Annotated in this window: 55 protein-coding genes and 1 tRNA gene (2 of these 56 running past the window's edge); 42 read left to right on the plus strand and 14 right to left on the minus strand. The window is 65.2% G+C overall.

Annotated features, from left to right (window positions below; translation table 11 throughout):
- The 9 genes from ACSQ1X_RS05835 to ACSQ1X_RS05875 all read left to right on the plus strand — a co-directional run.
- Positions 1-118 carry the 3' portion of an SHOCT domain-containing protein gene (locus tag ACSQ1X_RS05835; protein ID WP_051628801.1) on the plus strand. It extends 158 nt beyond the left edge of the window, so the window shows 118 of its 276 coding nt (coding positions 159-276); the start codon falls outside the window, past its left edge; its stop codon occupies positions 116-118.
- Between the two features lie 188 nt (positions 119-306).
- On the plus strand, positions 307-1,230 hold the full coding sequence (locus ACSQ1X_RS05840) for an ABC transporter ATP-binding protein (protein ID WP_028270502.1): 924 nt from the start codon (positions 307-309) through the stop codon (positions 1,228-1,230).
- The gene (locus tag ACSQ1X_RS05845) at positions 1,223-2,098 is read left to right on the plus strand and encodes an ABC transporter permease (protein ID WP_436057001.1); all 876 of its coding nucleotides are present in this window, start codon (positions 1,223-1,225) and stop codon (positions 2,096-2,098) included. The genes ACSQ1X_RS05840 and ACSQ1X_RS05845 overlap by 8 nt, the downstream gene beginning before the upstream one ends.
- The gene (locus ACSQ1X_RS05850; RefSeq protein ID WP_436057002.1) at positions 2,095-2,943 is read left to right on the plus strand and encodes an ABC transporter permease; all 849 of its coding nucleotides are present in this window, start codon (positions 2,095-2,097) and stop codon (positions 2,941-2,943) included. The genes ACSQ1X_RS05845 and ACSQ1X_RS05850 overlap by 4 nt, the downstream gene beginning before the upstream one ends.
- A gap of 58 nt (positions 2,944-3,001) precedes the next feature.
- Complete coding sequence (locus ACSQ1X_RS05855; RefSeq protein WP_055804179.1) at positions 3,002-3,565, plus strand: hypothetical protein; 564 nt, start codon at positions 3,002-3,004, stop codon at positions 3,563-3,565.
- 10 nt (positions 3,566-3,575) lie between these two features.
- Positions 3,576-4,409: an exodeoxyribonuclease III gene (locus ACSQ1X_RS05860; protein ID WP_436057003.1), complete on the plus strand. Its 834-nt coding sequence runs from the start codon at positions 3,576-3,578 to the stop codon at positions 4,407-4,409.
- 20 nt (positions 4,410-4,429) lie between these two features.
- Positions 4,430-5,473, plus strand: a complete 1,044-nt coding sequence (gene trpS, locus ACSQ1X_RS05865; RefSeq protein ID WP_055804176.1) for a tryptophan--tRNA ligase — start codon at positions 4,430-4,432, stop codon at positions 5,471-5,473.
- Between the two features lie 94 nt (positions 5,474-5,567).
- The gene (locus ACSQ1X_RS05870) at positions 5,568-6,188 is read left to right on the plus strand and encodes a 2'-5' RNA ligase family protein (RefSeq protein ID WP_436059272.1); all 621 of its coding nucleotides are present in this window, start codon (positions 5,568-5,570) and stop codon (positions 6,186-6,188) included.
- 106 nt (positions 6,189-6,294) lie between these two features.
- Positions 6,295-7,293, plus strand: coding sequence for a YihY/virulence factor BrkB family protein (locus tag ACSQ1X_RS05875; protein WP_436059273.1), 999 nt, complete (start codon positions 6,295-6,297; stop codon positions 7,291-7,293).
- On the opposite strand, the gene ACSQ1X_RS05880 is transcribed toward ACSQ1X_RS05875, so the two are convergent.
- The 5 genes from ACSQ1X_RS05880 to sdhC all read right to left on the minus strand — a co-directional run bounded on the left by ACSQ1X_RS05880 (position 7,250) and on the right by sdhC (position 11,709).
- Positions 7,250-8,020, minus strand: a complete 771-nt coding sequence (locus ACSQ1X_RS05880) for an alpha/beta hydrolase family protein (protein ID WP_436057004.1) — start codon at positions 8,018-8,020, stop codon at positions 7,250-7,252. The genes ACSQ1X_RS05875 and ACSQ1X_RS05880 overlap by 44 nt on opposite strands.
- A 108-nt stretch (positions 8,021-8,128) precedes the next feature.
- Positions 8,129-8,911 carry a succinate dehydrogenase iron-sulfur subunit gene (locus ACSQ1X_RS05885; RefSeq protein WP_028270493.1) on the minus strand — a complete coding sequence of 261 codons (783 nt, stop codon included), beginning with the start codon at positions 8,909-8,911 and terminating at the stop codon, positions 8,129-8,131.
- A 1-nt stretch (position 8,912) separates the two neighbouring features.
- On the minus strand, positions 8,913-10,712 hold the full coding sequence (gene sdhA, locus ACSQ1X_RS05890) for a succinate dehydrogenase flavoprotein subunit (protein ID WP_436057005.1): 1,800 nt from the start codon (positions 10,710-10,712) through the stop codon (positions 8,913-8,915).
- A 118-nt stretch (positions 10,713-10,830) separates the two neighbouring features.
- Positions 10,831-11,325 (minus strand): succinate dehydrogenase hydrophobic membrane anchor subunit, encoded by a 495-nt coding sequence (locus tag ACSQ1X_RS05895; RefSeq protein WP_436057006.1) that lies wholly within the window; start codon positions 11,323-11,325, stop codon positions 10,831-10,833.
- A 3-nt stretch (positions 11,326-11,328) separates the two neighbouring features.
- Positions 11,329-11,709 carry a succinate dehydrogenase, cytochrome b556 subunit gene (sdhC, locus tag ACSQ1X_RS05900; protein WP_081818859.1) on the minus strand — a complete coding sequence of 127 codons (381 nt, stop codon included), beginning with the start codon at positions 11,707-11,709 and terminating at the stop codon, positions 11,329-11,331.
- A gap of 257 nt (positions 11,710-11,966) precedes the next feature.
- Between sdhC and ACSQ1X_RS05905 the strand changes: the two genes are divergently transcribed.
- The 24 genes from ACSQ1X_RS05905 to ACSQ1X_RS06020 all read left to right on the plus strand — a co-directional run bounded on the left by ACSQ1X_RS05905 (position 11,967) and on the right by ACSQ1X_RS06020 (position 37,375).
- Complete coding sequence (locus ACSQ1X_RS05905; RefSeq protein ID WP_436057007.1) at positions 11,967-13,100, plus strand: mannose-1-phosphate guanylyltransferase; 1,134 nt, start codon at positions 11,967-11,969, stop codon at positions 13,098-13,100.
- Between the two features lie 135 nt (positions 13,101-13,235).
- Entirely contained in the window at positions 13,236-14,435 is a 1,200-nt protein-coding gene (locus ACSQ1X_RS05910) for an amidohydrolase (protein ID WP_055804160.1), read from the plus strand.
- Between the two features lie 189 nt (positions 14,436-14,624).
- On the plus strand, positions 14,625-15,074 hold the full coding sequence (locus ACSQ1X_RS05915) for a MarR family winged helix-turn-helix transcriptional regulator (RefSeq protein WP_436057008.1): 450 nt from the start codon (positions 14,625-14,627) through the stop codon (positions 15,072-15,074).
- Positions 15,075-15,159: 85 nt separating this feature from the next.
- Positions 15,160-15,591, plus strand: coding sequence for an organic hydroperoxide resistance protein (locus tag ACSQ1X_RS05920; RefSeq protein WP_043479330.1), 432 nt, complete (start codon positions 15,160-15,162; stop codon positions 15,589-15,591).
- Positions 15,588-16,613: an NADP-dependent oxidoreductase gene (locus tag ACSQ1X_RS05925; protein WP_436057009.1), complete on the plus strand. Its 1,026-nt coding sequence runs from the start codon at positions 15,588-15,590 to the stop codon at positions 16,611-16,613. Before ACSQ1X_RS05920 ends, ACSQ1X_RS05925 begins: the two co-directional genes overlap by 4 nt.
- A gap of 240 nt (positions 16,614-16,853) precedes the next feature.
- Entirely contained in the window at positions 16,854-17,963 is a 1,110-nt protein-coding gene (locus tag ACSQ1X_RS05930; protein WP_436057010.1) for a BMP family lipoprotein, read from the plus strand.
- Positions 17,964-18,148: 185 nt separating this feature from the next.
- A complete protein-coding gene (locus ACSQ1X_RS05935) occupies positions 18,149-19,723 on the plus strand; it encodes an ABC transporter ATP-binding protein (RefSeq protein ID WP_436057011.1) in 1,575 nt (524 codons plus the stop codon).
- A complete protein-coding gene (locus ACSQ1X_RS05940; protein WP_436057012.1) occupies positions 19,716-21,164 on the plus strand; it encodes an ABC transporter permease in 1,449 nt (482 codons plus the stop codon). Before ACSQ1X_RS05935 ends, ACSQ1X_RS05940 begins: the two co-directional genes overlap by 8 nt.
- Positions 21,161-22,504 carry an ABC transporter permease gene (locus ACSQ1X_RS05945; protein ID WP_436057013.1) on the plus strand — a complete coding sequence of 448 codons (1,344 nt, stop codon included), beginning with the start codon at positions 21,161-21,163 and terminating at the stop codon, positions 22,502-22,504. The genes ACSQ1X_RS05940 and ACSQ1X_RS05945 overlap by 4 nt, the downstream gene beginning before the upstream one ends.
- Positions 22,504-22,914 (plus strand): cytidine deaminase, encoded by a 411-nt coding sequence (locus tag ACSQ1X_RS05950; protein ID WP_436057014.1) that lies wholly within the window; start codon positions 22,504-22,506, stop codon positions 22,912-22,914. The genes ACSQ1X_RS05945 and ACSQ1X_RS05950 overlap by 1 nt, the downstream gene beginning before the upstream one ends.
- Positions 22,911-24,233, plus strand: coding sequence for a thymidine phosphorylase (locus ACSQ1X_RS05955; RefSeq protein WP_055804140.1), 1,323 nt, complete (start codon positions 22,911-22,913; stop codon positions 24,231-24,233). The genes ACSQ1X_RS05950 and ACSQ1X_RS05955 overlap by 4 nt, the downstream gene beginning before the upstream one ends.
- Positions 24,234-24,330: 97 nt before the next feature.
- Positions 24,331-24,963 carry a DedA family protein gene (locus tag ACSQ1X_RS05960; RefSeq protein WP_436057015.1) on the plus strand — a complete coding sequence of 211 codons (633 nt, stop codon included), beginning with the start codon at positions 24,331-24,333 and terminating at the stop codon, positions 24,961-24,963.
- Positions 24,964-25,103: 140 nt separating this feature from the next.
- Entirely contained in the window at positions 25,104-25,847 is a 744-nt protein-coding gene (locus tag ACSQ1X_RS05965; RefSeq protein WP_436057016.1) for a DedA family protein, read from the plus strand.
- A 69-nt stretch (positions 25,848-25,916) separates the two neighbouring features.
- Positions 25,917-27,071, plus strand: a complete 1,155-nt coding sequence (locus ACSQ1X_RS05970) for an adenosine deaminase (RefSeq protein WP_436057017.1) — start codon at positions 25,917-25,919, stop codon at positions 27,069-27,071.
- Between the two features lie 67 nt (positions 27,072-27,138).
- Positions 27,139-27,795 (plus strand): MazG nucleotide pyrophosphohydrolase domain-containing protein, encoded by a 657-nt coding sequence (locus tag ACSQ1X_RS05975; protein WP_436059274.1) that lies wholly within the window; start codon positions 27,139-27,141, stop codon positions 27,793-27,795.
- A gap of 122 nt (positions 27,796-27,917) precedes the next feature.
- On the plus strand, positions 27,918-29,198 hold the full coding sequence (eno, locus tag ACSQ1X_RS05980; protein WP_055804127.1) for a phosphopyruvate hydratase: 1,281 nt from the start codon (positions 27,918-27,920) through the stop codon (positions 29,196-29,198).
- An 86-nt stretch (positions 29,199-29,284) separates the two neighbouring features.
- On the plus strand, positions 29,285-30,034 hold the full coding sequence (locus tag ACSQ1X_RS05985) for a septum formation initiator family protein (protein ID WP_436057018.1): 750 nt from the start codon (positions 29,285-29,287) through the stop codon (positions 30,032-30,034).
- Between the two features lie 130 nt (positions 30,035-30,164).
- The gene (locus ACSQ1X_RS05990) at positions 30,165-30,851 is read left to right on the plus strand and encodes a DUF501 domain-containing protein (RefSeq protein WP_436059275.1); all 687 of its coding nucleotides are present in this window, start codon (positions 30,165-30,167) and stop codon (positions 30,849-30,851) included.
- The gene (locus ACSQ1X_RS05995) at positions 30,848-31,795 is read left to right on the plus strand and encodes a Ppx/GppA phosphatase family protein (protein ID WP_436057019.1); all 948 of its coding nucleotides are present in this window, start codon (positions 30,848-30,850) and stop codon (positions 31,793-31,795) included. The genes ACSQ1X_RS05990 and ACSQ1X_RS05995 overlap by 4 nt, the downstream gene beginning before the upstream one ends.
- Positions 31,796-31,842: 47 nt before the next feature.
- Positions 31,843-33,222 carry a S8 family serine peptidase gene (locus ACSQ1X_RS06000; RefSeq protein WP_436057020.1) on the plus strand — a complete coding sequence of 460 codons (1,380 nt, stop codon included), beginning with the start codon at positions 31,843-31,845 and terminating at the stop codon, positions 33,220-33,222.
- Positions 33,223-33,274: 52 nt separating this feature from the next.
- Positions 33,275-34,744 carry an NAD(P)/FAD-dependent oxidoreductase gene (locus ACSQ1X_RS06005; RefSeq protein ID WP_436057021.1) on the plus strand — a complete coding sequence of 490 codons (1,470 nt, stop codon included), beginning with the start codon at positions 33,275-33,277 and terminating at the stop codon, positions 34,742-34,744.
- A gap of 66 nt (positions 34,745-34,810) precedes the next feature.
- Positions 34,811-35,761, plus strand: a complete 951-nt coding sequence (locus ACSQ1X_RS06010) for an N-acetyltransferase (RefSeq protein ID WP_436057022.1) — start codon at positions 34,811-34,813, stop codon at positions 35,759-35,761.
- Between the two features lie 20 nt (positions 35,762-35,781).
- Positions 35,782-35,855: transfer RNA gene (locus ACSQ1X_RS06015), tRNA-Leu, on the plus strand.
- Between the two features lie 170 nt (positions 35,856-36,025).
- A complete protein-coding gene (locus ACSQ1X_RS06020; protein WP_055804108.1) occupies positions 36,026-37,375 on the plus strand; it encodes an ABC transporter substrate-binding protein in 1,350 nt (449 codons plus the stop codon).
- Positions 37,376-37,563: 188 nt separating this feature from the next.
- Here the strand turns inward: ACSQ1X_RS06020 and ACSQ1X_RS06025 are convergent, their stop codons facing one another.
- The 4 genes from ACSQ1X_RS06025 to ACSQ1X_RS06040 are packed head-to-tail and all read right to left on the minus strand — an operon-like array spanning position 37,564 to position 41,638.
- Positions 37,564-38,334: an ABC transporter ATP-binding protein gene (locus ACSQ1X_RS06025; RefSeq protein WP_055804107.1), complete on the minus strand. Its 771-nt coding sequence runs from the start codon at positions 38,332-38,334 to the stop codon at positions 37,564-37,566.
- Positions 38,331-39,380 (minus strand): ABC transporter ATP-binding protein, encoded by a 1,050-nt coding sequence (locus ACSQ1X_RS06030; protein ID WP_436057023.1) that lies wholly within the window; start codon positions 39,378-39,380, stop codon positions 38,331-38,333. Before ACSQ1X_RS06030 ends, ACSQ1X_RS06025 begins: the two co-directional genes overlap by 4 nt.
- Positions 39,377-40,345 (minus strand): branched-chain amino acid ABC transporter permease, encoded by a 969-nt coding sequence (locus ACSQ1X_RS06035; protein WP_028270465.1) that lies wholly within the window; start codon positions 40,343-40,345, stop codon positions 39,377-39,379. The genes ACSQ1X_RS06030 and ACSQ1X_RS06035 overlap by 4 nt, the downstream gene beginning before the upstream one ends.
- A 9-nt stretch (positions 40,346-40,354) precedes the next feature.
- A complete protein-coding gene (locus ACSQ1X_RS06040; protein WP_028270464.1) occupies positions 40,355-41,638 on the minus strand; it encodes a branched-chain amino acid ABC transporter permease in 1,284 nt (427 codons plus the stop codon).
- 506 nt (positions 41,639-42,144) lie between these two features.
- On the opposite strand from ACSQ1X_RS06040, the gene ACSQ1X_RS06045 reads away from it, so the two are divergent.
- Positions 42,145-43,071, plus strand: coding sequence for a Bax inhibitor-1/YccA family membrane protein (locus ACSQ1X_RS06045; RefSeq protein ID WP_436057024.1), 927 nt, complete (start codon positions 42,145-42,147; stop codon positions 43,069-43,071).
- A 109-nt stretch (positions 43,072-43,180) separates the two neighbouring features.
- On the opposite strand, the gene ACSQ1X_RS06050 is transcribed toward ACSQ1X_RS06045, so the two are convergent.
- The 3 genes from ACSQ1X_RS06050 to galT are packed head-to-tail and all read right to left on the minus strand — an operon-like array spanning position 43,181 to position 46,802.
- Positions 43,181-44,419: an acetyl-CoA C-acetyltransferase gene (locus ACSQ1X_RS06050; RefSeq protein ID WP_436057025.1), complete on the minus strand. Its 1,239-nt coding sequence runs from the start codon at positions 44,417-44,419 to the stop codon at positions 43,181-43,183.
- A gap of 20 nt (positions 44,420-44,439) precedes the next feature.
- On the minus strand, positions 44,440-45,615 hold the full coding sequence (gene galK / locus ACSQ1X_RS06055) for a galactokinase (protein ID WP_436057026.1): 1,176 nt from the start codon (positions 45,613-45,615) through the stop codon (positions 44,440-44,442).
- Positions 45,612-46,802, minus strand: a complete 1,191-nt coding sequence (galT, locus tag ACSQ1X_RS06060; protein ID WP_436057027.1) for a galactose-1-phosphate uridylyltransferase — start codon at positions 46,800-46,802, stop codon at positions 45,612-45,614. Before galT ends, galK begins: the two co-directional genes overlap by 4 nt.
- A 183-nt stretch (positions 46,803-46,985) precedes the next feature.
- Here galT and ACSQ1X_RS06065 point away from each other — a divergent pair, with 183 nt between their 5' ends.
- The 4 genes from ACSQ1X_RS06065 to ACSQ1X_RS06080 are packed head-to-tail and all read left to right on the plus strand — an operon-like array spanning position 46,986 to position 51,275.
- A complete protein-coding gene (locus tag ACSQ1X_RS06065) occupies positions 46,986-48,005 on the plus strand; it encodes an aldose 1-epimerase family protein (RefSeq protein ID WP_436057028.1) in 1,020 nt (339 codons plus the stop codon).
- Positions 48,006-48,051: 46 nt separating this feature from the next.
- Entirely contained in the window at positions 48,052-49,386 is a 1,335-nt protein-coding gene (locus ACSQ1X_RS06070) for an AI-2E family transporter (protein ID WP_156372443.1), read from the plus strand.
- A 3-nt stretch (positions 49,387-49,389) separates the two neighbouring features.
- Complete coding sequence (gene ilvA, locus ACSQ1X_RS06075) at positions 49,390-50,628, plus strand: threonine ammonia-lyase (protein WP_055804082.1); 1,239 nt, start codon at positions 49,390-49,392, stop codon at positions 50,626-50,628.
- Positions 50,629-50,633: 5 nt separating this feature from the next.
- Positions 50,634-51,275, plus strand: coding sequence for a rhomboid family intramembrane serine protease (locus ACSQ1X_RS06080; protein ID WP_055804080.1), 642 nt, complete (start codon positions 50,634-50,636; stop codon positions 51,273-51,275).
- 93 nt (positions 51,276-51,368) lie between these two features.
- On the opposite strand, the gene greA is transcribed toward ACSQ1X_RS06080, so the two are convergent.
- Positions 51,369-51,863 (minus strand): transcription elongation factor GreA, encoded by a 495-nt coding sequence (gene greA / locus ACSQ1X_RS06085; RefSeq protein ID WP_011691028.1) that lies wholly within the window; start codon positions 51,861-51,863, stop codon positions 51,369-51,371.
- Between the two features lie 203 nt (positions 51,864-52,066).
- Positions 52,067-52,525: a DUF4307 domain-containing protein gene (locus ACSQ1X_RS06090; RefSeq protein WP_055804077.1), complete on the minus strand. Its 459-nt coding sequence runs from the start codon at positions 52,523-52,525 to the stop codon at positions 52,067-52,069.
- A 94-nt stretch (positions 52,526-52,619) separates the two neighbouring features.
- Between ACSQ1X_RS06090 and mca the strand changes: the two genes are divergently transcribed.
- From mca to ACSQ1X_RS06110, 4 genes are all read left to right on the plus strand, one after another.
- The gene (gene mca, locus ACSQ1X_RS06095) at positions 52,620-53,525 is read left to right on the plus strand and encodes a mycothiol conjugate amidase Mca (protein ID WP_436057029.1); all 906 of its coding nucleotides are present in this window, start codon (positions 52,620-52,622) and stop codon (positions 53,523-53,525) included.
- Between the two features lie 66 nt (positions 53,526-53,591).
- Entirely contained in the window at positions 53,592-53,972 is a 381-nt protein-coding gene (locus ACSQ1X_RS06100) for a hypothetical protein (protein ID WP_436057030.1), read from the plus strand.
- Positions 53,950-56,163 carry a thioredoxin domain-containing protein gene (locus ACSQ1X_RS06105; protein ID WP_436059276.1) on the plus strand — a complete coding sequence of 738 codons (2,214 nt, stop codon included), beginning with the start codon at positions 53,950-53,952 and terminating at the stop codon, positions 56,161-56,163. The genes ACSQ1X_RS06100 and ACSQ1X_RS06105 overlap by 23 nt, the downstream gene beginning before the upstream one ends.
- Positions 56,160-56,395, plus strand: the start of a protein-coding gene (locus tag ACSQ1X_RS06110) for an HAD family hydrolase (RefSeq protein WP_436057031.1). It continues 319 nt past the right edge of the window; only the first 236 of its 555 coding nucleotides appear in the window; it begins with the start codon at positions 56,160-56,162; its stop codon lies off the right edge, out of view. The genes ACSQ1X_RS06105 and ACSQ1X_RS06110 overlap by 4 nt, the downstream gene beginning before the upstream one ends.

Here is a 56,395-nt window from a genome sequence, read left to right on the forward strand (position 1 = left end):
CCGCTGGGCTGCCCGGCAGGGCGGCGAAGGGGTGCTCCGGGAACGCTACGCGCGCGGCGAAATCGATGAGACGGAGTACCGACAGCGCCTGCAGGTCCTGCGCGGCGAGGAAAAGTAGGCGGGTTCCGGCGGCCCCGATTGCGGGTCGCCGGGTCCGCGGCCGACGCGACAAAATCGAATGGATTTTTTGAGATCGAACTCTTTATTTGTTCGAACGTGCGTACTAACGTGGGGTGAGTGCCTGAACTTGTGTCCAACGAAGAACTCTCAAGCCAACAATCCCGCAGCCAGCCCCAGGGCGACCAGATGCAGTACGTCATCACCGCCGAAAACCTCACCAAGACGTACGGCGACGTCACCGCCGTCGACGGCATTTCCTTCAGCGTTCCCGCCGGTGAGGCCTTCGGCCTGCTTGGTCCCAACGGTGCCGGCAAGTCCACCACCATGAAGATGATCGGCGGCGTCTCCCAGCGCACGTCCGGAAGCCTGTCCATCATGGGGCTGGATCCGGAAAGCCACGGGCCGGAAGTCCGCGCCCACCTCGGTGTGGTGCCGCAGCAGGACAACCTCGACGAGGAACTCAGGGTCCGCGACAACCTCCTGGTCTACGGCCGCTACTTCGGACTGCCCATGAGCTACCTCCGGCCCAAGGCCGATGAGCTGCTGGAGTTCGCCCAGTTGACGGACAAGGCGAAATCCAAGGTGGACGCGCTCTCCGGCGGTATGAAGCGGCGGCTGACCATCGCGCGCTCGCTGATCAACGAACCCCGGATCCTGCTGCTGGACGAACCCACCACCGGCCTGGACCCGCAGGCCCGGCACATCCTCTGGGACAGGCTGTTCCGGCTTAAGGAGCAGGGCGTCACGCTCATCCTCACCACGCACTACATGGACGAGGCGGAACAGCTGTGCGACCGCCTCATCGTGGTGGACAAAGGGCGCATCATGGCCGAGGGCTCGCCGGCCAGCCTCATCCGCGAGTACTCCACCCGGGAAGTCCTGGAGCTTCGCTTCGGATCGGAACGCAACGCCACCATCGGCGCTGAGCTCGAAGGCATTGGCGAACGGCTGGAGACGCTTCCGGACCGGGTGCTGATTTACGCGCACGACGGCGAGGCGGCCCTGGAGCAGGTGTCGGCCCGCGGACTCCGGCCGGTCACCTCACTGGTGCGCCGGTCGTCCCTGGAGGATGTTTTCCTCCGCCTCACCGGCAGGAGCCTCGTTGACTGAGCAGCCTTCGCCGTCCGTGGCGGACGCAGGCGGCCGCGGACCTTCCGTGCTGCGCGCCCACTCGCCAGTCGTGTCAGCGGCCCGCGCCCGCCGCTGGGGAGCCTTCTACTACGCGGAGCAGGTCCTCCGCGTCATGAAGAGCTACGGCTGGACCATCGTGATGTACGGCGTGGGCCAGCCAGTGGCCTACCTGTTTGCCATGGGGGTGGGCCTGGCCACGCTGGTGGACACGAGCAGCGAAGGAGTGTTCGGCGGGGTCAGCTACCTCGCCTTCATCGCCCCGGCACTGCTGATCTCTGCGGCGGTTATGACAGCGGCCAATGAATTCACGTTCCCGGTGATGGACGGGTTCAAGTGGCGGCGGGTGTACTACGGCCCGCACGCGTCCCCGCTCACGCCTGAGCAAATCGCCGCGGGCCACATCATGGCCGTGACCCTCAGGTTCCTGCTGCAGTCGGCCATCTACTTCGCGGTGGTGGCCCTCTTCGGTGCGTCACCCAGCGGCTGGGGCTGGGTATCCGTACTGGTGGCCACGCTCGCCGGGCTCTCCTTCGGCCTTCCCCTGATGGCGTATGCCGCCTCCATCAAGGAGGACAAGGGCCAGTTTGCCATGGTGATGCGGTTCATTGTGACCCCGTTGTTCCTGTTCTCCGGAACGTTCTTCCCGCTCGATTCCCTGCCGCTCGTGGTGCGCTGGATCGGCTGGATTTCTCCGATCTGGCACGGCACTGAGCTGGGCCGTGTCTTCAGCTACGGCTATGATGAGTCGCCGTTGCTGACCATCCTGCACATCGTGTTCCTGGTAGGCCTCGCCGTGGCGGGGTGGCAGCTGACAAAACGCCAGTTCGTCAGGAGGCTGGGGCAATGAGCATTCTGTCTGAAAGTCACAACCCGGGCGGCCACAGCGTGACCGAGGCCGCGCGGAACCGCCATTTCGGGCCGATGTACTCCCGGAACGTCAGGGCTGTCATTGCCCGCGGGCTGATGGCCACGAAGAGCAGCAACTGGATGGTGATGCTGTCGGGCTTCTTCGAGCCGGTGCTGTACCTGATCTCGATGGGCGTGGGCCTGGGGGCCATCGTGGGCGCCGTCCAGGGACCCGGCGGCCAGGAGATCAGCTACGCCGCCTACATTGCGCCGGCGCTCCTGGCCGTGTCCGCGATGAACGGCGCCGTGTACGACTCCACATGGAATGTCTTCTTCAAGATGAACTTCGCCAAGCTGTACCAGGGAATGCTCTACACCTCACTGGGTCCGCTGGACGTGGCCATGGGGGAGATCTTCCTGGCATTGCTGCGGGGCCTGCTCTACGCCACCGGATTCACCGCAGTCATGGGCGTTATGGGACTGATCACCACGCCATGGGCCATCCTCATGATTCCGGCCTCGGTGCTGATCGCCTTCGGTTTCGCGAGCTTCGGCATGGGGATCACGAGCTTCATGAAGACGTTCCAGCAGATGGACTGGATCAACTTCGTGATGCTGCCGATGTTCCTCTTCAGTGCCACGTTCTACCCGCTCAGCGTCTACCCGCAGTCCATCCAGTGGCTGATCCAGGCGATGCCGCTGTGGCACGGTGTGGAACTGCTCCGGCAGATCAGTGTGGGAATCTTCACCCCTGCCACGGCCATCCACATCGGGTATTACCTGGTGATGATCGTGCTGGGGGTCATGCTCACGGCCGGCCGCCTGCGCAAGCTGTTCCTGAAATAACGTTCGCCCGGGGTGGAAGCGTCCATTTTCCTGCTCCGGCGTTTGAGACAATGGACCCATGCGAACTTTGGGTAACCCTCACTCTGCGTCCAACCCGGCCAAGGGCGGGTTCTCCATGCTGCGTATCAGCGGTCCGGGAATGATGGTGTTTGTCGTCGCCTTCGTTGTGGCCGTCATCTTTGCTGCCAACCAGAACGACGTCGTGGGCTGGGTGGTGGCGATCATCGCCGGCTTCTGGCTCGCGCTGGCAGCGTTCGTCGTCTTCAGCATCCAGAAGGCGGCCAAGAAGGCGACCGTCAAACTCAACGAAGCGCAGAACGCCTTCAATGCAGCCACCGGCCGGGCGCCGTCGTCCGGCAGCGCCGATCACGGCGGCACACGACTGGTCCGGTCTCGTAGCGAAGCCGACGAAGTCCGGGACATGAAACTGGACCATTCCTTCAAGATCGTCCAGGTCCAGGTGCGCGTCGTCGAGCAGGAACGGGCCAAGGGCGCAGCATCGGACCATGACACCATCCGCCGCGCACTGGAGACCATCGAAATCACCGCCACCAACGCCAGGGACATGATCAAGTCCTCCGGTGGCGCTGACGAACCCGTCAGCGGAACCATCATCGACTAGAGTGGAGCGGGTGATCTCGGCATTGAAGAAGGACCACCTTCGTATCGCATCAGTAAACGTCAACGGCCTCCGCGCTGCCTACCGGAACGGTATGGCGGAGTGGCTTGAGCCGCGCGAGGTGGACATCCTCTGCTTGCAGGAGGTCAGGGCACCGGACAAGATCGTCCGCGAGCTCCTGGGCGACGGCTGGTTCATCCTGCACGAGGAAGCCGAGGCCAAGGGCCGCGCGGGCGTGGCCATTGCCTCCCGCGAGGAACCGCTGGCTACCCGCTCCCACATCGGCGACGACTACTTTGCCACCGCCGGACGCTGGGTGGAGGCGGATTTCCGCGTCAGGGATGCCGCCGGTGCTGCCGCCCAGTTGACCGTAGTGAGCGCCTACGTTCACTCCGGTGAGGCCGGGACCCCGAAGCAGGACGACAAATTCCGGTTCCTGGACGTCATAACCACCCGCCTTCCGGAGCTGGCAAAGCACAGCGACCATGCCCTCGTGGTGGGTGACCTGAATGTTGGCCACACGGAGCTGGACATCAAGAACTGGAAGGGCAATGTGAAGCGCGCCGGTTTCCTCCCGGAGGAACGCGCCTACTTTGACCGCTTCTTTGGCGATGAAATCGGATGGAGGGATGTCCACAGGGGCCTGGCGGGAAACGTAGAAGGCCCCTACACCTGGTGGTCCCAGCGCGGCAAGGCCTTTGACACCGACACAGGCTGGCGCATCGACTACCACATGGCCACCCCCGCCCTCGCTGCCGCTGCAATTTCGGCAGTGGTGGACCGGGCGCCGTCATGGGACACCCGCTTCTCCGACCACGCCCCGCTGGTAGTGGACTACCAGCTCTAAGCCCGAAGGTTTTTCTCACAATGACTAGCTCGACTACCCCGGTGACCAAGAAGCGCATCCTTTCAGGTGCCAAGCCCACAGCGGACTCCCTGCATCTGGGCAACTACATTGGCGCCGTCCGCAACTGGGTTGACATGCAGGCGGAATACGACGCCGTATTCTTCATTCCCGATCTCCACGCCATCACCGTGGATTTCGAACCGGCAGAGCTGGCCAAGCGCACCCGCGTGGTGGCTGCCCAATACATTGCGGCCGGCATCGACCCGGACAAGAGCATCTTCTTCGTCCAGTCGCATGTCCCCGAGCATGCCCAGTTGGCCTGGGCGCTGAACTGCATCACCGGCTTTGGCGAAGCCTCCCGGATGACGCAGTTCAAGGACAAGACGCAGAAGTCGGGAACGGAGTCCGCAACACTGGGCCTGTTCGCCTACCCCACCCTGATGGCCGCGGACATCCTCCTGTACCAGACCGACCTCGTCCCGGTCGGCGAGGACCAGCGGCAACACCTGGAGCTGACCCGAAACCTGGCCCAGCGCTTCAACACCCGCTTTGGCCAGACCTTCACGGTGCCTGAGGCCACCATCCTCAAGGCCACCGCCAAGATCTACGACCTCCAGAGCCCGACTGCCAAGATGTCGAAAACAGGCGGCTCGCCCCACGGTTCCATCCAGCTCCTGGAGGACCCCAAGATCGCTGCGAAACGCATCAAGTCCGCCGTGACAGACACCGGCACGGAAATCCGCTTCGACGCCGAAGCCAAGCCCGGCGTCTCCAACCTGCTGACCATCTATTCGACGCTGACGGGGAAGTCCGTGGCCGATCTTGAGGCGGAATACCAGGGCAAGATGTACGGCCACCTCAAGAAGGACCTGGCCGACGTCATGGTGGACTTCATCACGCCCCTCCGGGACCGCACCAATGAACTCATGGCGGACCCGGCCGAGCTGGACAGGCTACTGGCCCAGGGCGCTGAACGTGCCCGCGAAATCGCCTCCGTGACCCTCGGCCAGGTCTACGAGCGGATGGGCTTCCTGCCGTCCCTGAGCCTTGCAGGAGTCCGCTAGCCCCATGTCGTCCGTCAGCAAAGTCACTGCAAACGAAAACTCCCCTGCATACCGCGGCGAGGGAAAATTCGTTGACGCCGATGATAACGCTGCCATGGTCCGGGGCACTGAGCCGGGTAAGCGCCAGGCCAGGACCGACGGGATGAGCGTCGGCGTCATCCTGGGGTTTCCGCCTGACATTGCCGAGGAACTGCGGCGCTGGCGGGCCTCCTTCGGGGACCCCATGGCCGGTGTCATCCCCGCGCACATCACGCTGGTCACCACCACCCCCACCAAAGACTGGGAAGCTACCCGATGCCATGTCCGCGAAATCGCGCGCAGGCAGGAGCCGTTTACCGTCACCATCGCGGGGACCGGCTCCTTCCGGCCCGTATCCCCGGTGGTCTTCCTGAAGGTTGAAGACGGTTTTGGTGACTGCGTGAAGCTGCACGAACAGCTGCAGACCGGGCCGCTGGAACGGGAACTGCCTTTTGCCTACCACCCGCATGTGACCATTGCCCACGATGTCGCGCCGGAGAGCCTGGATGAGGCCGAAACGGTGCTGAAGGATTACCGGGCCACCTTCCCTGTGGTTAGCATGGGGCTGTACGAGCATGACATCAATGGCATTTGGCAGCTACGGGAAGAACTCGACTTTGGTATCGAAACTGACCACCCCCGAGGCGCGTCCGGCTCCGACGACGCAGGCCGCGCAGGGGGCGCAGGCCGCGAATAATCCTCCGCTGCCCACGGAGCGCGCCCGGCTGAAGCTGGAAGTGAGCCGGAAGAAGGTCGACTGGAGCAAGGCACGCAGGTCCGGCGGCGGTCCCGTGGCGGGGCTGATGGCAATGTTCCAGTGGCTGCTGGCCCGGCTGAACGCCTTTCGTCCCATGCGCGCATTCCAGCACTACAACCTGCAGCACGGGCCGCTCATGGCCGCCGGCATCGGCTTCAACATGTTCTTCTCCATCACCGGCCTGCTGGCCACGGGCTTCTCCGTGGCGGGGCTGCTGCTGAGCGGCCAACCGGCGCTGCTTGACCGCATCGTCAGCAGCGTGGCGACCAGCGCGCCGGGCCTCGTGAAGGTTGACGGCGGCGACGGCCTGGTGGACCCGCAGGACCTGCTGAATCCTGCCGGCCTTGGATGGACCGCGGTGATCGCGGCCGTCGTCACCGTCGTGACCTCCCTTGGCTGGATAGCAGGTGTCCGGGAAGGCCTGCGGGGCGTGATGCAGCTCGGACCGCTGAAGATGAATCCGGTAGTCCAGAAGCTGCGGGACACCGGCACGTTGCTGCTGCTTGGCGTCGCGCTGGTGCTCAGCGCCGGCGCTTCCTTGATCTTCGGTACCGCAGCGGGATGGGTCACTGAGCAGCTGAAGTTGGATCCGGTGATGGCCTGGCCGCTGACCACGGCCATCAAGGTGGGCGTGCCGCTGGCGTTGGGCTGGGTCACCGCGCTGATCATGTTCAGGCTGGCGGCGGGACTGAAGCTTACCCGGCAGGCGCTACTCGAAGGAACCGTCCTGTCGGCCGTGGGTACCACTGTGCTGCAGATCTTCAGCACGGAGCTGCTTGCCAACGCCGGCCGTAACCCGATTCTCGCGCCGTTCGCGATCATCATCGGGCTGCTTATCTGGTTCAACCTGGTCAGCCAGGTCTACCTGGTCTCCGCGGCATGGTCCGCCATCCGGGAAGAGGACCTGAAGAACGCCCCGTCAGCCAAGGCAACTACCGGGTGGGGTTCGCGCCAGGTCCAGCCGGGAAAGACTCCGGTGGAGCGGGAACGCAAGGGCCTGGCTATCGGCCGGCGTCGAGGTACTGATCGGCCCACGCGGAAATAATCTTCGCCGCACGGGCGGCCTGGCCCTTGCCGGTCAGCAGGTGGTCGCTGCCTTCCAGGGAGACGAAGCTGCGCGGGTGCCGGGCCGTCTGGAAGATGGTGCTGGCGTTCTCGATCCCCACGGTGTTGTCCGTGGGGGAGTGCAGCACCATCAGGGGTTTGTGCAACTGCTTGATGCAGTCCGTCAGGTCCGCGTTCTCCAGGTCCTCGACGAAGTGCCGGCGGATCTCCACGCGCTTGCCGCCGAGGTCCACTTCCGCGCTGCCTTCACTCAGGATCCGGTCCAGGGCAGCGTCAAAGACGTGGGCCACATGCTTCGGCGAGAACGGCGCCCCCACGGTGGCCACGGCGTCGAGCTCCGGAATCTCCTTGGCTGCTGCCAAAACGGCGGCACCGCCGAAGGAATGCCCCACCAGCAGCGAGACCGGCTTCCCTTCGGTCCGCATGAACTCTGCCGCCTTGACGGTGTCCGCCACCTTGTGGCTGAACGAGCCCTCGGACCAGAACCCTGCGGAATCGCCCAGGCCCAGGTTGTCGAAGCGCAGCATCCCCACGCCGTTGTCCGCCAGCGCCTTGCACATCCGGGACGCCGACGGGCTGTCCTTGCCCAGGGTGAACCCGTGCGAGAACACACCCCAGCCCTTCACCGGTCCTTCCGGGACATCGATGATGCCGGAGAGCAATTCGCCGGTGGATCCTTCGAAGCTGACTTTTTCGGAGCGGGACATGGGGGGACCCTTTCAGTTGGTGCCGGTAAACTGCCGTGAAACTACGACGGCGCCCCCACCTGAAAGGTGAGAGGCGCCGTCGTCGTACTGCTTTTGGTTCCGGTGCTGCTAGATCTTGCGGGACAGAATTGCCTGCTTGACCTCGGCAATGGCCTGCGTGACCTGGATGCCGCGGGGGCATGCCTCGGTGCAGTTGAAGGTGGTGCGGCAGCGCCACACGCCTTCCTTGTCGTTGAGGATTTCCAGGCGCATGTCGCCGGCGTCATCACGGGAATCGAAGATGAAGCGGTGGGCGTTGACGATCGCTGCCGGGCCGAAGTACTGGCCGTCGGTCCAGAACACCGGGCAGGAGGACGTGCACGCGGCGCACAGGATGCACTTGGTGGTGTCGTCGAAGCGTTCGCGGTCCTCGGCGGACTGCAGGCGTTCCTTGGTGGGCTCGTGGCCCTTGTTGATAAGGAACGGCATGACTTCACGGAAGGACTGGAAGAACGGCTCCATGTCCACGATCAGGTCCTTCTCCACCGGCAGGCCCTTGATGGGCTCGACGGTGATGGGCTTGGTCGTGTCCAGGTCCTTCAGCAGGGTCTTGCACGCGAGGCGGTTGCGGCCGTTGATGCGCATGGCATCGGAGCCGCAGACGCCGTGGGCGCAGGACCGGCGGAAGGAGACGCTGCCGTCAATTTCCCACTTGACCTTGTGCAGGGCATCCAGCACGCGGTCGGTGCCGTACATGGTCACCTTGAAGTCGTCCCAGGTGGCGTCCTCGGAAACTTCCGGGTTGTAGCGGCGCACGCGCAGGGTGACGTCGAACGTCGGAATCTCTCCGCCGCCTCCGATGTGTGCGGGCAGTTCGATCTTTGAGGCTGGCTCAGCAAGTTCGGCGGACATCTTAGTACTTCCTCACCATCGGCTCGTAGCGGGTAAAGACAACCGGTTTGGTGGCCAGGCGGATGCCGGCGATTGCCTCTGCAGAGCCGTCCGCCGGGGCGTGGTCGTCCTTGTACGCCATGGAGTGCTTCATGAATTTTTCGTCGTCACGTTCCGGGAAATCCTCGCGGAAGTGTCCGCCGCGGGACTCTTCACGGTGCAGGGCAGCAACCGTCATGACCTTGGCCAGTTCCAGCAGGAAGCCCAGCTCAACGGCCTCGAGGAGGTCCAGGTTGAAGCGCTTGCCCTTGTCCTGGACGCTGATGTTCTTGTACCGCGCCTCGAAGGACTCGATGTCCTTGAGAACCTGGTTCAGCGTGTCTGCCGTGCGGAACACCTGCATGTTGGCGTCCATGGTGTCCTGGAGTTCCTTGCGGATCACGGCCACCTTTTCGTCGCCGGTGCCGTTGCGGGCGATGTCCAGCAGTTCGATGGTGTACGCCTCCGGGTCCGCTGGGAGCTCCACGAAGTCAGCTGTCTTGGCGTACTCCGCAGCGGCGATGCCGGCGCGCTTGCCGAACACGTTGATGTCCAGCAGCGAGTTGGTGCCCAGGCGGTTGGAGCCGTGGACCGAAACACAGGCCACTTCACCGGCCGCGTAGAGGCCCGGCACCACGGTGTCGTTGTCCTGTAGGACCTCGGTGGTGATGTTCGTGGGGATGCCGCCCATGGCGTAGTGGGCCGTCGGGAACACCGGAACCGGCTCCGTGTACGGCTCCACACCCAGGTAGGTGCGGGCAAACTCGGTGATGTCCGGCAGCTTGGCGTCGATGTGCGCCGGCTCGAGGTGGGTCAGGTCAAGGAGTACGTAGTCCTTGTTGGGTCCACAGCCGCGGCCTTCGCGGACTTCGTTGGCCATGGAGCGGGCCACGATGTCACGGGGTGCGAGGTCCTTGATGGTGGGGGCATAGCGCTCCATGAAGCGTTCACCCTCGGAGTTGCGCAGGATGGCGCCTTCGCCGCGGGCTGCTTCAGAGAGCAGGATGCCCAACCCGGCAAGGCCGGTCGGGTGGAACTGGAAGAACTCCATGTCTTCCAGCGGGATGCCGCGACGGAACGCGATACCCATGCCGTCGCCGGTCAGGGTGTGCGCGTTGGAGGTGGTCTTGAAGACCTTTCCTGCGCCGCCGGAGGCGAACACCACGGACTTGGCCTGGAACACGTGCAGTTCACCGGAAGCAAGGTCGTAGGACACGACGCCCGCAACACGCTTCTGCTTGTAGGGCGTGCCGTCTTCGCGGACCGCGTCCTCTTCGACCGTCAGGAGGTCCAGGACGTAGTACTCGTTGTAGAACTCCACGTTGTGCTTGACGCAGTTTTGGTACAGGGTCTGCAGAATCATGTGGCCCGTGCGGTCAGCCGCATAGCAGGCCCGGCGGACCGGAGCCTTGCCGTGGTCACGGGTGTGGCCGCCGAAGCGGCGCTGGTCAATCCGTCCTTCCGGCGTGCGGTTGAACGGCAGACCCATCTTCTCCAGGTCCAGCACGGCGTCGATGGCTTCCTTCGCCATGACCTCGGCCGCGTCCTGGTCCACCAGGTAGTCGCCGCCCTTAATCGTGTCGAACGTGTGCCACTCCCAGTTGTCTTCCTCGACATTGGCCAGTGCCGCACACATGCCACCCTGCGCCGCACCGGTGTGCGAGCGGGTGGGGTAGAGCTTGGTCAGTACTGCTGTGCGCGCGCGCTGACCGGATTCGATCGCGGCGCGCATGCCAGCGCCACCGGCACCGACGATGACGACGTCGTACTTATGGACCTGCATACCAGATGCTCTTTCTCTCAAAATTCGCTATAAAACCACGGGCGGGCGGAGCCCGCACCGTAAAACCGTTGACCCGCTCAGCGCGGGCACAGCTGATCCCCCGGAAGGGAAGGTGCCGCTAGGCTGCGGGGCAGAAGCCGCCGGGCAGCGGTACGCCGTTGACGTCCACCGGGCACGGGTTGAAGGTGAAGATCACCAGGGTGCCCAGGATGATGATGACGGTTGTTGCGGCGTAGAGGACGATCTTCAGCCAGAAGCGGGTGGAGTCCTTCTCGGCGTAGTCGTTGATGATGGTGCGGACGCCGTTGGTGCCGTGCAGCATGGCCAGCCAGAGCATGGCCAGGTCCCAGAACTGCCAGAAGGGATCGGCCCACTTGCCGGCCACGAAACCGAAGTCGATGGCGTGGATGCCTTCGCCCACCAGGAGGTTAACGAAAAGGTGCCCGAAGATCAGGACCACCAGGACAACGCCTGAAAGCCGCATGAACAGCCAGGCCGCCATTTCGAAGTTGCCCCTGGAGGCACCGCTGCGGCGGTACTTGGGGGCAATCAATCCTGCGCCCGGCTTCCCGCCGTCTTTTCCGCTGCGGGGACTCTGAATGGTTGCAGTCATGGCTTAGTGACCTCCGAAGGCGAGGGAAAGGTGGCGGATGGAGAAGCCCACCATGACGATGACCCAGAGGATCAGGACCGTCCACAGCATCTGGCGCTGGTACTTCGCGCCCTTCTTCCAGAAGTCGACGGCGATGATCCGAAGGCCGTTGAAGGCGTGGAAAACAATCGCTGCGACGAGGCCCGTTTCACCCAGGGCCATCAGGGGGTTCTTGTAGGCGCCGATCACGGCGGTGTATGCCTCTGGGGACACGCGCACCAATGAGGTGTCCAGCACATGGACCAACAAGAAGAAAAAAATCACTACACCGGTAATGCGGTGTCCAACCCAGGACCACATGCCTTCACGGCCGCGGTACAAGGTGCCAGCTGGTTTTGTCGGCACTGAATAAACCTCCCTGCAACACAGCGGCGCTGGCATGGGATCCACGCGGGGGGAACGCCTGCTGCGAGAGCACTCGTAAGCTCAAGCCTAAATCTAGGCTTCGCTCACAGCTTATTCAATTCAGGAACTCCTAGGTGACGCCTCCCCGCGCGGTTTTTGCGCATTTTTGAGACGAACGCCACATTATGGCCGTCGGCGGGGCGCGGAGGGGCGGCATCTGCCGGTATCCGCGTGGTGGTCGGCTAAAGTAGGCCTTGATGACTACAGACATAGTGACAAGCCGGAATTCACCGCTGGACCGTTTTATTGCGGTAATTCCTGCAGGCGGAGTGGGGACCCGCCTCTGGCCCCTGTCACGTGCAGCAGCCCCGAAATTTCTTCACGACCTCACCGGTTCAGGCAGCACGCTGTTGCGGGCCACCTACGACCGCCTGGAGCCGCTTGCCGGCAAAGGCGTGCTGGTTGTTACCGGCGTGGCCCACCGGAGCGCGGTGTGCGGCCAGCTTCCCGAGGTCCAGGAATCCAACCTCGTGCTGGAAAGCGAGCCCAAGGACTCCGGCGCGGCCATCGGCCTCGCGGCAGCCATCCTGTACCAGCGGGACCCGGAGACCATCATGGGGTCCTTCGCCGCGGACCAGGTGATCAGCCCGGACGACCTCTTCCAGGACGCCGTGCGTGAGGCCATCTACACGGCGGCGTCCGGCAAGATCGTCACCATCGGCATCAAGCCCACGCACCCGTCCACCGGGTTCGGCTATATCCGTGCGGGCCAGAAGCTGTCCATCGAGAACGCCCCGAGCGCGCAGGCCGTGGTGGAGTTTGTCGAAAAGCCCAGCGAGGAAGTCGCCCAGCAGTATGTCGACAGCGGAGAGTACGTCTGGAACGCGGGCATGTTCGTCGCGCCCGTGTCACTCATGCTGAAACACCTCGAAGAAAACCAGCCGGAACTCTTCAAGGGACTCACGGAGATCGCACAGGCCTGGGACACTGACGAACGCGACGAGGTCACGGCCCGCATCTGGCCCACGCTTCCGAAGATCGCCATCGACTACGCGGTGGCGGAGCCTGCCGCGGCGGCCGGGGACGTCGCCGTCGTGCCTGGCATTTTCCGTTGGGACGACGTCGGGGACTTTGCCTCCGTGGGCCGGCTTAACAGTGCCAGGGAAGTGGACGATGTCACAGTCCTCGGCGAAGGTGCCCGCGTCTTTACCGAAAACGCCAGCGGCGTGGTTGTCACGGACACCAAACGCGTTATTGCACTGATCGGCATCAAGGACGTCGTCATTGTTGACACGCCGGATGCCCTGCTGGTCACCACTATGGCGAACTCCCAGCGGGTTAAAGCCGCCGTGGACGCGCTCAAGGCCAGCGGCGACACCGACGTCCTCTAACTCGGACCCGGCCCAGGCCTTCCCCACCGCGGGAAAGCCTGGGCTGAGCCGTTTCCGGCGCCGGGAGCCGGCTCCCGGATCCGTAACCTCCGACACTGATGCTGGTATTCGGAGCAGCCTCGCTAGAGTTGTTTCGTGCGCAATTACACTACTGAAACCGAGCCCACCGCCCTCGTGGGGCCGTGGCTGGAGCCGCTGCTGCCGGAACTGATCGATTTCCGCCGTGACCTCCATGCGCATCCGGAGCTGTCCTTCAAGGAGTTCCGGACCACGAACAAGTTGGCGGACCGGCTCGAAGCGGCAGGGCTCAAACCTCGCCGGCTCGAAGGCACAGGCCTCACGGTCGACGTCGGTGAGGGCCCTATTGCCACGGCACTCCGCGGCGATATCGATGCCCTCCCCATCATCGAGGAAACAGGGCTGCCGTTTGCGTCCAAGAACCACGGCGTCACCCACGCCTGCGGCCACGACGTCCACACCACCACCATGCTCGGTATCGCGCTGGTGCTGCACCGCATGCACCAGGAATCCCCGCTGGGCGGCACGGTCCGGATCATTTTCCAGCCCGCCGAGGAAACCATGCCCGGCGGAGCGCATTCCTGCATCGAACAGGGCGTGCTCGAGGGCGTGCCGCGCATCCTGGCCCTGCACTGCGACCCGCGAATCGACGTGGGCAAGATCGGCACCCGGATCGGTGCCATCACGTCAGCCTCGGACACCATCAGGATCGAGCTTTCCGGACGCGGCGGCCACACCTCCCGGCCGCATCTGACCGAGGACCTCGTGTTCGCGCTGGCGCAGATCGCCGTCAACGTTCCGGCCGTTCTGTCACGCCGGGTGGATGTCCGTAGCGGCGTCTCCGTCGTTTGGGGGCACATCTCGGCCGGCTCGGCACCCAATGCCATTCCCGGCACCGGCTACATGGCAGGGACCATGCGGTGCCTGGACCGCGACGCCTGGCACAGCGCCGGGGAACTCCTGGATGAAGTGGTCCACCAAGTGGCGGCGCCCTACAACGTGGACGTCCGGCTGGAGCACACCCGCGGTGTTCCGCCGGTAGTCAACTCCGAGCATGAAACCGCGCTCATCGAAGCGGCAGCCCGCGCCGAAATCGCCGAAAGCGCCGTCGTGCTCACGCCCCAGTCCATGGGCGGAGAGGATTTCGCCTGGTTCCTGGCCGAGCTTCCCGGCGCGATGATGCGGCTTGGCACCAAAACGCCCGGCGGTGAGGAATACGACCTTCACCGGGGTGACTACATCCTCGACGAGCGTGCACTGGGCTACGGCATCCAGGTCCTGACCGCCGCAGCGCTCCGCACCATCCGCGACCTCTAAATCCGCACCCCCGAAGCGCGAACGGACACTTAAGCCCCCCCGCCCCGCAGCCCGAACGGACAGTTAAGGCCCCCGACCCGGGGCCTCAACTGTCCGTTCGCGCTTCTGCGGGGCCGGAAGTGCCAGTTCGCGCTCTCTTTCGGCGCGGATGAGTTGTGCACAATCTAATTGTGCGATATCGTTTCATCCATGACCGACGCTCCCAGACTCAACGCCCCCCGCTTGAACCGGCAGGTGTGCTTCGCCCTGTACTCCGCGTCGAAGGCGGCCACTGCCGTGTACCGGCCCATGCTGGACCAGCTGGGCCTGACCTATCCGCAGTATTTGGTCATGCTGGTCCTCTGGGAGGACCAGCCCCGCAGTGTCAGGGAACTGGGGGAGGAGCTGGGCCTGGACTCAGGCACCCTGTCCCCGCTGCTGAAGAGGCTTGAGTCGCTGGGACTGGTGGAGCGCAGGCGTTCCACCGAGGACGAGCGGCGGGTGGAGGTCTTCCTGACGGACTCCGGCGCTGCGCTCAGCGCCCGGGCCAACGCCATTCCCCAGCAGCTCGCAGACGCCGCCGGCCTGTCCGCGGCAGAGCTCGACCAGCTCCGGGAGACCCTGGGCCGGCTTACGGCCGCGCTCCATTCCTCCGCTTGACCCCAGCTTGAACCCAGCTTGAACCCCGGCGGAGCGCCCATCTAGACACCGGCCGGAAATTTTCATCCCAATAGAACGGAACCACGTGAAGACTCTTTACACAGCTGAAGCACTCGCCTCGGGCGAAGGGCGGGACGGGAACGCCCGCACCAAGGACGGCAGGCTTGATGTCACCTTGGCCAGCCCGGTGGAACTGGGCGGCAACGGCCAGGGCACCAACCCCGAACAGCTCTTTGCCGCTGGCTATGCCGCGTGCTTCCACTCCGCCCTGCGACTGGTGGGCCGGAAGGAAAAGGCCGACCTCACGGATTCCGCGGTGGCAGCCAAGATCCACTTCGGCGCGCTCGAGGACGGCGTGGGCTATGGCCTGGCCGCTGAGCTCGAAATCGCCCTGCCTGCGCTGGACCTGGCGACGGCGGAGGCCCTCGTGGCCAAGGCACACCAGATCTGCCCTTACTCGAATGCCACCCGCGGCAACATCAACGTCGACATCAAGATCCTGGAGGTGGCCGCATGAGCGCCAACACCGCAACCCTTCCCCGCACCACCCGCGAAATCCAGCTGGCGTCCCGTCCGCACGGCCGCCCCGTCCCGGAAAACTTCCGCCTGGCCGAGTCCGACCTTCCGGAACTGCAGGACGGCCAGGTGCTGGTCCGCAACCAGTTCATCTCCGTCGACCCCTACATGCGCGGCCGCATGAACGACGTCAAGTCGTATTCGGCACCGTTTGCGCTTGATGCAGCGCTCGACGGCGGCGCCGTCGGTGAGGTGATCGCGACCCGATCGGATGAACGCAAGGTGGGGGACGTCGTCGTGCATTCCCTCGGCTGGCGCGAATACGCCGTACTGGACGCCGCCGCCACGTCCCTGGCGCGCACCGACCTGGCCCAGGCATCAGCGTTCCTTGGCGCCCTGGGCATGACAGGCCTGACGGCATATGCAGGCCTCCTGAAAGTCGCGGAGTTCAAGCCCGGAGAGGTGGTCTTCGTTTCGGGGGCAGCAGGTGCCGTCGGATCGCTCGTGGGGCAGATCGCCAAGGCGATGGGTGCTTCCCGGGTTATTGGCAGCGCAGGGTCGCCGGAAAAGGTGGCGCGCCTGCTGGAGCTTGGCTTCGACGCCGCGTTTAACTACAACGACGGCCCGGTCGCCGCGCAGCTCGCGGCAGCAGCCGGGGAGCGCGGGATTGACGTGTACTTCGACAACGTCGGCGGCGAACACCTGGAAGCGGCGCTGTCCGCGCTCACGGTCGGCGGCCGCGTGGCCATGTGCGGCGCCATTGCGCAGTACAACTCGACGGAACCGACACCCGCTCCCCGGAACCTCATGCTGGCCATCGGCAAGCAGCTCACGCTCAAAGGATTCCTTGTCGGCGGCTATTGGCAGCACATGGCCGAGTTCGTGGGGACCGTGTCCGCCTGGGTGGCTGACGGTACCGTCCGCTACGACGAAACGGTAGTGGACGGCCTCGAAAACGCCCCGCAGGCCTTCATGGACCTCCTCGACGGCGCCAACACCGGGAAGATGCTGGTCCGGCTCTAGGAAATGGACATGACTTGCGGTAGCGGCTACCGGTAGGTAACAAGTTCTCAACGATCTCCGCGTCCGGGTGCCCCTGTGGTACCCGGACGTGTTCCAGGCCACTAAAGTAACTGTCATCAGTGCGCCTCGGCGCAGTGCTGCGAACCCATCAGTGAAAACAGAATTTCAGTGTGGAGCATTCGAAACGGACACTCATTGAACACCCGTCGTAGCGCCTATCTCTTTGTTCCTGGAGGAAAATTGAAGAACTCACTGCGTGCAACCCTCAAGCGCGGTTCAATGACCGGCGTCGCCACCGCCGGGGCGGCAGCTCTCCTGCTGACCGGCTGCGGGGCTGCCCCGGAAGCCGGCAGCACCGCAAGCGCCACTGCAAGTGACTACACGGGCTGCATCGTGTCCGACTCCGGCGGATTCGACGACCAGTCGTTCAACCAGTCCTCCTATGAAGGCCTCAAGAAGGCTGAGAAGGACCTCGGGATCAAGGTCAACCAGGTCGAATCAAAGACCAACAACGACTTCGAGCCGAACCTCCGCGCTATGGTCACCGCAGGCTGCGACCTGACCGTGACCGTCGGCTTCCTCCTCGGCGACGCCACCAAGGCGCAGGCAACGGCCAACCCGGACAGCCACTTCGCCATCATCGACTTCGGCTACGACACCCCCATCAGCAACGTCAAGCCGATCATCTACGACACCGCCCAGGCCGCCTTCCTCGCCGGGTACCTGGCTGCGGGCTCCACCAAGACCGGAACGGTGGCCACCTTCGGCGGCATTAAGATCCCCACCGTCACCATCTTCATGGACGGCTACGCCGATGGCGTCAAGTACTACACCGAGAAAAAGGGCAAGGACGTCAAGGTCCTTGGCTGGGACAAGGCCAAGCAGGACGGCAGCTTCACCGGTGACTTCGAAAAGCAGGACAAGGGCAAGCAGCTGACCCAGAACTTCCTGGACCAGGGCGCCGACATCGTGATGCCCGTTGCCGGCCCCGTGGGCAAGGGCGCAGGCGCCGCGCTGAAGGAAGCAAAGGCCGCAGGCAAGGACGTCAAGCTCATCTGGGTCGACTCGGACGGCTTCCTGACCGCTCCGGATTACAAGGAGCTCATGCTCTCCTCCGTCATGAAGCAGATGGGTGAGGCAGTTGAGACTGTTGTAAAGGAAGACAAGGACGGCAAGTTCACCAACACGCCATACGTCGGCACGCTCGCCAACGACGGCGTCCAGCTGGCTCCGTTCCACGCCCTGGAGTCCCAGGTTCCCGCGGAGCTGAAGTCTGAACTGGACCAGATCAAGAAGGACATCGTTGACGGCAAGCTGAAGGTCGAGTCGGCAGCGAGCCCGAAGGCCTAACTTCCTACGCAAAGCGCCACCACCCGGTTGGTCATTGACTTCCGGGCGGTGGCGCTTTTCGTTGGGCGTCAGCTTTTCCGAGGAGCGCCGCCCGCTCCGCCAAGGGCTGCAGGCACTAGGCTGGTGCTGCAGCCACATATCCCGTCCGGGCACATTTTCCGGACGCTTCGAGATTGGTCAGAGTTTTGAAACTTGAACTCAGAGGGATCACCAAACGCTTCGGCTCCCTTATTGCCAACGATCACATCGATGTGGTTGTTGAACCCGGGCAAATTCATTGCCTGCTTGGTGAAAACGGCGCTGGCAAGTCCACGCTGATGAATGTCCTCTACGGACTTTACGAGCCCAGTGAGGGCGAAATCCTGGTGGATGGCAAGGCCGTCACTTTCCGCGGCCCGGGCGATGCCATGGCTGCCGGCATCGGCATGGTGCACCAGCACTTCATGCTGGTTCCCGTGTTTACTGTTGCGGAGAACGTGGCGCTCGGCGCCGAAACCACCAAAGCCGGCGGCTTCCTCAACCTGGACGACACCCGCCGGAAGATCAAGGAAATCTCCGACAAATACGGTTTCGACGTCGACCCCGACGCCCTGATCGAGGACCTCCCCGTGGGCGTCCAGCAGCGCGTGGAAATCATCAAGGCACTGGTCCGTGATGCAAAGGTGCTCATCCTCGATGAACCCACCGCCGTGCTGACACCGCAGGACACCGACGAACTCCTGGACATCATGCGCCAGCTGAAAAGCAACGGCACCTCGATCGTCTTCATCTCGCACAAACTTCGCGAAGTGAAGGCTGTTTCCGACACCATCACGGTCATCCGCCGCGGCAAAGTGGTGGGCACTGCGGATCCCGGCGCGTCCACCACCGAGCTTGCCTCCATGATGGTGGGCCGCGCAGTGAACCTGACCCTGGACAAGGCCCCGGCGAAGCCGCAGGAAACCACGTTCCAGGTCAAGGACCTCACCGTGATCGCCCCCACCGGCCAGCATGTGGTGGACGGCATCAGTTTCGACATCGCCCGCGGCGAAATCCTCGCCGTGGCAGGTGTGCAGGGCAACGGCCAGACAGAACTCACCGAAGCCATCCTTGGCCTGCAGGAACGCTGCCACGGATCAATCCTGCTGGACGGCGAGGAGCTCCTGGGCCACAGCGTCAAGGAAGTACTCCGGGCCGGCGTCGGCTTCGTTCCGGAAGACCGGACCGTTGACGGGCTGATCGGCACCTTCTCCATCGCGGAGAACCTGGTCCTGGACCTTTACGACCAGGCTCCCTACGCCAAGGGCATCAGCATGAGCCCGGCCAGGATCCTGGAAAACGCCAAGTCCCGGATCGACGAGTTCGACGTCAGGACACCTTCCGGGTCACTGGCCGCGGGAACGCTTTCCGGCGGGAACCAGCAGAAAGTGGTCATGGCCCGGGAGTTGTCCCGGCCGCTGCGGCTGTTCATCGCCTCCCAGCCCACCCGCGGCGTGGATGTGGGATCCATCGAGTTCCTGCATAAACGCATCGTGGCCGAACGCGACCGGGGCACTCCGGTCATGATTGTGTCCACCGAACTCGATGAAGTGATCGAACTCGCGGACCGAATCGCCGTGCTCTACAAAGGCAAGCTGGTGGGCATCGTGCCCGCAGGCACCGGCCGCGACGTCCTGGGCCTGATGATGGCGGGGCTTTCCCCGGAAAGCGCCCACGCGGACACCGCCCACGCGCCCGTACAGACTTCCACCTCCGGTGCCGAAGGAGGCGACCATGAGTGAACAGGACCAGCCCAAGCACGTGGCTGACGAAAATACAACGGAAAGCCCGGCCACCCGGGCACCGGAACGCCGGGCACCGGAAAGCCGGGCAACGGAAGACACTGCACCGGAAACCGCTGCACCCGGACCCAAGACGCCGGCCGAAGACGTAGCAGCTGCGACCGCACTGGACACAGCCGGCGGCGCGATGCAGCCCTCGGCAGTTCCCGTCTCGGCCCAGAGCGGCGTTGTTCCTGGCGGTGCGGACACGTTGGTCCGGCGGATCTTTACCGGCAGCGGCATCGTGTCGGTGCTCGCCGTCCTGCTTGCCCTGATCCTCGGCGGACTCCTCATCGCCAGCACGGACAAGCAGGTGGGCGCCACCGCGAGCTACCTCTTTGCCCGCCCCTCGGACTTCCTCTCGGCCGTCTGGACTGCCGCGACCCGTTCGTATGTCGCGCTGTTCCAAGGCTCGGTGTTCAACCCCCGCGGCTCCAGCGTCGCTGTGCAGTTTGCTCCGCTGATGGAAACCCTCACCATCGCCACTCCGCTGATCACGGCCGGCCTCGGCGTCGCACTGGCATTCCGCGCGGGCCTGTTCAACATCGGTGCACAGGGACAGATCATCATGGCCGGCATCCTCGCCGCCTGGGTCGGCTTCGCGCTGCACCTGCCGCTGGGCCTGCACCTGCTGCTGGTCCTCATTGCCGGCATCGTGGGCGGTGCCCTCTGGGGCGGACTCGTGGGCCTGCTGAAGGCCCGCACCGGCGCCCACGAGGTCATCCTGACCATCATGTTCAACTACATCGCCCTGTACTTCCTGCGCTACCTCCTGAACACGCCAGCCTTCCAGCGGCCGGGGGAGTCCAACCCCATCTCGCCGATCCTGGATCCCAGCGCCGTTTATCCGCAGATCCTCGGTACGCAGTACAGGCTCCACCTGGGCTTTCTCCTGGCCATCGCCGCCACCGTTTTTGTCTGGTGGCTGCTCAACCGCTCCACCGTCGGCTTTGAATTCCGCGCAGTCGGGGCCAACCCCAAAGCGGCTCTGACTGCGGGCATCAACGTGCCCCGGGCCACGGTCCTGGTCATGGCGATCGCCGGTGCCCTTGCCGGCATGTCAGGCGTGGCGCAGGTCGCGGGAACCGAAAAGGTCCTCACCGACGGCGTTGCGGCGACCTACGGTTTCGATGCCATCACCGTTGCACTCCTGGGACGTTCGACGCCGTGGGGCACCTTCGCTGCCGGGCTTCTGTTCGGCGCCTTCCGCGCCGGGGCGGTGCAGATGCAGATCCAGACAGGAACCCCGATCGACATTGTGCTCGTGGTCCAGTCCCTGATCGTTCTGTTCATCGCGGCTCCGCCGCTGGTGCGTGCCCTCTTCGGGCTCAATCCCCGCAAGAAGAAGGCCGCAACGGCCGGTAAGTCCAAGAAGGCAGCCACCACCGGAGGTGCAGCATGAGCACAACAGCAACATCGCCCGTTCCGGGAAAGCCGCAGCAGGGAAAACCGCAGCCGGGAACACCGGAGTCGGCCAGCGAGAAAGCCCCCGCCATTTCGGCAAAGCCCGTGACCTGGAAGGTGCCGGTCCTGCTTGCCGTGCTCGGCGTCGTCGCCTTCATCTTCTTCGGTGTCATGGGACCCAACCAGACGGCCAGGTTCGGGATCTCCTCAAGCGGCGACTTCTTCCAGCTTCCGGCCATCGAAGTGCCCGCCTTCCTAGGCGGAATCGTCCTGTCGGTCCTGATGCTGGGCCTGGCCGGTTATGCCGTGTACCTCAAGACGCGGAACGAGGCCTCTCCCGGCTGGCTGCCCATCGTCTTTATCGTGCTCTTCGTGGCAGCGTTCCTGATCTGGGTGGTGGGCGGCGCCCGCACGCCGAGCATCTCGCTTGCCGGGCTCATCGCCGGTTCCGTGACCCTCGCGGTCCCTCTCGTGTTCGGCTCCCTTTCCGGTGTTCTTTGCGAACGCGTCGGCGTCGTCAATATCGCCATTGAGGGCCAGCTGCTCGGCGGTGCATTCACCGCCGCAATGGTGGCCACGCTGACCAAGAGCCCCCTCGTCGGGCTGCTGGCAGCGGCAGTGGCCGGCGCTGTTGTCTCCATGGTGCTGGCAGTCTTCAGCATCAAATACCTGGTCAACCAGATCATCGTGGGCGTGGTGCTCAACGTCCTGGTCTCCGGCCTGACAGGCTTCCTCTTCAGCACGGTGATGCAGGCCGACAAGGCCCAGTTCAACTCGCCGGGCCGGCTGCCCATCATCGACATCCCCGTACTGTCCAGCATCCCGGTGATCGGCCCCATCCTCTTTAAGCAGTCCGTCGTGGGGTACCTGATGTACATTGCGGTCATCGTGGTGTGGATCGGCCTCTTCAAGACGAAGTGGGGCCTGCGGGTCCGGGCTGTCGGGGAACACCCGCAGGCGGCGGACACCATGGGCATCAAGGTCAACGCCACCCGCTTCTGGAACGTCACCCTCGGCGGTGCAGTTGCAGGCATTGGCGGTTCCTTCTTCACCCTGGTGGCCATCGACAGTTTCACCAAGGAGATTTCGGGCGGACGCGGCTTTATCGCGCTTGCCGCGTTGATCTTCGGCCGGTGGAACCCGATCGGTGCCTTCTTCGCCGCGCTGCTGTTCGGCTTCGCGGACAACCTGCAGAGCATCGTGACCATCATCGGCACGCCCGTTCCGAGCCAGTTCATGGCCATGCTGCCGTACCTGGTGACGGTGCTTGCCGTGGCCGGACTCGTGGGCCGCTCCAGGCCTCCGGCCGCCAGCGGCATACCGTACGTCAAGGGTTGATGGCGGTGGAACGCAACGCGGTGGACTGGACGGCGCTCGAAGCAGCCGCCGTTTCCGCCATGAAGAACGCGTATGCGCCGTATTCGAAGTTCGCGGTGGGGGCGGCTGCCCTCACGGCGGACGGCCGGATCGTCAGCGGCTGCAACGTGGAAAACGCCAGCTACGGACTGACACTGTGCGCCGAATGCGCCCTCGTGGGCAACCTGCACATGACCGGCGGTGGCAAGCTGCGCGCCTTCTACTGCGTGGACGCCGGCGGCAACGTCCTGATGCCGTGCGGGCGCTGCCGCCAGCTGCTGTACGAATTCCGGGCGCCCGACATGGAACTCATGACCACGCAGGGAATCAAGACAATGGACCAGGTGCTACCCGATGCCTTTGGTCCCCAACACCTGGAGGAACCCCGGTGACACACACCCCAAGCAACACTGAAGCGTTCGACGCTGTCGACATCATCCGCATCAAGCGGGACAAGGGCGTCCTGAGCCCGGCCCAGATCGACTGGACTATCGACGCCTACACCCGGGGCGCCATTGCCGACGAGCAGATGGCTGCCTTGAACATGGCCATCCTGCTCAACGGCATGGACCGCGCGGAAATTTCGCGGTGGACCGCTGCGATGATCGCCTCCGGCGAACGGATGGACTTCTCCGCCCTGCGGCGCCCCGACGGCGGCGTGAAGCCGACGTCGGACAAGCACTCCACCGGGGGAGTGGGGGACAAGATCACGCTCCCGCTGGCACCGCTGGTGGCTGTCTTCGGCGTGGCCGTTCCGCAGCTCTCCGGGCGGGGACTCGGCCACACGGGCGGCACCCTGGACAAGCTGGAATCGATCCCGGGTTGGCGGGCAGCACTCAGCAACGACGAAATGATGGCCCAGCTGCAGGACGTAGGGGCCGTGATCTGCGCCGCCGGCGCGGGTCTGGCGCCCGCGGACAAGAAGCTCTATGCTCTGCGTGACGTCACGGGAACGGTGGAGGCGATCCCGCTAATTGCGTCCTCCATCATGAGCAAGAAAATCGCCGAAGGCACCGGCTCGCTGGTCCTGGACGTCAAGGTGGGAAGCGGTGCCTTCATGAAGGACGAGGCCCGCGCCCGGGAACTGGCCGAGACCATGGTGGCCCTGGGCAAGGACGCCGGCGTCAACACGGTGGCCCTGCTGACGAACATGGACACGCCCCTGGGCCTCACCGCCGGCAACGCCATCGAGGTGGAGGAATCCGTCGAGGTGCTGGCCGGCGGCGGCCCGGAAGACGTCGTCGAACTGACGGTCCGGCTGGCCGAGGAAATGCTGGCCTGCGCCGGAGTCCACGATGCAGACCCCCGCGCGGCGCTCAAGGACGGCCGGGCCATGGACGTGTGGAACCGCATGATCGAGGCGCAGGGCGGGGATCCCCGGGCCAAGCTCCCCGTTGCCAGGGAATCCGAAGTCATCTACGCTCCGGCCGACGGTGTCCTCGTAGAGCTCGATGCCCTGGCGGTGGGCGTTGCCGCCTGGCGGCTGGGTGCAGGCCGCGCGCGCAAGGAGGACCAGGTCCAGGCCGGCGCGGGCGTCAGGCTGCACGCCAAGCCCGGTGCCGTGGTCCGTGCCGGAGAACCCCTGATGACGCTGCTGACAGACACACCGGAGAAATTCGGCCGCGCCAAAGAGGCCCTTGAAGGGGCCGTTGTGGTTGCGCCGGAGGGCTCCCGGCCGGCGCAGAAGCTCATCATCGACCGCATCGCCTGATCCCGTGACTCTTCCCGGCCGGCTCCCTTCGGGGGCGCCACCGCCCGCCCGCAGACCGGCCGGGGAGAAAACGGGCGGCCCCGGCCGTTAGGAAACTGTGCAGGCTATCAACGACTTCATTCTCGCGGCGGCGGGGCAGCCCTGGGTGCTCTTCCTGGTGCTGGCTTGCTGCGTGATCGACGGGTTCTTCCCGCCGATCCCCAGCGAGTCGGTAGTCGTTGGCCTGGCGGCCGTGGCAGCGACCGCGGACGTCCCCAATCCGTGGCTGCTGATGCTCGTGGCCGCGCTGGGTGCGTTCAGCGGCGACAACATCGCCTACCTGATCGGTCGCAAGGTGGGTACCCGCAGGTGGGGGTGGATGCGCGGGCCGCGAATGCAGACCGCCTTCGACTGGGCCGGGAATGAACTGAGGAAACGGCCGGCGTCCCTGGTACTCGTGGCCCGCTTCGTCCCGATCGGACGGGTTGCCGTCAACCTGACGGCCGGTGCCACCCGCTTCGCGCACCTGCGTTTCGTGGGCTTGACAGTATTGTCCGCAGCCCTGTGGTCCTCGTATTCAGTATCCATCGGCCTGTTCTTCGGGCAGTGGTTCGAAGACAACCACCTGCTGGGCGCCACCATCGCCATCGTCTGCGCGATCCTGCTCGGCATCATCGTGGACATCCTGATCAGCCGCCTCCGCGGCCGGCTGCCTGAGGAACCCGCGGAAGAATCAGCGGCAGGCCCCTGACCTGCCGTGGGGGCCGCCCTGCACACCGCCGGGAGACACATGACGGCGGGTGAGCTTTCGCGGCTCTAGCGTAGCGGATTATGCCGCTGCCATGGGACACTAATAGCGATTTCCGTCACTTCATAGGAGCAGGGCCCCGCGTGGAATTTATCAATGAGGCAGTGCTCCATGCCGCAGGCCAATGGTGGATTTATCCCATCCTGCTGGTGTTCTTTTTTGTGGACGGTTTTGCGATGGTTGTCCCCAGCGAAACACTCATCGTGGCCCTTGCGGCGTTTTCACGCCAAAGCGGTGAACCCAATCTCTGGATCCTCGGCGCCACCGCCCTGGTCGGTGCCATCGCCGGAGACAACATGGCCTACATGCTCGGCCGGAAGATCGGGCTTGAACGCTGGCGCTGGATGCGGAAGCCCAAGGTTCAAAAGGTCTTTGCCTGGGCCCACTACGAGTTGGAGAAGCGCGGCGCCGTCCTGATCTTCACGGCCCGGTACATCCCGTGGGGCCGCGTGGCGGTCAACTACGTTGCCGGCACCACCGCTTTCCCGCACCGCAGGTTCTTCGTCCTGGATGCCTGTGCCTGTGTCACATGGGTGGGTTACTCAATCGGGATCGGCCTGCTCGCCAGCTCCTTCCCGTTGCTGCATGACAACCCGCTGCTCGGGGCCGGCATTGCCGTGGTGTTCGCCATCATCCTCGGCATCATCATCGACCACCTGCTGCGCTGGTGGCACAAGCGGCTGGGCCGCCACGATCATGTTGCATCCGGCCAGGAATCCAGTGAGGAATCAGCGGCAGAACAGGGTGCACGTGCTGAGCGGGAGGCGGTGGTGGAGATCGCGCCGTTGGCCGTTCCCGCCGTCGTCGAAGTGGAAACGCGCCGCTGAACCGGGGCCGCCGCTAAAGCCGCCGCTTTCCGGGTGGCGCCGGACGCCGTCCGACCCTAAGGTTGGTACGTGACTGAGCCTATTCTTGACGCTGCCCCTGCCATCGACTTCGACCTCAAGAGCCTCCCCAAGGTATCCCTGCACGACCACCTGGACGGCGGCCTGCGCCCGGCCACCATCATCGAACTGGCGGAAGCCGTGGGACACACCCTGCCTTCCACCGATCCCGTGGCGCTGGGGGAGTGGTTCCGCGAATCCGCAGACTCCGGCTCCCTGGTCCGCTACCTCGAAACGTTTGACCACACGATCGCCGTGATGCAGACCAAAGAGGGCCTCTTCCGCGTGGCCAAGGAATTCGTGGAAGACCTTGCCGACGACGGCGTCGTGTACGGCGAAGTCCGCTGGGCACCGGAGCAGCACCTGCAGAAGGGCCTGACGCTGGACGAAGTGGTCGAGGCCATCCAGGAAGGGCTCGACGCCGGCGTGGACGCCGTCGCCGAAACCGGCCGGGAGATCCAGGTGGGCCAGCTCATCACGGCCATGCGCCACGCTGACCGCGGCCAGGAAATTGCCGAACTGGCCGTCCGCCACCGCAACAACGGGGCCGTGGGCTTCGACATCGCCGGAGCAGAGGACGGGTTCCTGCCGTCCCGCTTCCGTGATGCGTTCACATACCTCGCCCAGCACAATTTCCCCGCCACGGTCCACGCAGGCGAAGCAGCAGGCCTGGAAAGCATCCAGTCTGCCCTCGTTGACGGCCGGGCGCTGCGCCTCGGCCACGGCGTGCGCATCGCCGAGGACATCACCGTTGAGTTCGACGACGAAGACGCTGACGCAGAGACCGACGAAGCCGATGCCAACATCGGCATGGTCACCCTCGGCGAGCTCTCCAGCTGGATCCGCGACCGCGGCATCGCCCTGGAAATCTGCCCGTCCTCCAACCTCCAGACCGGCGCTATCTCCGGCTTCGGCGAAGGCATCGAAAGCCACCCGCTGGACATGCTGTACCAGCTTGGCTTCAACGTCACCATTAACACCGACAACCGCCTGATGAGCGGGGTGACGCTCACCGACGAATTCGAACTGCTCGTGGAGACGTTCGACTACGACCTGGACGACATCCTCGAGCTGACGCTCAATGCCGCCGAGGCCGCCTTCCTGCCGCTGGAGGAAAAGGAAGCACTCGTTGAGTACATCAACGACGCCTACGCCAATCTTGCCTAAGGAAGATTCCGTCCCGGTTTCCTCCCTGGTGGCCGTGATTGCCGCCCTCCGGGAGCACTGTCCCTGGATGGGGGCGCTGACCCACGAGTCACTGGTGGAGTACCTCCTTGAGGAGGCCTTTGAAGTAGCCGAAACAATCGAAACCGGCGCCGACGAGGCCGAGCTCCGAGGCGAGCTGGGCGACGTCCTGCTCCAGGTGGTGCTGCACGCCCGCCTCGCCGAGGAGCGCGGCAGTTTCGCTTTCGACGACGTTGTCCGTGGCCTCACCGCCAAGATGATCCGCCGGAATCCGCACGTGTTCCGGCCGGACGGTTCGCTCCAGGACACTTTCCCGGCCAGCGTGGAGGAGATCGTCCGGAAATGGGACTCCATCAAGCGGGCCGAGAAACCGGAACGCGGTGATCCTTTCGAGGGAATTCCGCAAGGTCTCCCGGCCTTGGCCCGGGCCCAGAAGTCACTGGACCGGGCGGCAAGGGCGGGGTTTCGACGGGCTCAACCACTTATGGTGGAGCAGGCCAGTCCGGTGGTTGAGGATGTCCACCCGGTGGTTGAGCTGGTCGAAACCCTGGACTCCGAACAGCAACTCGGCGAGCTGCTGCTGGCCGTCGTGGCCGCTGCCCGGACCAGGGGTTTTGACGCCGAACGCGCCCTCCGCGCGGCAGTCCGGCAGTATCAGGACAGCCACCGCCCCATTAACCCAGCTGGGCCACGGACGAGATCATGACGTCCGGGTGCTGGATAGGTTTCCGTAACCTGTACCACTCTCGACTACGCTAGTCCCTGACGAGGACGTCGAGTTTTTCCGCTAGTTTCCCAGTAAATCGCTTCACCATAAGGAGCATATTCATGGCGCTTATCGATGCCATTCACGCCCGCGAGATCCTCGATTCCCGTGGCAACCCGACCGTAGAAGTTGAAGTCCTGCTTTCCGATGGCCAGATCGGCCGCGCAGCAGTGCCCTCCGGCGCCTCCACCGGCGAACACGAGGCCGTGGAACTCCGCGATGGAGACAAGGGCCGCTACCTTGGCAAGGGCGTCCAGAAGGCCGTCGACGCCGTCATCGACCAGATCGCACCGGCACTGACCGGATTCGATGCCACGGACCAGCGCAGCATCGACCAGGCCATGATTGACCTGGACGGGACCCCCAACAAGGGCAAGCTCGGCGCCAACGCCATCCTGGGTGTTTCCCTGGCCGTGGCCAACGCCGCTGCAGCGTCCGCTGACCTGCCGCTGTACAAGTACCTGGGCGGCCCCAACGCGCACGTCCTGCCCGTTCCGCTGATGAACATCCTCAACGGCGGCTCGCACGCCGACTCCGACGTGGACATCCAGGAATTCATGATCGTCCCGATCGGCGCCGAGACCTTCTCCGAGGGCCTGCGCTGGGGTGTCGAGGTCTACCACAACCTCAAGTCCGTCCTGCAGGCCAAGGGCCTCTCCACCGGCCTGGGCGACGAGGGCGGCTTCGCGCCGAACCTTCCGTCCAACCGTGCCGCACTGGACCTGATCCAGGAAGCCATCAAGAACGCCGGCTACACACCGGGCAAGGACATCGCCCTGGCCCTGGACGTCGCCTCCTCCGAGTTCTTCAAGGACGGCGCCTACCAGTTCGAAGGCAAGGCCCTTTCCGCCACCGAGATGAGCGCGTACTACGCCGAGCTCGTGGCCGACTACCCGCTGGTTTCCATCGAGGACCCGCTGGACGAGAACGACTGGGAAGGCTGGAAGACCCTCACCGACAGCATTGGTGACAAGGTCCAGCTCGTGGGCGATGACCTCTTCGTCACCAACCCGTCCATCCTGCAGCGCGGCATCGACACCAAGACCGCGAACTCGCTGCTCGTCAAGGTCAACCAGATCGGTTCCCTGACCGAGACGCTGGACGCCGTGTCGCTGGCCCAGCGTGCCGGTTACACCACCATCACCTCGCACCGCTCCGGCGAAACCGAGGACACCACCATTGCTGACATCTCCGTTGCCACCAACGCGGGACAGATCAAGACCGGCGCCCCGGCCCGCTCCGAGCGAGTCGCCAAGTACAACCAGCTGCTGCGCATCGAAGAGGAACTCGACGACGCCGCACGCTACGCCGGACGCAGCGCTTTCCCGCGTTTCAAGGGCTAGCATCCAAAAAAACAGCTGACCGGTGGCTATGGTTGAAAGACCATGGCCACCGGTTTTTGTTTGTGGTCCGCTTTTGAAGGAGTGTCATGGCCACCCGCCGTCCCAAGGTTCCCAGGGCTACGCCCGCGGCGCGTCAGTCAAAGGACGCCGACGACGGCGCTGACGTCATCCGCGCCGATTTCGGCGCGACGCGGCACGTGCCCGCTGCCGGGGAGGCGAAATCGCCCGCCGCGAACACACCGGCCGGGCGAGCGCCTGCTGCGCAAACGCCCGTGACCAAATCGCCCGCTGCACAAGGAAAGTCCACCACTGCCGGACGGCTGGGGGCTTCGGTCAAGGCCGGGGTTGCCGCCGGCAAACAGGCGGCCCGCCGTCCGGACGGCAGCAGGCAGCCCGGCCAATCCTCGGGTAGCGACGCCAGGGACGGGGCGGATAACCAGGATCCGGTGCCTGCCAAGGCCTTTTCCGGCCGGATGCTGGCGCTGGCCGTCGTCATGATTGCCATCACCATCATGCTGGCCCCCACCGTCAAGATATTCATCGACAAAAGGGCGGAGATCGCAGCACTGGAAGCGGATATCGCGGCACGGAAAGCGGAGCAGGAGGGACTGAAGCTCCAGGTCTCCCGGTGGCAGGACCCGAACTACGTGAAACAGCAGGCCCGAGACCGCATTAACATGGTTATGCCGGGAGAGACCGGCTACTGGGTGTTTGGCAGCGATCTGCCGGCCGGGACCGCCAGTGGCCAGGGCGGCACAGGATCAGCACAGGACCCGGCAAACCTGCCATGGGTGGACTCGCTTTGGGAGTCCATCAGGCGCTCGGCAACAGACTAGAGGCGGTGCCCTCCGCCGGCTTTCCCTCGGGTCAGCCTCCAAGGGCAGGAAGGCGGCCGCGCCAGTGGACCAGCATGCAGTAGGCGACAACGCTCCGGACGGGCACCCGGCAAGAAACGAGGCCTCGACGGTGCCCGGGTACAGCCACCCGTCCGCCCGCGACCTGGACGTCCTGAGCCGCCAGTTGGGGCGTCCCGTGCGCGACGTCGTCGAAATTCCCGCGCGCTGTGTCTGCGGCAACCCCTTGGTCGCGGCGACGTCGCCGCGGCTCAGCAACGGAACCCCGTTCCCCACCACGTTCTACCTGACCCACCCGGTCATCACATCCGCGGTGTCGCGCCTTGAGGCCGCCGGCCTGATGAACCGGATGAACGAACGCCTGGCCGGGGACTCCGGACTCGCCGCCAGCTACCGTGCCGCCCACGATGCGTATCTGGTTTCCCGTGCGGAAATCGGCGAGCGGTCCGGCATCGGCGCCGTGCCCGAGATTGACGGCATCTCCGCCGGCGGCATGCCCACCCGGGTCAAGTGCCTTCATGTCCTGGTGGGCCATTCTCTTGCTGCCGGTCCCGGAGTCAATCCGCTGGGCGATGAAGCACTCGAGGCCATCAGCGAATGGTGGACCGCGGACCGTTGCTACTGCGACGGCGCGTGGGACACCGGCGGAGAAGCGCCCTCACAGGACCTCAGCCGGCACGGGCCGCAGGGCCTGCCCGAGATCGTGGGCCGTCCGGCACCCGTGCGCAACACGCACCGGCACGCTGAAGAGAACTCCGCTGAAGAGCAAACCGACAACTCCACGGAGGCCGCCAAGTGACCCGCGTTGCCGCCATCGACTGCGGAACCAATTCCATCCGGCTCCTGATCGCCGACGTGGCCGGGAACGGGAGCAGCCCGAAGCTGACCGACGTTGTGCGCGAAATGCGTGTGGTCCGGCTGGGCCAGGGCGTGGACGCAACCGGAGAGCTGGCCCAGGAAGCCCTGGACCGGACCTTCGCTGCCACTACCGACTACGCCGCGCTGATCCGCGAACACGGGGCCGGGAAGGTCCGCTTCGTTGCCACCTCCGCCACGCGCGACGCCAGCAACCGGAAGGTATTCGTGGACGGCATCCGCGAGATTCTCGGCGTGGAACCTGAAGTGATTACCGGCGACGAAGAGGCTGCCCTGTCCTTCGCCGGTGCGAGCAGTGTACTTCCGTCCCGCGGCGCCGACCCTGTCCTTGTGGTGGATCTCGGCGGTGGAAGCACCGAATTCGTGCTCGGTGACGCCAACGGCGTCATCGCCGCCAAGTCCGTTGACGTCGGCTGCGTCCGGATGACGGAACGCCACCTCCGCAACGACCCGCCGTCGCCGGAGCAGGTCACTGCGGCGGAAGCCGACGTCGACGCCGCCATCAGCGAGGCGGGACTGGCCGTTCCGCTGGACCGCACCACCGTCGTCGTCGGCGTGGCGGGGTCCGTCACCACCATTACGGCCCACGCGCTCCGGTTGCCGGAATACTCGCCTGCGGCAATCCACGGCGCGGAACTGCCGCTTGAGGCTTTTGGCGAGGCGTGCACGGATCTGCTCGGGATGACCAAGGCCGAACGGGCCGGGCTTCCCTACATGCATCCGGGCCGGGTGGACGTCATCGGTGCCGGCGGATTGGTCTGGCGGCGCGTCCTGGAGCGCCTCGCTGAGGTAACGGAGGGAAGGATCACTTCGGCTGTCGCCAGCGAACACGATATTCTCGACGGAATTGCCCTGAGCATCAGCTAGACGTGGCATCAGCTCATGACTTCGCACGTACAGCCGATTGGACCCGAATGACCAGAGCAACAACCCGCTGGGGCCGGATGGCCTCTGCCGTGACTGCAATTGCCCTGGCCACAGGCAGCCTGGCGACGTCCCTGATCGCTGCACCGGAAGCCCGTGCGGATTCATGGCGGGACAAGCAGTACTGGCTGGCCGAGTCCGGCATCACCAAGGCGTGGGAGGTTTCCAAGGGCGCCAACGTCAAAGTTGCCGTCATCGACAGCGGCGTGGATGCCAAGCACCCCGATCTGAAGGGCGCCGTGGTGGGCGGGAGCGACGCCTCCGGGGCAGGCAGCGCGGACGGGCAGAAGAGCATCGGCTCGAAGCCCGAGCACGGCACGCTGGTGGCTACCATGCTGGCCGGCCGCGGGCACCAGCCGCCGAAGTCCACGGCTAGTCCCGCACCCGGCGCCACTGCTGCACCCGGCCCCGACGGAATCGTAGGCGTGGCTCCGGAAGCGCAGATCCTGTCCGTGTCCACGTGGCTTGGTTCCCAGAACCCCGGCGGGAAGACCGACCAGGAACAGATTCCGGCGGCCGTCCGCTGGGCCGTGGACAACGGCGCGCGCGTGATCAACATTTCGCTGGGCAGCACCTCGCCCGAATGGCCGCAGAGCTGGGACGCAGCATTCCTCTATGCCGAGCAAAAGGACGTGGTCATCGTGGCCGCAGCGGGCAACCGGGTGGGCGGCAACGTCCAGGTCGGAGCGCCGGCAACCATCCCGGGCGTCCTGACCGTGGCGGGCCTGAACCGCGAGGGTGCCGCCAGCATCGATTCGTCCTCCCAAGGCATCAGCATTGGCGTGGCCGCACCGGCCGAAAACCTGATCGGCGGGATGCCGGGGGACGGCTATGCGGAATGGGCCGGCACATCCGGCGCCACACCGATTGTGTCCGGCGTGGCGGCTCTGATCCGTTCCAAGTGGCCGGAGATGACGGCCAGTCAGGTCATCAACAGGATTGTCACCACGGCCAAGGACGCCGGGGCGCCGGGCAAAGACCCCATCTACGGGTTCGGCGTGCTCAACGCGGAAGCCGCGCTAAAGGAGGATGTGCCCGAAACGAAGGTGAATCCGCTGGGTACCGTGGCCGACTGGATCAGGATCCACCGCCGGGGTGAGGCGGCCGCAACCGCCCCCGCCGCAGAGCCCACCGACAGCCCCACCAGCGCGCCTCCCACGCTGCCCGCGGCCACGGTACCGGTGGCTGAGGCGCCGTCCCAGATGGACAGCGCCGTGCCGGCCGTGGTGGTCATCGGCTTCGGACTGCTGTTCGCGGGCATCATCGGGGGCGCCGCATTCCAGCTGCGGCGGGCCACTAGGAACCCCGGAAATGTGCCCGACGAGCCGGAGACCGGAGTGCTGGACAAGGTGGACTCGAACGGAACGTAACGGCGACGATTTAGTTAGTGAAGATTTTCACAAACTACTGTATTCTTGAGTCATGGCAACAACCCCACAGCTCCAGGACCGTCCCAGGGTACTCGTCGTCGGCGGCGGGTACGTCGGCCTGTACGTAGCCCTCAAACTGCAGAACAAGATCGCGAATGCCGGTGGCATCGTCACCGTCGTTGATCCGCTGCCCTACATGACTTACCAGCCCTTCCTGCCGGAAGTTGCCGGCGGAAACATCGAGGCGCGCCACGCTGTCGTCTCGCACCGTCAGCACCTGAAGCAGACGGAACTTATCCAGGGCCGCGTCACCTCGATCGACCATGCCAACCGGACCGCCGTGGTTGCCCCGTCCGACGGCGGACCGAACTTTGAGGTGCCCTACTTCGACGTCGTCATGGCCGCAGGCGCCATCACCCGCACGTTCCCCATCAAGGGCCTGGCGGACAAGGGCATCGGCCTGAAGACCATCGAGGAAGCCGTTGCGCTGCGCAACAAGGTCCTCGAGCGGATTGAAGCCGGTTCCACCATCACCGATCCCGCACAGCGCGCCCGTGCCCTCACCTTCGTGGTGGTTGGCGGCGGCTTCGCCGGCATCGAATGCATCACCGAGATGGAAGACCTCGCCCGTGCGGCGGTCAAGAACAACCCCCGAGTCAAGCAGGAGGAAGTCCGCTTCGTCCTGGTCGAAGCCATGGGCCGCATCATGCCCGAGGTCACGGCCAAGCAGGCCGACTGGGTCGTGGAGCACCTGCGCAGCCGCGGCATCGAGGTCCTGCTGAACACCTCGCTGGACAATGCCGAGGGTTCCCTGAAGCTCATCAACCTTCCGGACAAGACCCCCGCCCAGGAATTCGAGGCGGACACCCTTGTCTGGACTGCCGGTGTGCAGGCGAACCCGATGGTCCGCTCCACCGACTTCCCGCTGGAGCCGCGCGGACGCGTCCGCGTTCTTCCGGACCTGCGCGTCGCAGGCGACGAAGGCATTATTGAGAACGCCTGGGCTGCCGGCGATATCGCCGCCGTTCCGGACCTCACGGGCAGCGGCCTGCCCGACGGTACCTGCGTGCCGAACGCGCAGCACGCCCTTCGCCAGGCCAAGCGCCTCGCGAAGAACCTGTGGGCCTCCCGCTGGGACAAGGAGCTCAAGGACTACAAGCACAAGAACCTGGGCGCCGTTGCCGGCTTCGGCGAATGGAAGGGCGTTGCCAACATCAACGTCCTGGGCCGCATCGGGCTGAAGGGTCCGCTGGCCTGGCTGGCGCACCGTGGTTACCACGGCATGGCCATGCCCACGTTCGAGCGCAAGTTCCGCGTGATTTTCAACTGGATCCTGAGCTTCTTTGTTGGCCGCGACACCACGCAGCTGATCGACCTGGAGAACCCGCGCGGAGCCTTCGTCTCCGCGGCCGCTCCGGCGCCCAAGCCGGCTGCTGCTCCGGCCGCACCGGCGGCTGACAAGCCGGCCGAATCCGGCAGCAACAGCGGTCAGAAGCAGACCGTGTCGGCTGACACCAAGTAGCTGCGCACCTCCGTCAGCGGCGGCCGTTCCCCCGGGGAACGGCCGCCGCTGTTGTTTAATGGCTCAATGACTGGTGAAAAGGACATCCGGACCCTGCTGGCATCCATCCATCCCGTGCTGCGCGAGGGGGAATATGTATATGTCCTGTGGCCGTACGGCCGGCCCCTCGCGCCGGGAATCGAAGCTGCCGTCCGGGAAGCGGAAGGGCTCACGGTAGTGCTGCCCCGGGCCGAAGCGGACAGGCTGGAGCTGCGCTACGACTTTGTAGCCGCCTGGATCACGCTTCAGGTGCATTCGTCGCTTGAAGCCGTCGGACTGACAGCGGCCGTCAGCGCGGCGCTTACCGACGCCCGCATCAGCTGCAACGTCCTCGCCGGGTTCCATCATGACCATCTCCTGGTTCCAGTGGCCGACGCCGACCGCGCTCTGGAAATACTGCACGAACTTGCCGCCCAGAGCTCCGACCAGCCCGCGCCCGCTCCCGCACTCGTCCTGCGTACCGAGCAGCCGGCGGACAGGCCGGCGATCCTGGAACTCACGGCGGCGGCTTTCTCGGTGTCGCCCGCAACGGGGCTGCCCGTGGACGGCGAACCGGTGGAAGTGGGGTTGATGAAGCAGTTGTTCGACTGTGACGAGTACCTGCCTGAGTTCAGCATCGTTGCGGAACAGAACGGCGAAGTCGTGGGCCACGTGATCAGCACCCGGGGCTGGGTGGGGGACCTTGAGCTGCTGGGCCTCGGCCCCATCGGCGTGGTGCCGCGGTTGCAGCGGCACGGCATCGGTTCGGCCCTCATCCAGGAAACCGTGGCCCGCGCGAATGCCGCGGGGGAGAGGGGCATCGCCTTGCTGGGCGGCCCGGAGTACTACTCCCGTTTCGGCTTTGTGCCGTCGGTCTCGCTGGGCATCGACCCTCCGACGGCCGAGTGGAGGGACTCGTTCCAGGTGCTCCCGCTCGCTGTCTGGCCCGGAGGCATCCACGGGACGTTCCGGTACGCCGCGCCCTTTGAGCGGCTCTGACGGGATACCATTGACCGGGCGCCCCAGTAGCCCAATTGGCAGAGGCAGCGGACTTAAAATCCGCGTGTTGTGGGTTCGAGTCCCACCTGGGGTACAACTTTTCTCCTCCACGCCCCGTGGTGTCCCATATGCAACGACTGTTATAAGGATGTGACCATAGTCACTTATGTTCGCGGGGAATTTGCACTAGCTTGAATCTAAATCAGGTACACCTGGTAATTCGCATCAAAGGCCGTTCGCACCTTTCGATCGAGGAGACTCTCAATGATTTCACTCCCCCAGGCGGCGCCGCGTGTCGCTAAGCTGACAGCGCTTAGCATCGGCGTCGCCCTTCTGGCTACGGCTTGTGGCGGCTCGTCCACCCCGAGTTCGACAGGCTCCACCACTCCCGCAGCATCCGGAATTGCCTGCCCGGCGCCGAGCGCCAGCGGCAGTGCCACCACCGGAGCAGGCGCAGGCGGCTCGGTTCCGGCCTCGACCACCACAACCGACACACCCCTCAAGATTGGATCGCTCCTGCCGACAACGGGGTCGCTGGCGTTCCTCGGCCCGCCCGAAATTGCCGGTGTCAACCTTGGCATCAAGGAAGTCAATGACGCAGGGGGCGTACTGGGCAAGCCCGTCGAGGTGATCCACCGCGACTCCGGTGACACCAAGACGGACATCGCCACCCAGTCCACCACGGCGCTGCTTGGCAGCGGTGTCAGCGCCATCATCGGCGCTGCTTCCTCGGGCGTTTCCAAAACCGTCATCAACCAGATCACGGGCGCCGGCGTCATCCAGTTCTCGCCTGCGAACACGTCTCCTGACTTCACCACGTGGGATGACAAGGGCCTCTACTGGCGCACGGCTCCTTCGGATGTGCTGCAGGGCAAGGTGCTCGGCAACTACATGGCTACCTGTGGTGCCCAGACCGTCGGCATGATCGTCCTGAACGACGCCTACGGCACGGGCCTGGCAAAGAACGTCAAGTCTGCGTTCGAAGCCGCCGGCGGCAAGGTCGTTGCCGAGGAGCTCTTCAACGAGGGCGACTCGCAGTTCAGCAGCCAAGTGGACAAGGTCATCGCAGCCAAGCCTGACGCCATTGCCCTGATCACCTTCGACCAGGCCAAGAGCATCGTCCCCCTGATGACCGGCAAGGGCATCAAGGCAACCCAGATGTTCCTGGTGGACGGCAACACGTCGGACTACAGCAAGGACTTCCAAGCGGGCACGCTGAAGGGCGCCCAGGGCACCATCCCGGGCACGTTCGCCAAGGACGACTTCAAGAAGAAGCTGCTGGCCATTGACCCGGCCCTGAAGGACTACAGCTACGCTGGCGAGTCCTACGATGCCGTCAACCTGATTGCACTGGCAGCCGAGGCCGCGAAGAGCACCAAGGGCACCGACGTCGCCAAGCAGCTCAAGGCAGTCTCTGAAGCCGGGGAGAAGTGCACCGACTTCGCATCCTGCGTGACACTGCTCCGCAACGGCAAGGACATCGACTACGACGGCCAGTCCGGTCCGGTGACCTTCTCCGACGCAGGCGACCCCACGGAAGCCTACATCGGCATCTACGAGTACCAGGATGACAACACCTACAAGCCGTCCAAGGAAGAATTCGGCAAGCTGTAAAGCCGACTCAACCTAGATAGCACGAGAGCCCCCGTCCAGCCGGACGGGGGCTTTCTGTTGCCCGGGGAGCGGCTTCGGGGGCCTCCTTCAGCATCCTTCAAGCGCCCCGCGAAGGCAGCACACGGCCCGGGCACGCAGGAGGGCCGCCACCGGACGGTGACGGCCCTCCTGCGGCTCCTGGTGGCGGCTTAGACCTCGTCCGCCAGGGTGCCGAGGTACAGCTGGATCACCTTGGGGTCCTTCATGAGTTCCCGGCCGGTGCCCGTGTAAGCGTCCTTGCCCTGGTCCAGCACATAGGCACGGTCGCAGATCTGCAGGCAACGGCGGGCGTTCTGCTCCACCATGATGACTGAAACGCCGGCCCGGTTGATCTCGTGGACCCGCAGGAAGGTTTCGTCCTGTTTGACGGGGGAGAGGCCTGCCGACGGCTCATCGAGCAGCAGCACAGCGGGTTCCATCATCAGCGCTCGTCCCATCGCCACCATCTGGCGTTCACCGCCGGACAGCGAGCCGGCCCGCTGGGCGCGTCGCTTGCCGAGCTCCGGGAAGAGGCTGGTGACGAAGTCGAACCGTTCCGCGAAATCCTTGGGCCGCTGGAACATGCCCATCTGCATGTTCTCTTCGATGGTCAACGTGGCGAACACGTTGTTGTTCTGCGGGACGAAGCCCACACCCTTGGACACGAGCTTGTTGGCCTTGAGCCCGGTGATGTCCTGGCCCCGGACCACCACGGACCCTGAGTGAACTTTCACCAGGCCGAACATGGCCTTCAGGAGCGTGGACTTGCCGGCGCCGTTGGGCCCGATGATGCCGATCAGTTCACCCTTGCGGGCCTCGATGCTGCAGCCGTTGAGGATGTTCACGCCGGGGAGGTAGCCCGCCACCAGGTCGGTGACCTTGACGACGGATTCGTCCGCTGCAGCTGGTGTGGCGGCCGCGGCAGCACTGGTGGCGCTCATTCGGTGTCCTTCTTCCTGGTTTCGGGCGTCACCGTGTCAGCGTCCGTTTCAGGGGCGATGACGTCGACGGCGATGATGCCGGCGTTCTCGGTGCCCACGATTGACTCCTCGTCGGCCACGAGCTCGGCAGCCAGTTCCTTGATGCCTTCAGCGTCGCCCAGATCCACGTCGTGGTGGGCGCCCAGGTAGGCATCGATCACGGCCGGGTTTTTCATGACCTCAACCGGCGGACCTTCGGCGACGATCTTGCCCTCGGCCATCACCACAACCCAGTCGGCGATGTGGCGCACCATGTTCATGTCGTGCTCGACGAAAAGCACGGTCATGCCTTCCGCCTTGAGGTTCTTGATGTGGTCAAGGAGGGACTGGGTCAGCGCCGGGTTGACGCCGGCCATGGGCTCGTCCAGCATCACAAGCTTGGGCCTGACCATCAGTGACCGCGCCATCTCGAGCAGCTTGCGCTGGCCGCCGGACAACGATGCCGCGTAGTCGTCCTTCTTCGCGTCCAGTTTGAACTTCTCCAGCAGGACGTTCGCCTGTGCTGTGATTTCCTTTTCCCGGCCGCCCCACATGCCCTTGAACAGCGCCTTGGAGAGCCGCTCACCGGGCTGTTCCGAACCGCCCAGCCGCATGTTCTCCATGACGGTCAGTTTGCCCATCACCTTGGTCAGCTGGAAGGTGCGGACCATGCCCATCCGGGCCACTTTGTAGGGGGAGACGCCCGCGAGGCTGTTGCCTTCAAACTGCCACTTGCCGGAGTTCGGCGTGTCAAAGCCGGTCAGCAGGTTGAACAAGGTGGTCTTGCCGGCGCCGTTGGGTCCGATCAGCGCAGTGATTTTGTGCCGGGGGATCTCTAGGTATTCGACGTCGACGGCGTTGATGCCGCCGAAGCTGCGGGTGACGTTTTCGGCGACGACGATCGGATCCCGCTTCTTGCAGCCCGGAGCCGTCTCGCCGGCGGCGATCGGCCGGGTGTCCGTCATGTAATCGATGTTTTCGGTGCTACCCGTGCCTTTTACTGTTGGCACATTATGTTGCTCAGTCATGCGAACGCCAACTCCTTTTTGTTGCCGAAGACGCCCTGGGGCCGGAAGATCATCAGCAGCATCAGGGCGACACCCACCAGGATGTAACGCAGCTGCCCGGCCTGGACCGTGTTCAGCCACGTCACAGCGCCGGATTCAATCAAGCCGTAGAGGATGCCCTGGGTGAGCGAAAGCACCACCCAGAAGATCATGGCGCCCACGACGGGGCCGAGCACCGTTCCGAGGCCGCCCAGCAGCAGGCACGTGTACAGGAAGAACGTCAGTTCAGTGCCGTAGTTGGCCGGCTGGACTGCACCGCGGGGAAGGGTGAAGATCATGCCGGCGAGGGCGCCGAGGACGCCGCCGATGACCAGCGCCTGCATCTTGTAGGCGTAGACGTTCTTGCCCAGCGAGCGGACGGCGTTCTCGTCTTCGCGGATACCCTTGAGGACGCGTCCCCACGGGCTCCGCATCAGGAGCCACACCAGGGTGCAGCAGATGATCACAAGTCCCCAGCCCACAACGCGGATGAAGAAGTCCCTGTTGTTCATGCCGAAGTAGGAACCTTCCGGGAACGGGTTCATGGCATAGAACCCGCCTTCGAAGGCGGCCAGGCCGTTGGCCGACCCGGTGACGGACGTCAGCTGGTTGGTGGTGACGATGTACCGGACGATTTCCGCCGCCGCGATGGTCACGATGGCAAGGTAGTCGGCACGCAGGCGCAGGGTCGGGATACCCAGGAGCAGCGCGAAGATCGCCGAGCAGATGACGGCGATCAGCAGGCCGACGAAGAACGGCACACCGAAAGTCAGCGTGGAGATGGCGAAGCCGTAGGCGCCCACCGCCATGAAGCCGGCCTGCCCGAAGTTCAGCAGGCCCGAGTAGCCGAAGTGAACGGCGAGGCCGAGGGCGGCAAGCGCGTACGCCGCCGTCGTCGGGCTGAACAGTTCACCGGCAGCGCTGGAAAAAATGAATCCCAAGTCCATGGCTGTCTCCTAACCCACGCGCTCGCGTCGGCCCAGGATGCCCTGCGGCCGGAACAAGAGGACAACAATCATGATGAACAGTGCTCCCACATATTTGAGGTCGGCGGCTAGGCCGAACACGGTGGTCAGCTCCACGAAGATGCCGACGATGATGGATCCGATCAGTGCACCGAAAACGGTGCCGAGGCCGCCCAGGGTCACACCCGCGAAGATAAGCAGCAGAATCTGTGAGCCCATGTCGAACGTGACGCCGGGCCGGTAGTAGGCCCAGAGGATGCCGCCGAGGGAGGCGAGCATGCCGCCGGCCACCCAGACAATCCGGATGACGTTGTCCACGTCGATGCCGGAGGCTGCCGCAAGGGCGGGGTTGTCGGCCACTGCACGGGTGGCCTTGCCCAGGCGGGTCTTGAGCAGGATGAACCCGATCAGTGCGATCACGACGGCACTGATGACGAGCGACCACAGGTTGTTTGGCGAGATGGACACCGGGCCGATCTGGATCTCGGAGCTCTGGGCGTACGGCAGCTGCTGGGTGGATCCGCCGAAGTAGAACTGAATGACGTAGCGGACTGCCAGCGCAAGGCCGATGCTGACGATCATCATGGGGACCAGGCCGGTCCCGCGGCGGCGCAGCGGCTTCCACAGCCCTGCATCCTGGACGTAGCCGAACAGGCCGCCGCCCAGTAGGGCAAGGACCACCGCCAGCCAGAACGGAAGGCTCATGGCATTGAAGGCGAAGACCAGCACCGCACCGAACGTCACCATTTCGCCGTGGGCAAAGTTGGTGAGGCCGGTTGTTCCGAAGATCAACGAGAGTCCGACCGAGGCCAGGGCCAGAAGAAGGCCGAAGCTAAGCCCGGCTACGAGCCGGTTGAGCAGGTTCTGGCCGAAGTCCTGTTGCTGGACCACGATGCCTTTTCCAAAGGCGAAGATCACTGACAGGTTGGAGGTCTGGCTGAACGTGACCTTTCGTGGATTTTCCTGGCCGTCGGCGAGCTTGATGCCTTCGGGGAGAGTGGATTCGTCGAGTTCCACTTCGTAAGTGCCCTGGACCGGAACTCCGATGGTCCACGAGCCGTTGGCGCCTGATTTTGCGGTCCCGGTGAAATCGCCGCTCTTGGCGGTGATCGTAACGTCAGCGATAGGTGCACGTGCATCGTCCCGAAGGAAGCCGCTGATGCTGTTCTGGAACTGCTGGTTCGACGGGGATGGTGTCGGTGAGGGGGTGGTGGCCTGCGATGCCGGGGCAACGACGAGGAGAATTGCAACGACAGCGGCAAATACAGCCCCCATCGTCTTCAGCAATCCGCCGCGCCGTCTGTGCGACAGGCCTCTCGTTGTGCTTCTCAAAATGAAAACCTCCACATGGGGGTGGACTGGGTTGCGCCTTTACAACCACTGCGAACGGTGCGGGGGACGTAGTCGTGGCGCCAAATATGCGGTCGTTAAACCGAATACCTTGTGATGTCAGTCACCCTGCTTGGGCTTATGTTACAGCCAGCGGGGACCAATGAAGCCTCGTCCAAGGGCGCCTAAGATAGCGATCGGATAACAACCGTGAAGCCAAACCTTCGAATCAATGCAGTTCTGCTAAAGAAAACTTTTGTTGATTCTGAGTATTCCTAAACAGTCGCCTCGACTCATGGCCCGTGGGCTCCGTCACAGCCAGGAGTAGCCCATGTCACGGTTGCGTTTCGGCTGGCGGTAGGGGGGAACTATCCCTGCCCTCCGGGCGTGGGAATTGATACCTTGAACTATAAGGATCACCACCCACCCCCTTTATTTGGAGGACACCCGCAATGGCACTTGGCGGAAACCCGATCTTCAACGGAAAGAATTTCCGTGGAGCCACCCAGGCACCGCCTGTTCCGCAGGCTCAGTACGGCCAGAACCCCTACGGCCAGGCCCCGTACGGGCAGAACCCTTACGGCCAGGCTCCGGGACGCGCCCCCGGCCAGGTCATGGATGCGCAGGGCGGCTGGATGGCCCAGCAGCAGAACATGACCCATGACCAGCTGCAGCAGATGTACAACCAGCCGGCAGCCGGTCCGGCCGAAACCGGACGGATGACGTTCGACGACGTCATCATCAAGACCGCCGCCTGCCTCGGCGTGCTGGTTGCCGGCGCGGCGGTCACGCTCTTCGTGAGCATGTCGCTGGCCTCGCTGCTGATGATCGTTGGTGCACTGGGCGGCTTTGTGCTCGCCCTCGTCAATACGTTCAAGAAGCAGCCGTCACCGGCACTGATCCTGGCCTACGCCGCTTTGGAGGGCCTGTTCCTCGGTGGCCTGACCCGCGTCCTCGACACCATGTATCCCGGAGTCGGCCTGCAGGCCGTCGTCGGGACGCTGTCCGTATTTGCGGTTACGCTGCTCCTGTTCAAGAGTGGCAAGGTCCGGGCAACGCCCAAGGCCATGAAGTTCTTCATGATCGCCATTGCCGGGTACGCCCTGTTCTCCGTGGTGAACCTCGTCATGATGCTGACAGGCCTGACGACGGAACCGTTCGGCCTGCGCAGCGGAATCATCGGCGTGGCGATCGGCGTTCTGGCCATCGGCCTCGCCGCATTCTCGCTGATCATGGACTTCACCAGCATCGAGGAAGGCGTCCGCAATGGCGCACCGGAGCGGTTCTCCTGGACCGCCGCGTTCGGCCTGACCGTGACCCTGGTGTGGCTGTACGTGGAGATCATCCGCCTGCTGGCGATTCTCCGCGGCGACGACTAGGACCCTGGACGGCGTACGCCGTCGTGCATTAGTCGTGCATTAAGTTGTGCTTGAACCCGAATGAGCCCCGCCACCCGGCGGGGCTCATTCCGTTATGGCGGGGTCCTGCTTAGCTGAGCCGCTCGTACACCACTGCCATGCCCTGGCCGCCGCCGACGCACAGGGTCGCGAGCCCGAGCGATGCGTCGCGCTCCCGGAGCCCGTTGAGCAGCGTTGTGGTCATGCGGGCGCCGGTCATGCCGAAGGGATGCCCCAGGGCGATCGCCCCGCCGTGGACGTTGAGCCGCTCGTGGTCGATGCCGAGTTCGCGGGCACTGGCCACCACCTGCACGGCGAACGCCTCGTTGAGTTCCACGAGGTCGATGTCGCCGATGCCCAGGCCTGCCCGCGCCAGAGCGCGGCGGGTTGCCTCCACCGGCCCCATGCCCATGAGTTCGGGGGAGAGCGCGCTGACGCCCGTGGACACAATCCGTGCCAGCGGCTCCAGCCCGAGCTCCCTGGCACGCTCATGGCTCATCACCACCACCGCGGCGGCGCCGTCGTTCAGGGGGCAGGCGTTGCCGGCGGTTACCGTCCCCTCGCTGCGGAAGACGGGCTGGAGCGCCGCCACTCCTTCGAGGGTGACACCGGCACGCGGCGAGTCGTCCCGCTCCACCACGGTGCCGTCACGGCGCGTGTACGGCGTGATCTCGCGCGGATAGAAGCCCGAGGCCATGGCCGCTTCAGCGCGGTTCTGGCTCAGGACCGCCCATTCATCCTGCTCGGCCCGGCTGATGCCGTACGTGGTGGCCACATTTTCCGCGGTCTGTCCCATCGCAATGTAGATGTCGGGCATGCGCCCGCCGAGCCGCGGGTCTGTCCACGGCGTGTTGGACGCGGCCCGGACCTCGGTGCGACGGCGTGCCGATTCGAACAGCGGGTTGTGGGTGCCGGCGTCGGTTTCCCCGGCACCGGTCCAGTTCGGATACCGGGAGACGGACTCGACGCCGGCAGCGACGAATGCGCTTCCCTCGCCAGCCTTGATGGCGTGGAACGCCATCCGGATGGTCTGCAGGCTGGAAGCGCAGAACCTGTTGATCGTGGCACCGGGGACGTTGTCCAGTCCGGCCAGGATGGTGACCACCCTGGCCATGTTGGAGCCCGCTTCGCCGCTGGGTTCGGCGCAGCCAAGATAGAGGTCGTCCAGGCCGGCGCCAGTCTCTCCACTTGGGTCGAAGGACGGGATCTTGTCCAGGGCTGCCGTGACCATCGCAGCGGCAAGGTCATCCGGCCGCTCATCCTTCAATGACCCCTTGAAGGCGCGTCCGATGGGGCTTCGGGCAGTGGAAACAATGACTGCTTCTGACATGCGCCCAGCCTACGCCCGGGCTAAACCAGCCGCATCGCCCCTGCCGCCGGGGTAACGGTGAAGATCTCCGGCTTGCGGTACCCGGCGCGGGAGAAAGCCTGCTCGACGGCCGTGCGCACCTGCTGTTCGGCGGCCACCGGCGTCAGGGCAATCGCCGCGCCGCCAAAACCGCCGCCCGTCATGCGCGCTCCGATGGCACCGCTGGCGCGGGAGGTGTCGACCGCCAGGTCCAGCTCCGGGCAGGAAATCTCGAAGTCGTCCCGCATGGAACGGTGGCTGGCATCGAGAAGGGGCCCGATGGCGCCCGGTCCGGCCGAACCGAGGAGTTCCACAGTCTGCAGGACCCGGTCGTTCTCAGTGACCACGTGGCGGACCCTGCGGAACGTGACCTCATCCAGGAGGCCGCTGGCTTCGTCCAGGTCCTCGATACCAACATCGCGGAGGGCCTTGACCCCCAGTACTTCGGCCCCGAGCTCGCACGAATCCCGGCGCGACGCATAGCCGCCGTCGGCGTGTGAATGGGAAACCTTGGTGTCGATCACCAGCAGGACAAGGCCGGCCGGTTCGGTCTCGAACGGAACTAGTCGGACACTCTGGTCCCGGCAATCGAGGAAAACGGCATGGCCCTTGGCGCCGCGCAGTGAGGCGGACTGGTCCATGATGCCCGTGGGGGCTCCCACGAAGTCGTTCTCGGCACGCTGGGTGGCCAGAACCATTTCCTCTGCTTTCAGCCCTGCCCCGGTCAGCTCGTTGAGGGCTGAGATGACGGCGCACTCGATGGCGTGGGACGAGGAGAGCCCAGCGCCGAGGGGAACGTTGGAGTGCAGCAGCAGGTCAAGGCCCGGGACGTTGATGCCGCGCTCCTGGAGTGCCCAGATAACGCCGAGGGGGTACTTGGTCCAGCCCTTGGCCTGTGAGCCCGCCAAGGATGAGGTGTCCGCCGTCGTCATGCCCTGGTCGCCGTAGGTGGACAGAAGCCTGAGCGTCGAATCGGTCCTGACCCGGACAGCCACCCGCGCCGTCCTGTCGATGGCGAAGGGGAGCACGAAGCCGTCGTTGTAGTCGGTGTGCTCGCCGATCAGGTTTACGCGGCCGGGCGCCTGCCAGATGCCGTCGGGACCTGCGCCGAAGGCATCCCGGAACCGTGCCTCGAGGTCATTGCTGCTCAGGTCGCCGTGGCTGAGTGGGACGGTCATGCGTGTGCGCCTTCCGGGAGTGGCTTGAGGGCTGATGCGGGAACCGTGACGGTGCGCAGCCGCTCCGCCACGAGTTCCGGGGTGGTGTCGTTAATGAAAGCACCCATGGCCGCTTCGGAACCGGCCAGGTACTTGAGCTTATCCGCAGCCCGCCGCGGCGAGGTCAGCTGGAGGTGGAGGTAGCTGGCCGGCCGCAGCACGTCATCGAGCGGTGCCTGGTGCCAGGCCGAAATGTACGGGGTGGGCGTCGGATAGAGCGCATCGAACCGCTTGAGCAGGTCCAGGTATACATGTGCCAGTTCGTCCTTCTCTTCACCGCTGAGCGCCGCGAGGTCCGGCACCTGGCGGTGGGGGACCAGGTGCACCTCCAACGGCCACCGTGCGGCAAACGGAACGTAGGCGCTGAAGTTCTCGCCTTCCAGGACCATGCGGCTGCCGTCTTCACGTTCGGACCGCAGCAGTGAGCCGGTCAGCGTCTGCCGGCCGTCGGCGTCGTCGAAATATTTGCGGGCGGCGGCACCCATCACAGCTGCGCGGGGTGTGACGTACGGGTACGCGTAGATCTGGCCGTGCGGGTGGTGGAGCGTCACGCCGATGTCCGAGCCGCGGTTCTCGAACGGGAAGACCTGCCGGATGCCGGGCAATTCGTTCAACGCGGCGGTGCGGTGCGCCCAGGCCTCGACGACAGTGCGTGCCCGGACTTCGCTGAGCCCGCTGAACGAACCGGTGTGCTCGGGGGTGAACGACACCACTTCACAGCGGCCGAATGCCGTGCCGGTGGTTCCCCAGCCTGCGTTGCCGGGAACCGGTCCAAGCGCCGGCCCGAGCGACGGGAAACGGTTCTCGAACACCACGACGTCGTAGTCCGGCGCGGGGATCTCGGAGGGGTTGGCGGGTGTTGTGGGGCAGATGGGGCACTGGTCCGCCGGGGGGAGGTGGGTGCGGCCCTGGCGGTGCGCGGCCACGGCCACCCATTCGCCGGTGAGGGCGTCGAACCTGACTTCGCCCGGCTCGCTCCGGGCCGGCAGCTCGCGGAGGTCGGGGTTCTGCTCCGGCCGGCGCGTGTTTTGTCCTGCCGGAGCACTATCTGACGCGGCATTGTCCGCCGAGGCAGCATCTGCCGTAGCGTCATCGAAATAGAGCAGCTCCCGGCCATCGGCAAGGTTGGTGCTGGAGATGTGTGTCATGCGTCTAGTCCTTTTCGAGCGGCGGCCATCGGAGCCACGCCGTGGGTATGGCGCGGCAGCAGGCACTTCAATTCTCCCACAAAACGATCAAAAAGAAATAGTTTCGAACAAAAGATAACAAGATGCGTTGAGATGGCCCGTGGGCGGGTGAGGCGGCGCGGCCGAGCAGGTACGGTTGTGCCCATGACTCCGAGCGCACCTCCTTCCGGCCAGGGCAGCACCTCCGCAGCAGGCAACATCGCAGCCTCCGGCCCGGCTAATTCCGGCCCGGCTGACTCCGGCACTAGCGAGGGCGCGCCGCGTCGCTACGCCTCCGGCAGGCAGTACGAGCTCCGCCGCGGCGATGCCCTGGCCGTTGTCACCGAGCTGGCCGCTGGCCTGCGGCTCTACTCCCGGGGCGGCGTCCAGCTGACGGAAACGTACGGGGACGGGGACATCCCTCCGGGAGCCACCGGAATCACGCTGGCTCCCTGGGCCAACCGGGTTGAAGACGGCGTCTGGTACCTGGACGGCAAGAAGCAGCAGCTGGACATCACCGAGGTTTCGCGCAACAACGCCAGCCACGGCCTGCTGCGGAACGCCTCCTACGAACTAGTGGATGAGTCCGAGTTTTCGGTGACCCTGGAGGCGCCGATCTTCCCGCAGCACGGCTACCCGTTCCTGGTGCGGCACCGCGTCCAATACGCACTGGCCGAGGACCTTGGGCTTGTTGTCCGCCAGACCCTGCTCAACGATTCCCAGGCATCCGCACCCTTCGTCCTGGGCTCCCACCCCTACCTCAGGCTGGAGGATGTCCCTGCCGGGGACCTGGTCCTGACGGTGGGGGCCGGGCGCCGGCTCGTGGCAGATGACCGGCTCATACCCCGCAGCTCGGAGCCGGTCACCGGTGACACGGATCTGCGGGGCGGCCGGACCGTGTCCGAACTGGATATCGATGTCGCCTACACGGACCTGGAGTTCGACGGCGGCGTGGCCCGCCAAACGCTGCAGGCGTCCGACGGCCGCAGGGTGAGCCTCTGGCAGGACGGCAGCTGCGCCTACGTCCACGTCTTCGTCACGGACCAGTTCCCCGGCAGGGCAAAAGCTGTTGCCATCGAACCCATGACAGGCCCGGCCAATGCGTTCAACAGCGGCGACGGCCTGCGCTGGCTGCCGGCGGGGGAGTCGTTCACCATGACGTGGGGCATCAGCGCGTCGCTGTAGTCCGCAGCGGTTTCCCATCGGAGCGCGGCTGGGGAAGTATTAGGCTATGACGCCAGCTGAGGACGCCGCACCAACCAATAGCCCTGATGCCCGGACCGGGGCCGCCGCACCCGCGGCCCCGTTGCGGGTGTTGACTGACCGCGAGCTGGACCAGGACATTCCCTATGGCGTGCGGATCGCCGCCTCCTGGGCCTGGCGGCTGGGGCTGATCCTCCTGGTCAGCGCCGCGCTGATCTGGCTGCTGAGCAAAATCAGCTTCCTCATCATCCCCGTGATGGTGGCCGCCTTGCTGGCCGGCCTGCTGAGTCCCGTCACACGCTGGCTCAAGGCCCGGCGCGTCCCGAGAGGCGGCGCCGTCGCCATCACCGTGCTGGGCTTCCTCGGCGTGATCGGCGGCTCCCTGGCGCTGGTGGGGCGGCAGCTGGTTACAGGATTCAGCGAACTGTGGAGCGAAGCGTTGACCGGAATCCAGCAGATCCAGGGCTGGCTGGCGGACGGGCCGCTGCACCTGACAGCGGCCCAGATCGACCAGTATCTGAAGGAGGCCACGGATGCACTGCAGAACAACAGCAGCAGCATCCTGAGCGGCGCGCTTTCCTTCGGAAGCACCGCCGGCCACTTTGCCGCGGGACTCATCCTTGCGTTGTTTGTGCTGATCTTCTTCCTCCTCGAAGGTGACCGGATCTGGGCCTTCCTGGTCCGGCTTCTTCCAAGGAAAGCCCGCGCCGCCACGTTCGGTGCAGGCCGAAAGGGCTGGACCTCCATGGTCAGCTACGCGCGCATCCAGATGTTCGTGGCATTTGTGGACGCCGTGGGTATTGGCGTGGGCGCCGCCATCATCGGAGTTCCGCTGGCGCTTCCGCTGGGTGTGCTGGTCTTCATGGGTTCGTTCATTCCCATTGTTGGCGCCCTGGTCACCGGCGCAGTGGCCGTGCTCCTTGCCCTCGTGGCCAACGGCTGGGTCAACGCGCTGATCATGCTGGGAATCGTGCTGCTGGTCCAGCAGCTGGAAAGCCACATCCTGCAGCCGCTGGTGATGGGCAAGGCTGTGGCCCTTCACCCGGTGGCCGTGATCCTGTCTGTGGCGGCCGGTTCCTACCTTGCCGGCATCCCCGGCGCCCTCTTCTCGGTGCCCATCCTCGCCGTAGCAAACTCGGCGATTCGATATATTGCTGCCAGAACGTGGGAACATGAAGGAGTGCTGGTGGCGGATGGCCCGGGTGTACCCGGGGACTCCGGATCCAGCCAAGACAACACCTTCAAGGATGTCTACCTTCCCGGTGCGAATCCGGGCCGCGGCAAGGGCGCCGCACAGTCAACGGGAACTCCCGCCGGACATGCCGGCCCGGACTCCCCAGCCGAATTCCCCAAAGGAGACTAGTTCGTGAAAACCCTCAATAGCCTGCCCGTCACGTTGGACAATGTCCTGGAGGCGCAGAAGCTGCTTGAGGGGATTATTACGCGGACCCCGGTGGAAACTTCGCGGGCACTGGGCAGCATGGTGGGCGGCGAAGTCTTCTTCAAGTGCGAAAACCTCCAGCGGGCCGGCTCCTTCAAGGTCCGCGGCGCCTACGTCCGCATGGCCAAGCTGTCCGCCGAAGAGAAGAAGCGCGGCGTGGTGGCGGCGTCCGCCGGAAACCACGCCCAGGGCGTGGCGGTCGCAGCGAAGAGCCTGGGTATCAAGGCGCGCATCTACATGCCGCTGGGCGTGGCGCTGCCCAAGCTGGCCGCCACCCGCAGCCACGGCGCCGAAGTGGTCCTGCACGGGCACAACGTGGACGAAGCACTCGCCGAAGCCCAGCGCTACGCCGATGAGACCGGCGCCGTGTTTGTCCACCCCTTCGACAACGTGGACGTTGTGGCCGGACAAGGCACGGTGGGGCTGGAAATCCTGGAACAGATCCCCAACGTGGACACCATCCTGATGGGTGTCGGCGGCGGAGGACTGCTCGCCGGCGTCGCCGTGGCCGTGAAGGCGAGGGCCAGGGAGCTGGGCCGGGACATCCGGATCATCGGCGTCCAGGCCGAAAACGCCGCGGCCTACCCGCCCTCGCTCGCCGCAGATGCCCTGGTTCCGTTGAAGAAGGTCTCAACCATGGCGGACGGCATTGCCGTGGGCCGTCCGGGGCAGCTGCCGTTCAGCATCATCCGTGAGCTCGTGGACGACGTCGTAACGGTCAGCGAGGACTCCCTCGCCCGGGCGCTGATCTTCCTGCTGGAACGCGCCAAGATGGTGGTGGAGCCCGCCGGCGCCGTGGGCGTGGCCGCCCTGATGGACGGCAAGATCGAAAACCCCGGCACCACCGCCGTGATCCTTTCCGGCGGCAACATCGACCCCATGCTGATGCTCAAGGTGATCCAGCGCGGTCTTTCCGCCGCCGGCCGCTACATGACCGTCCGGATGATGCTGGACGACCGCCCCGGTTCGCTGGCCACCATCGCCCGGATCATCGCCGAGAACGACGCCAACGTCACAGGCCTGGACCACACCCGGGTTGGCGGTTCCATCTCCATGGGAGACGTCTCCATCACCGTGAACCTGGAAACCAAGGGGCACGAGCACTGCGAGCAGGTCCTGGGCGCACTCCGTGCCGAGGGCTTCCAGCCGATCGTGGTCCACTAGGGGCCATGATGCTGGATGCACAGGGGGGACGGCCGCAGACCACAAGGCATAGCCCTGCCGCACGTGCGCAGGGCGGGCTGCTGGTCACGGGGCTGTTCGTCGTTCTCCTGTTTGCGATCGAGTTCGTCAACGCTGCCACGTTCCATGCACTGAACAGGACGTTCGGCCTCCGCCCGCGCAGCGCCGACGGACTGCTCGACATCCTCACCTTTCCGCTGTTCCACGCCAACCTCGGTCACGTGGTTTCCAATGCGCTGCCGCTCATCATCTTCGGCTTCCTCGTCTTTATGTCCGGGCTCAGGGTCTTCGTCACCGCGGTGGCCTTCAGCTGGTTCGGTTCGGGCATGGTGGTGTGGCTGATTGGCGGCTGGGGAATCACGGTGGGTGCTTCAGGCCTGGTCTTTGGCCTCTTCGCCTTCCTCCTGGTCCGCGGGTTCTTCAACGGCAACTGGTGGCAGATCGCCCTGTCGGTGCTCCTGTTCCTCAGCTACGGCGGCATCCTCTTCGGGGTCCTTCCGGGCGTGGCAGGATTCGTCTCCTGGCAGGCCCACCTGGGCGGTGCGCTGGGCGGTGTTGCCGCCGCTGTGCTGCTGAAGCCCCGGCGGCTGACGCGGGGACGCCAGGTGGCGGAGAACCAAAACACATAGAACTCAGCGTTAACGCACGACGCCGGCCATCCCCGCGGAGGGGAGGGCCGGCGTCGTGCGTTAGGGCTTTGCCGTGGTTGGGAAGCTGCGCTCCTAGCCTGCGTACGGCTTGGCGGAGAGGATCTCCACCGTGATGTCCTTGCCGTTCGGGGCGGTGTAGCTGAGCTTGTCGCCCTCCTTGTGGCCCACAATGGCGGACCCCAGCGGTGACTTTTCGCTGAAGACGTCGAGGTCCGAGTCGCCCGCGATCTCGCGGGAGCCTAGCAGGAACGTCTCCTCGTCGCCGGCGATCCGGGCGACGACAATCATGCCGGGCTCGACGATTCCGTCGTCCGCCGGGGACTCGCCCACGTGGGCGTCGCGGAGCAAAACGGTGAGCTGGCGGATGCGGGCCTCGATCTTGCCCTGCTCCTCTTTGGCGGCGTGGTATCCGCCGTTTTCCTTGAGGTCGCCTTCCTGGCGTGCAGCTTCGATCTTCTGGACGATTTCCGCCCGGCCGGCGCCGGAGAGGTGGTCCAGCTCTGCCTTCAGGCGGTCAAAAGCTTCCTGGGTAAGCCAAGCTGCAGTTGCGCTGTTGGTGGTAGACACGGACTTCTCCTTTTTCGTGGTCAAACAAGTTTGCGGTCAAACAAGTAAAGACCCCGCCACGGTGGCCACTTGTGGGACTCAGTAACCAGCTCAGCGGGGTAAAGGTATTTGATCCATTGTAGTCAATGCGGTGGACAAACCAAAGAACGCCTGCGGCGTGGGTCACACGGTCAGGCCGGGAGTGCTCCCGGGGCCGCGGGCGGCTACTTCTCCGAGCCAGGAATCCAGCAGCTGTCCACCACGCCGGAAACGGACAATGACTCTGTGCGCACTACGGCACGGTGGACCGTCGTTCGTCCGCCGTCGGGGGTGGCTTCGGCCGGGTTCGGTCCGATATCGACCACTTTCCAGCCGACCACGGCAAATTTTGCGTCCAGCGCCTTAACCGCGCATTTGGCACTGGTTCCGGGATCCTTGGTGACCTGGAAATCGATCTCCGCCTGCGTGGCGTCCGTCGTGCTGTAGCCGATGTCCTTGAATGACACGGTCTCCGCGTTCAGGGAAGTGGAGATCCACGCCATGAAGCCCATGCCGGCAGCAAGTGCAGCGATTCCGATGTTGCGCTTGGCCTTGCGCGACAGGGCACGCTTTTGGCCCCCGTAACGATTGGCTAGGGTGGTAGTTGCCGGCGTCGAAATGGCCGGCCGATCCTCGGAAGTCACCGTTCCAGTTTAGTGTGGATCCGAACGGGATAATTCCGCGTCCCTGCAGCCATAAACCCGCAAGCCCAAATTCGAAGAAAGTGAGCCGTTTCAGATGACAGCGTCCGCAAGCCAGTCCAAGCCGCTCCGCCTGCTGGCCGTCCACGCTCACCCTGACGACGAATCGAGCAAGGGTGCGGCCACCATGGCCATGTATGCAGCGGCAGGCGTTGAGGTCATGGTGGCCACCTGCACCGACGGATCCCGGGGCGACATCCAGAACCCGGCAATGGAGCACGAGCCGCACCCCAAACGCGACATGGCCGGCGCCCGCCGCCTGGAAATGGACAATGCCGCCCGTGTGCTGGGAGTCCGCCAGCGCTGGCTTGGTTTTGTGGACTCAGGGCTGCCGGAAGGTGACCCGCTTCCGCCGCTGCCGCCGGGCTGCTTCGCCCTCCAGCCGCTGGAAGTAGCCGCGGCTCCGCTGGTCAGGCTGGTGCGCGACTTCAAGCCGCAGGTGATCCTGAGCTACGACGAAAACGGCGGCTATCCGCATCCGGACCACATCATGGCCCACCGCGTGGCCGTTGAGGCGTTCGAAGCCGCCGGCGATCCGGAACGGTACCAAGGTATCGGCGAACCGTGGTCAGTCAGCAAGCTGTACTACGACCGCGCGTTCAGCCCTGACCGGTTCCGGGCGCTCCACTTTGCGCTCGAAGAGGCGGGCCTGCAGTCGCCCTATGCCGAGCGGCTGGCGGCCTGGCTCGAGGCTGATGTCGAGGGCCACACGCCACCGGCCCCGACGCACCCCACCACCACCCAGGTCGACTGCGGGGACTATTTCGAAGCCCGGGACGATGCGCTCCGTGCCCACCGCACCCAGATTGATCCGCTGGGATTCTTTTTCGCCGTATCCCCGGACATGCAGCGCCGCGCGTGGCCCTGGGAGGATTACAGCCTGATCCAGTCGCGGGTGCCGGTGGAGCTGCCGGAAAAGGATCTCTTCGCCGGACTAAGATAGAACCAAGCCATGTTCTATGCCCTGTAGAAGTCAGGGCCCTCAAGACGCTCCACAGAAGGTCTAACCGTGCATCACTTGCTCCTCGCCCTCGCGACAACTCCGGCGCCCAGCCCCACGCCGTCCCTGCGCCCGGGCCTCTCCGAAGACCAGGTGACGCCGGGCATGTGGGGCTTCATCATGACCGCGTTCTTCGTCCTGGCCACCACGCTGCTGATCGTGGACATGGTGCGGCGCATCCGGCGGGTCCGCTACCGGGCCCAGGTGGAAGAGGAGCGCCTGGCTGCACTGGCTGCCGGAGAGCAGGACATGCCCGAGGTTCCCGGAGCGGACGCGCCGCGAAGCGACGAAGCCGGCACGAGCGATGATGCCGGCACACTCGGGGGCCCGCAGGGCGGCGCCGATCTCCGGACGGAACGCAACGGTGATGAAGGCCGCGGACAACGGTAACGCCCGGCCCGGTGCTGGGAACGCTGCGGACAACGGTAACGCCCGGCCCGGAGCTGCCAATGCCCTGGCCGGCGAACCTTCCGCCTACCTGAGGCAGCATGCCAGCAATCCTGTCCACTGGCGGCCCTTCGGTGATGAAGCGTTCGGCTTTGCCGCCCAGCGCGACGTTCCCGTGTTCCTGTCCATCGGCTACGCCGCCTGCCACTGGTGCCACGTGATGGCCCACGAGTCCTTCGAAGACCAGGAAACTGCGGACTTCCTCAACGCCAACTTCGTGGCCATCAAGGTGGACAGGGAAGAACGCCCGGATGTAGACGCCGTCTACATGGCCGCAACCCAGGCAATCAGCGGTGAAGGCGGCTGGCCGATGTCCGTCTTCCTGACTCCGGACGGACGCGCCTTCCATTCCGGAACATATTTCCCGCCCCGGCCCATGCCCGGCCGGCCTTCTTTCCGCCAGGTCCTCGAGGCGGTCCGCGAAGCCTGGCTGGAGCGGCGCGAGGCCGTCGAACACAACGCAGAGACCCTGGCCCGCGGAATGGCGGAAACGCAGCTTGCGGCCGCCGTCCAACTGGCCGGATCGCCGGACCCCGTGGACGCCGGGCTGCTCTCCGAAGCGGTCCGCGTCCTGGCCCGCTCTGAAGACCCGCACGACGGCGGATTCGGCACCGCGCCGAAATTCCCGCCGTCGCCCGTGCTGGAATTCCTGGTCCGGCACGCCGCGGTGGCGTCCGACACCGCGGATGCCGCGAGGGACATGGCAGGCCGGACGCTGGCAGCGATGTCCCGGTCCGCGCTGTTCGACCAGCTGGACGGCGGTTTTGCACGGTACTCCGTGACGCGCGACTGGTCCGTGCCGCACTTCGAAAAGATGCTCTACGACAACGCCCAGTTGCTGCGTGCCTTCGTGCACTGGGTCCGGCTCGGAGGCAACGCGGTGTACACCTCGGAGGAGGCCGCGGACGCCGCAACGCGCACCGCGGACTGGATGATCGCGTCGCTGGGCCTCGCCGGTCCTGGAGACGGTACAGGAGGGGGTTCAGGTCGGGCTGAGGCGTTTGCCTCGTCGCTGGATGCGGACACTGTGGTGGACGGCCAACACCTCGAAGGCGCCAGCTACCTCTGGACCCCTGCGGAACTGCTGGACATCCTGGGGCTTGAGGACGGTCCCGCTGTGGCGCGGCTGATGAATGTTGCTTCCGGGGGCACCGTGACAAAGGCAGCTTCGCCGCTGCATCCGGGCCGCAGGCTCGACGGCGCCGAGCACCTCCTATGGGACCGTGCGCGGCCGCGGCTGCTGGCTGCGCGTTCGGGCCGCCCCCAGCCCGCCAGGGACGACAAAGTGGTGGCCGGCTGGAACGGCCTGGCCGTCGCTGCGCTTGCTGAAGCGGGGGCCGTCCTCGGCCGGCCCGACCTGACGGCTGCTGCAGCGCGGACGGCCGCCTACCTTGAACGGATCCACTGGACCGACGGCACCCTGATGCGGGTGTCGCATGCCGGCCTGGCCCGCGGGATCGGCGGCCTGCTCGAAGACTATGCCTTCTGCGTAGACGGGTTCCTGACCCTCTACGGCGTCACGGGCAATACCCGGTGGTACCTGCTGGCCGAGGACATCCTGTTGGCTGCCTGCCTGCGGTTCGCCGCGGACGGAACGCTGGTGGACACCGCCCGTGAATCGTCCCAGGTGTTCAACGCGCAGGGGCAGCGGGCAGGCCTGGAGCCCTTCGACAACGCCACGCCAAGCGGTGCGGCAGCGTTCGCAGGCGCGCTGCTGAGCTATGCAGCGCTGTCCGGTTCCAGCGACCACCGGATCATGGCCGGCAATATCCTTTCGCTGCTGCCCCCGCTGGCAACCCGGGCGCCCCGGGCGGCAGGCTGGCTGCTGGCCACGGCACAGGCTGCGCTTGCCGGCCCGGTGGAGGCCGCCGTCGTCGGGCCTGACGGTCCGGCGCGTGCGGAACTACACCACGCACTGCTGCTGTCCGCCAGCCCGGGGCTGGTTGTGGCCGTGGCGTCCGACGCCGGGATCCCGGCTGCTGTTGGTGCCGCGCCTGCCGTGCCGCTGCTGGACGGCAGGACGGCGGCGCCTGACGGCTCAGCGCAAGTGTTCCTCTGCCGCGGGATGGTGTGCGAGCGTCCGGTGGGTTCCGTGGCCGAACTTCTGGAGCGACTGGCTACGATGGCCGGATGACTTCTTTGCCGCACCCGCAGTCCGTGGCTGCCGGGGTCCGGCGGGCCTTTGACCTTGTCATTTTCGACTGTGACGGTGTCCTGGTGGACTCCGAGTCCATCGCCATCCGGGTTGACCAGCGGGTCCTCGCAGATCTCGGCTGGGAGCTTGACCTCGACGAGATGGTGGAGCGCTTCGTTGGCAAGTCCGAGGCGCACTTCGTGGCGGAGACGGAGCGGCGCCTGGGCGTCAG

It is taken from the genome of Arthrobacter sp. LjRoot78 (assembly GCF_964254335.1).
In the GTDB taxonomy this organism is placed as follows: domain Bacteria; phylum Actinomycetota; class Actinomycetes; order Actinomycetales; family Micrococcaceae; genus Arthrobacter.

Excerpts from the sequence above, each read along its gene's own strand:
- ACSQ1X_RS05840 (WP_028270502.1), top strand. The coding sequence starts at position 307 with ATGCAGTACGTCATCACCGCCGAAAACCTCACCAAGACGTACGGCGAC.
- ACSQ1X_RS05850 (WP_436057002.1), top strand. The coding sequence starts at position 2,095 with ATGAGCATTCTGTCTGAAAGTCACAACCCGGGCGGCCACAGCGTGACC.
- ACSQ1X_RS05855 (WP_055804179.1), top strand. The coding sequence starts at position 3,002 with ATGCGAACTTTGGGTAACCCTCACTCTGCGTCCAACCCGGCCAAGGGC.
- trpS (WP_055804176.1), top strand. The coding sequence starts at position 4,430 with ATGACTAGCTCGACTACCCCGGTGACCAAGAAGCGCATCCTTTCAGGT.
- ACSQ1X_RS05870 (WP_436059272.1), top strand. The coding sequence starts at position 5,568 with ATGGTCCGGGGCACTGAGCCGGGTAAGCGCCAGGCCAGGACCGACGGG.
- ACSQ1X_RS05875 (WP_436059273.1), top strand. The coding sequence starts at position 6,295 with ATGGCAATGTTCCAGTGGCTGCTGGCCCGGCTGAACGCCTTTCGTCCC.
- ACSQ1X_RS05880 (WP_436057004.1), bottom strand. The coding sequence starts at position 8,020 with ATGTCCCGCTCCGAAAAAGTCAGCTTCGAAGGATCCACCGGCGAATTG.
- ACSQ1X_RS05885 (WP_028270493.1), bottom strand. The coding sequence starts at position 8,911 with ATGTCCGCCGAACTTGCTGAGCCAGCCTCAAAGATCGAACTGCCCGCA.
- sdhA (WP_436057005.1), bottom strand. The coding sequence starts at position 10,712 with ATGCAGGTCCATAAGTACGACGTCGTCATCGTCGGTGCCGGTGGCGCT.
- ACSQ1X_RS05895 (WP_436057006.1), bottom strand. The coding sequence starts at position 11,325 with ATGACTGCAACCATTCAGAGTCCCCGCAGCGGAAAAGACGGCGGGAAG.
- ACSQ1X_RS05905 (WP_436057007.1), top strand. The coding sequence starts at position 11,967 with ATGACTACAGACATAGTGACAAGCCGGAATTCACCGCTGGACCGTTTT.
- ACSQ1X_RS05915 (WP_436057008.1), top strand. The coding sequence starts at position 14,625 with ATGACCGACGCTCCCAGACTCAACGCCCCCCGCTTGAACCGGCAGGTG.
- ACSQ1X_RS05925 (WP_436057009.1), top strand. The coding sequence starts at position 15,588 with ATGAGCGCCAACACCGCAACCCTTCCCCGCACCACCCGCGAAATCCAG.
- ACSQ1X_RS05940 (WP_436057012.1), top strand. The coding sequence starts at position 19,716 with ATGAGTGAACAGGACCAGCCCAAGCACGTGGCTGACGAAAATACAACG.
- ACSQ1X_RS05945 (WP_436057013.1), top strand. The coding sequence starts at position 21,161 with ATGAGCACAACAGCAACATCGCCCGTTCCGGGAAAGCCGCAGCAGGGA.
- ACSQ1X_RS05950 (WP_436057014.1), top strand. The coding sequence starts at position 22,504 with ATGGCGGTGGAACGCAACGCGGTGGACTGGACGGCGCTCGAAGCAGCC.
- ACSQ1X_RS05975 (WP_436059274.1), top strand. The coding sequence starts at position 27,139 with ATGGGGGCGCTGACCCACGAGTCACTGGTGGAGTACCTCCTTGAGGAG.
- eno (WP_055804127.1), top strand. The coding sequence starts at position 27,918 with ATGGCGCTTATCGATGCCATTCACGCCCGCGAGATCCTCGATTCCCGT.
- ACSQ1X_RS05985 (WP_436057018.1), top strand. The coding sequence starts at position 29,285 with ATGGCCACCCGCCGTCCCAAGGTTCCCAGGGCTACGCCCGCGGCGCGT.
- ACSQ1X_RS06000 (WP_436057020.1), top strand. The coding sequence starts at position 31,843 with ATGACCAGAGCAACAACCCGCTGGGGCCGGATGGCCTCTGCCGTGACT.
- ACSQ1X_RS06005 (WP_436057021.1), top strand. The coding sequence starts at position 33,275 with ATGGCAACAACCCCACAGCTCCAGGACCGTCCCAGGGTACTCGTCGTC.
- ACSQ1X_RS06010 (WP_436057022.1), top strand. The coding sequence starts at position 34,811 with ATGACTGGTGAAAAGGACATCCGGACCCTGCTGGCATCCATCCATCCC.
- ACSQ1X_RS06020 (WP_055804108.1), top strand. The coding sequence starts at position 36,026 with ATGATTTCACTCCCCCAGGCGGCGCCGCGTGTCGCTAAGCTGACAGCG.
- ACSQ1X_RS06025 (WP_055804107.1), bottom strand. The coding sequence starts at position 38,334 with ATGAGCGCCACCAGTGCTGCCGCGGCCGCCACACCAGCTGCAGCGGAC.
- ACSQ1X_RS06030 (WP_436057023.1), bottom strand. The coding sequence starts at position 39,380 with ATGACTGAGCAACATAATGTGCCAACAGTAAAAGGCACGGGTAGCACC.
- ACSQ1X_RS06035 (WP_028270465.1), bottom strand. The coding sequence starts at position 40,345 with ATGGACTTGGGATTCATTTTTTCCAGCGCTGCCGGTGAACTGTTCAGC.
- ACSQ1X_RS06040 (WP_028270464.1), bottom strand. The coding sequence starts at position 41,638 with ATGGGGGCTGTATTTGCCGCTGTCGTTGCAATTCTCCTCGTCGTTGCC.
- ACSQ1X_RS06045 (WP_436057024.1), top strand. The coding sequence starts at position 42,145 with ATGGCACTTGGCGGAAACCCGATCTTCAACGGAAAGAATTTCCGTGGA.
- ACSQ1X_RS06050 (WP_436057025.1), bottom strand. The coding sequence starts at position 44,419 with ATGTCAGAAGCAGTCATTGTTTCCACTGCCCGAAGCCCCATCGGACGC.
- galK (WP_436057026.1), bottom strand. The coding sequence starts at position 45,615 with ATGACCGTCCCACTCAGCCACGGCGACCTGAGCAGCAATGACCTCGAG.
- galT (WP_436057027.1), bottom strand. The coding sequence starts at position 46,802 with ATGACACACATCTCCAGCACCAACCTTGCCGATGGCCGGGAGCTGCTC.
- ACSQ1X_RS06065 (WP_436057028.1), top strand. The coding sequence starts at position 46,986 with ATGACTCCGAGCGCACCTCCTTCCGGCCAGGGCAGCACCTCCGCAGCA.
- ACSQ1X_RS06070 (WP_156372443.1), top strand. The coding sequence starts at position 48,052 with ATGACGCCAGCTGAGGACGCCGCACCAACCAATAGCCCTGATGCCCGG.
- ACSQ1X_RS06080 (WP_055804080.1), top strand. The coding sequence starts at position 50,634 with ATGATGCTGGATGCACAGGGGGGACGGCCGCAGACCACAAGGCATAGC.
- mca (WP_436057029.1), top strand. The coding sequence starts at position 52,620 with ATGACAGCGTCCGCAAGCCAGTCCAAGCCGCTCCGCCTGCTGGCCGTC.
- ACSQ1X_RS06105 (WP_436059276.1), top strand. The coding sequence starts at position 53,950 with ATGAAGGCCGCGGACAACGGTAACGCCCGGCCCGGTGCTGGGAACGCT.